At 64.3% G+C, this 56,981-nt stretch carries 49 protein-coding genes and 1 tRNA gene (2 of these 50 only partly in view); 25 read left to right on the top strand and 25 right to left on the bottom strand.

Annotated elements, in window-relative coordinates; genetic code table 11:
- The 4 genes in view from KCX70_RS16235 to KCX70_RS16250 are tightly spaced (each overlapping or abutting the next) and all read right to left on the bottom strand, a layout consistent with a single transcriptional unit that may run on beyond the window.
- Positions 1-1,615 carry the 5' portion of an IucA/IucC family protein gene (locus KCX70_RS16235; protein WP_212618152.1) on the bottom strand. 248 nt of this gene lie to the left of the window's left edge, so 1,615 of the gene's 1,863 nt are visible here — the first part of the coding sequence; the start codon lies at positions 1,613-1,615; its stop codon lies off the left edge, out of view.
- Entirely contained in the window at positions 1,612-2,187 is a 576-nt protein-coding gene (locus KCX70_RS16240; protein ID WP_021207385.1) for a GNAT family N-acetyltransferase, read from the bottom strand. Before KCX70_RS16240 ends, KCX70_RS16235 begins: the two co-directional genes overlap by 4 nt.
- Entirely contained in the window at positions 2,180-3,376 is a 1,197-nt protein-coding gene (locus tag KCX70_RS16245) for an MFS transporter (protein WP_212618153.1), read from the bottom strand. Before KCX70_RS16245 ends, KCX70_RS16240 begins: the two co-directional genes overlap by 8 nt.
- Positions 3,373-4,698 carry a lysine N(6)-hydroxylase/L-ornithine N(5)-oxygenase family protein gene (locus tag KCX70_RS16250; protein WP_249121744.1) on the bottom strand — a complete coding sequence of 442 codons (1,326 nt, stop codon included), beginning with the start codon at positions 4,696-4,698 and terminating at the stop codon, positions 3,373-3,375. Before KCX70_RS16250 ends, KCX70_RS16245 begins: the two co-directional genes overlap by 4 nt.
- Positions 4,699-5,156: 458 nt before the next feature.
- Here KCX70_RS16250 and KCX70_RS16255 point away from each other — a divergent pair, with 458 nt between their 5' ends.
- The 3 genes from KCX70_RS16255 to KCX70_RS16265 are packed head-to-tail and all read left to right on the top strand — an operon-like array spanning position 5,157 to position 9,318.
- Positions 5,157-6,734, top strand: a complete 1,578-nt coding sequence (locus KCX70_RS16255; RefSeq protein WP_021207382.1) for an MFS transporter — start codon at positions 5,157-5,159, stop codon at positions 6,732-6,734.
- A complete protein-coding gene (locus KCX70_RS16260; RefSeq protein ID WP_212618155.1) occupies positions 6,731-7,915 on the top strand; it encodes an HlyD family secretion protein in 1,185 nt (394 codons plus the stop codon). Before KCX70_RS16255 ends, KCX70_RS16260 begins: the two co-directional genes overlap by 4 nt.
- Complete coding sequence (locus KCX70_RS16265) at positions 7,912-9,318, top strand: efflux transporter outer membrane subunit (protein WP_212618156.1); 1,407 nt, start codon at positions 7,912-7,914, stop codon at positions 9,316-9,318. Before KCX70_RS16260 ends, KCX70_RS16265 begins: the two co-directional genes overlap by 4 nt.
- On the opposite strand, the gene KCX70_RS16270 is transcribed toward KCX70_RS16265, so the two are convergent.
- The 5 genes from KCX70_RS16270 to KCX70_RS16290 all read right to left on the bottom strand — a co-directional run bounded on the left by KCX70_RS16270 (position 9,306) and on the right by KCX70_RS16290 (position 15,689).
- The gene (locus KCX70_RS16270) at positions 9,306-10,697 is read right to left on the bottom strand and encodes a PepSY-associated TM helix domain-containing protein (protein WP_212618157.1); all 1,392 of its coding nucleotides are present in this window, start codon (positions 10,695-10,697) and stop codon (positions 9,306-9,308) included. The genes KCX70_RS16265 and KCX70_RS16270 overlap by 13 nt on opposite strands.
- Before the next feature lie 103 nt (positions 10,698-10,800).
- A complete protein-coding gene (locus tag KCX70_RS16275) occupies positions 10,801-11,217 on the bottom strand; it encodes a DUF2946 family protein (protein ID WP_031310867.1) in 417 nt (138 codons plus the stop codon).
- A gap of 193 nt (positions 11,218-11,410) precedes the next feature.
- Positions 11,411-12,652, bottom strand: coding sequence for a sensor domain-containing phosphodiesterase (locus tag KCX70_RS16280; RefSeq protein ID WP_212618158.1), 1,242 nt, complete (start codon positions 12,650-12,652; stop codon positions 11,411-11,413).
- Positions 12,653-12,767: 115 nt separating this feature from the next.
- A complete protein-coding gene (locus tag KCX70_RS16285; RefSeq protein ID WP_212618159.1) occupies positions 12,768-13,607 on the bottom strand; it encodes an exodeoxyribonuclease III in 840 nt (279 codons plus the stop codon).
- Between the two features lie 1,173 nt (positions 13,608-14,780).
- Positions 14,781-15,689: a LysR family transcriptional regulator gene (locus KCX70_RS16290; protein WP_102853492.1), complete on the bottom strand. Its 909-nt coding sequence runs from the start codon at positions 15,687-15,689 to the stop codon at positions 14,781-14,783.
- A gap of 170 nt (positions 15,690-15,859) precedes the next feature.
- On the opposite strand from KCX70_RS16290, the gene gcl reads away from it, so the two are divergent.
- From gcl to KCX70_RS16320, 6 genes are all read left to right on the top strand, one after another.
- Positions 15,860-17,641, top strand: a complete 1,782-nt coding sequence (gene gcl, locus KCX70_RS16295) for a glyoxylate carboligase (RefSeq protein ID WP_102847638.1) — start codon at positions 15,860-15,862, stop codon at positions 17,639-17,641.
- Positions 17,642-17,830: 189 nt separating this feature from the next.
- Positions 17,831-18,613 (top strand): hydroxypyruvate isomerase, encoded by a 783-nt coding sequence (gene hyi, locus KCX70_RS16300; RefSeq protein ID WP_102847637.1) that lies wholly within the window; start codon positions 17,831-17,833, stop codon positions 18,611-18,613.
- A gap of 29 nt (positions 18,614-18,642) precedes the next feature.
- Positions 18,643-19,533 carry a 2-hydroxy-3-oxopropionate reductase gene (locus tag KCX70_RS16305; RefSeq protein ID WP_021207370.1) on the top strand — a complete coding sequence of 297 codons (891 nt, stop codon included), beginning with the start codon at positions 18,643-18,645 and terminating at the stop codon, positions 19,531-19,533.
- Positions 19,534-19,903: 370 nt separating this feature from the next.
- Complete coding sequence (locus tag KCX70_RS16310) at positions 19,904-21,175, top strand: glycerate kinase type-2 family protein (RefSeq protein WP_212618160.1); 1,272 nt, start codon at positions 19,904-19,906, stop codon at positions 21,173-21,175.
- Positions 21,176-21,289: 114 nt separating this feature from the next.
- A complete protein-coding gene (gene pyk, locus KCX70_RS16315) occupies positions 21,290-22,705 on the top strand; it encodes a pyruvate kinase (RefSeq protein WP_212618161.1) in 1,416 nt (471 codons plus the stop codon).
- Between the two features lie 68 nt (positions 22,706-22,773).
- Positions 22,774-23,661, top strand: coding sequence for an urea transporter (locus tag KCX70_RS16320; protein WP_212618162.1), 888 nt, complete (start codon positions 22,774-22,776; stop codon positions 23,659-23,661).
- 1 nt (position 23,662) lies between these two features.
- On the opposite strand, the gene KCX70_RS16325 is transcribed toward KCX70_RS16320, so the two are convergent.
- Positions 23,663-23,887, bottom strand: coding sequence for a DUF2188 domain-containing protein (locus KCX70_RS16325; protein ID WP_021207366.1), 225 nt, complete (start codon positions 23,885-23,887; stop codon positions 23,663-23,665).
- A gap of 283 nt (positions 23,888-24,170) precedes the next feature.
- Between KCX70_RS16325 and hmpA the strand changes: the two genes are divergently transcribed.
- The 5 genes from hmpA (at position 24,171) to pncB (ending at position 27,610) form a co-directional block, all read left to right on the top strand.
- The gene (gene hmpA, locus KCX70_RS16330) at positions 24,171-25,349 is read left to right on the top strand and encodes an NO-inducible flavohemoprotein (protein WP_212618163.1); all 1,179 of its coding nucleotides are present in this window, start codon (positions 24,171-24,173) and stop codon (positions 25,347-25,349) included.
- A 55-nt stretch (positions 25,350-25,404) separates the two neighbouring features.
- On the top strand, positions 25,405-25,638 hold the full coding sequence (locus tag KCX70_RS16335) for a hypothetical protein (RefSeq protein ID WP_021207364.1): 234 nt from the start codon (positions 25,405-25,407) through the stop codon (positions 25,636-25,638).
- Between the two features lie 209 nt (positions 25,639-25,847).
- Positions 25,848-26,024, top strand: coding sequence for a general stress protein (locus tag KCX70_RS16340; RefSeq protein WP_019342274.1), 177 nt, complete (start codon positions 25,848-25,850; stop codon positions 26,022-26,024).
- A 180-nt stretch (positions 26,025-26,204) separates the two neighbouring features.
- Positions 26,205-26,384, top strand: coding sequence for a hypothetical protein (locus KCX70_RS16345; RefSeq protein ID WP_021207363.1), 180 nt, complete (start codon positions 26,205-26,207; stop codon positions 26,382-26,384).
- A gap of 26 nt (positions 26,385-26,410) precedes the next feature.
- Positions 26,411-27,610: a nicotinate phosphoribosyltransferase gene (gene pncB, locus KCX70_RS16350; RefSeq protein ID WP_212618164.1), complete on the top strand. Its 1,200-nt coding sequence runs from the start codon at positions 26,411-26,413 to the stop codon at positions 27,608-27,610.
- Between the two features lie 7 nt (positions 27,611-27,617).
- On the opposite strand, the gene KCX70_RS16355 is transcribed toward pncB, so the two are convergent.
- Entirely contained in the window at positions 27,618-28,811 is a 1,194-nt protein-coding gene (locus KCX70_RS16355) for a GGDEF domain-containing protein (protein WP_212618165.1), read from the bottom strand.
- A gap of 407 nt (positions 28,812-29,218) precedes the next feature.
- On the opposite strand from KCX70_RS16355, the gene KCX70_RS16360 reads away from it, so the two are divergent.
- Positions 29,219-31,183 carry an autotransporter outer membrane beta-barrel domain-containing protein gene (locus KCX70_RS16360; RefSeq protein WP_102853503.1) on the top strand — a complete coding sequence of 655 codons (1,965 nt, stop codon included), beginning with the start codon at positions 29,219-29,221 and terminating at the stop codon, positions 31,181-31,183.
- A gap of 80 nt (positions 31,184-31,263) precedes the next feature.
- Here KCX70_RS16360 and KCX70_RS16365 read toward each other — a convergent pair whose 3' ends face one another.
- The gene (locus KCX70_RS16365; RefSeq protein WP_212618166.1) at positions 31,264-32,175 is read right to left on the bottom strand and encodes an ATPase; all 912 of its coding nucleotides are present in this window, start codon (positions 32,173-32,175) and stop codon (positions 31,264-31,266) included.
- 364 nt (positions 32,176-32,539) lie between these two features.
- Here KCX70_RS16365 and KCX70_RS16370 point away from each other — a divergent pair, with 364 nt between their 5' ends.
- Complete coding sequence (locus KCX70_RS16370; RefSeq protein WP_212618167.1) at positions 32,540-32,821, top strand: hypothetical protein; 282 nt, start codon at positions 32,540-32,542, stop codon at positions 32,819-32,821.
- Here the strand turns inward: KCX70_RS16370 and KCX70_RS16375 are convergent.
- Positions 32,811-33,716, bottom strand: coding sequence for a LysR family transcriptional regulator ArgP (locus tag KCX70_RS16375; protein ID WP_212618168.1), 906 nt, complete (start codon positions 33,714-33,716; stop codon positions 32,811-32,813). The two genes, KCX70_RS16370 and KCX70_RS16375, sit on opposite strands and share 11 nt — an antisense overlap.
- A gap of 96 nt (positions 33,717-33,812) precedes the next feature.
- Between KCX70_RS16375 and KCX70_RS16380 the strand changes: the two genes are divergently transcribed.
- The 3 genes from KCX70_RS16380 to KCX70_RS16390 all read left to right on the top strand — a co-directional run bounded on the left by KCX70_RS16380 (position 33,813) and on the right by KCX70_RS16390 (position 36,215).
- On the top strand, positions 33,813-34,415 hold the full coding sequence (locus KCX70_RS16380; RefSeq protein ID WP_212618169.1) for a LysE/ArgO family amino acid transporter: 603 nt from the start codon (positions 33,813-33,815) through the stop codon (positions 34,413-34,415).
- A gap of 358 nt (positions 34,416-34,773) precedes the next feature.
- The gene (locus tag KCX70_RS16385; protein ID WP_021207355.1) at positions 34,774-35,355 is read left to right on the top strand and encodes a superoxide dismutase; all 582 of its coding nucleotides are present in this window, start codon (positions 34,774-34,776) and stop codon (positions 35,353-35,355) included.
- Between the two features lie 176 nt (positions 35,356-35,531).
- Entirely contained in the window at positions 35,532-36,215 is a 684-nt protein-coding gene (locus KCX70_RS16390; RefSeq protein ID WP_212618170.1) for an SDR family oxidoreductase, read from the top strand.
- Positions 36,216-36,311: 96 nt separating this feature from the next.
- Here KCX70_RS16390 and dcd read toward each other — a convergent pair whose 3' ends face one another.
- Entirely contained in the window at positions 36,312-36,878 is a 567-nt protein-coding gene (gene dcd / locus KCX70_RS16395) for a dCTP deaminase (RefSeq protein ID WP_021207353.1), read from the bottom strand.
- A 317-nt stretch (positions 36,879-37,195) separates the two neighbouring features.
- Here dcd and KCX70_RS16400 point away from each other — a divergent pair, with 317 nt between their 5' ends.
- On the top strand, positions 37,196-37,405 hold the full coding sequence (locus KCX70_RS16400; RefSeq protein WP_003282211.1) for a cold-shock protein: 210 nt from the start codon (positions 37,196-37,198) through the stop codon (positions 37,403-37,405).
- A 318-nt stretch (positions 37,406-37,723) separates the two neighbouring features.
- On the opposite strand, the gene apbC is transcribed toward KCX70_RS16400, so the two are convergent.
- Positions 37,724-38,818 carry an iron-sulfur cluster carrier protein ApbC gene (gene apbC / locus KCX70_RS16405; protein WP_021207352.1) on the bottom strand — a complete coding sequence of 365 codons (1,095 nt, stop codon included), beginning with the start codon at positions 38,816-38,818 and terminating at the stop codon, positions 37,724-37,726.
- A gap of 193 nt (positions 38,819-39,011) precedes the next feature.
- On the opposite strand from apbC, the gene metG reads away from it, so the two are divergent.
- From metG to KCX70_RS16425, 4 genes are all read left to right on the top strand, one after another.
- Entirely contained in the window at positions 39,012-41,054 is a 2,043-nt protein-coding gene (gene metG / locus KCX70_RS16410) for a methionine--tRNA ligase (protein WP_212618171.1), read from the top strand.
- Positions 41,055-41,152: 98 nt separating this feature from the next.
- Positions 41,153-41,362, top strand: a complete 210-nt coding sequence (locus KCX70_RS16415; protein WP_212618172.1) for a cysteine-rich CWC family protein — start codon at positions 41,153-41,155, stop codon at positions 41,360-41,362.
- The gene (locus KCX70_RS16420) at positions 41,362-42,054 is read left to right on the top strand and encodes a pseudouridine synthase (RefSeq protein WP_212618173.1); all 693 of its coding nucleotides are present in this window, start codon (positions 41,362-41,364) and stop codon (positions 42,052-42,054) included. Before KCX70_RS16415 ends, KCX70_RS16420 begins: the two co-directional genes overlap by 1 nt.
- Positions 42,055-42,122: 68 nt before the next feature.
- Positions 42,123-42,196: transfer RNA gene (locus KCX70_RS16425), tRNA-Gly, on the top strand.
- A gap of 98 nt (positions 42,197-42,294) precedes the next feature.
- Here the strand turns inward: KCX70_RS16425 and KCX70_RS16430 are convergent.
- The 8 genes from KCX70_RS16430 to KCX70_RS16465 all read right to left on the bottom strand — a co-directional run bounded on the left by KCX70_RS16430 (position 42,295) and on the right by KCX70_RS16465 (position 51,417).
- Positions 42,295-42,981, bottom strand: coding sequence for a DUF4396 domain-containing protein (locus tag KCX70_RS16430; RefSeq protein WP_212618174.1), 687 nt, complete (start codon positions 42,979-42,981; stop codon positions 42,295-42,297).
- 299 nt (positions 42,982-43,280) lie between these two features.
- Entirely contained in the window at positions 43,281-44,687 is a 1,407-nt protein-coding gene (locus KCX70_RS16435) for a hypothetical protein (RefSeq protein ID WP_021207348.1), read from the bottom strand.
- Positions 44,688-45,161: 474 nt separating this feature from the next.
- Positions 45,162-45,326: a hypothetical protein gene (locus KCX70_RS16440; protein ID WP_180984074.1), complete on the bottom strand. Its 165-nt coding sequence runs from the start codon at positions 45,324-45,326 to the stop codon at positions 45,162-45,164.
- A gap of 124 nt (positions 45,327-45,450) precedes the next feature.
- The gene (gene putP, locus KCX70_RS16445) at positions 45,451-46,935 is read right to left on the bottom strand and encodes a sodium/proline symporter PutP (protein WP_102847497.1); all 1,485 of its coding nucleotides are present in this window, start codon (positions 46,933-46,935) and stop codon (positions 45,451-45,453) included.
- Between the two features lie 196 nt (positions 46,936-47,131).
- Positions 47,132-47,551: a group I truncated hemoglobin gene (locus KCX70_RS16450; protein ID WP_021208823.1), complete on the bottom strand. Its 420-nt coding sequence runs from the start codon at positions 47,549-47,551 to the stop codon at positions 47,132-47,134.
- Entirely contained in the window at positions 47,551-48,408 is an 858-nt protein-coding gene (locus tag KCX70_RS16455) for a DUF3034 family protein (RefSeq protein WP_212618175.1), read from the bottom strand. Before KCX70_RS16455 ends, KCX70_RS16450 begins: the two co-directional genes overlap by 1 nt.
- Entirely contained in the window at positions 48,405-50,762 is a 2,358-nt protein-coding gene (locus tag KCX70_RS16460) for a putative bifunctional diguanylate cyclase/phosphodiesterase (protein ID WP_249121654.1), read from the bottom strand. The genes KCX70_RS16455 and KCX70_RS16460 overlap by 4 nt, the downstream gene beginning before the upstream one ends.
- Positions 50,746-51,417 carry a methylamine utilization protein gene (locus KCX70_RS16465; RefSeq protein ID WP_212618177.1) on the bottom strand — a complete coding sequence of 224 codons (672 nt, stop codon included), beginning with the start codon at positions 51,415-51,417 and terminating at the stop codon, positions 50,746-50,748. The genes KCX70_RS16460 and KCX70_RS16465 overlap by 17 nt, the downstream gene beginning before the upstream one ends.
- A 238-nt stretch (positions 51,418-51,655) precedes the next feature.
- On the opposite strand from KCX70_RS16465, the gene KCX70_RS16470 reads away from it, so the two are divergent.
- Positions 51,656-51,880 (top strand): DUF3203 family protein, encoded by a 225-nt coding sequence (locus KCX70_RS16470; RefSeq protein WP_021208827.1) that lies wholly within the window; start codon positions 51,656-51,658, stop codon positions 51,878-51,880.
- Positions 51,881-51,987: 107 nt separating this feature from the next.
- On the opposite strand, the gene putP (KCX70_RS16475) is transcribed toward KCX70_RS16470, so the two are convergent.
- Positions 51,988-53,472: a sodium/proline symporter PutP gene (gene putP, locus KCX70_RS16475; RefSeq protein ID WP_021208828.1), complete on the bottom strand. Its 1,485-nt coding sequence runs from the start codon at positions 53,470-53,472 to the stop codon at positions 51,988-51,990.
- A 689-nt stretch (positions 53,473-54,161) separates the two neighbouring features.
- Positions 54,162-56,981, bottom strand: the 3' portion of a protein-coding gene (gene putA, locus KCX70_RS16480) for a bifunctional proline dehydrogenase/L-glutamate gamma-semialdehyde dehydrogenase PutA (RefSeq protein ID WP_212618178.1). It continues 342 nt past the right edge of the window; only the last 2,820 of its 3,162 coding nucleotides appear in the window; the start codon falls outside the window, past its right edge; its stop codon occupies positions 54,162-54,164.

Here is a 56,981-nt window from a genome sequence, read left to right on the forward strand (position 1 = left end):
ACTCAGCGACGGTGCGCCAGAATCGCTGCTCTTCCAGGGTTCCGCTGTCGTCGAGCAGCTGGGCCATGTGGCGGAACACACCGTCGAAGATGTCGATGAAGATGCCGAGGATCTTGAAGTCCTCCGGCACGTCGACCGCCAGGCGTTCGAGCCCTTCGGGCATCTGCGCGTCCTTGTCGAGGATGGCCGATTCCTCGGCGATGTCCTTCATGAACACCCGCGTCGGCACGTGGCCTTCGAACACCAGGATGAGGTTCTCGCCGTGCGGCATGAACACCAGATGATGGGCATAGAAGCAGTGCACCACCGGGATCAGGAATGCCTCCAGATAGCGACGCAGCCAGGCCGTGGCGGTGAGCCCCGAGCGGCGGATCAGTTCCGGCAGCAGCGGCGCCCCCTGCGGGTCGATGTGCAGCAGCGCGGCCATGGTCATCAGCCGCTCGCCGGGCTGCAGTCGCGGGATCGGACTCTCGCGCCAGAGCGCCGAAAGCATCTTCTTGTAGGGGCTGTCGGTTTCCAGCGCGGCCTCGTAATAGCGGTTGCGGTAGCCGACCGAGGCGACCTCGCGCAGGATGCCGAAGCCATGGTCGCGCAGCACCGGATCGGCGCTGATTAGTTCGTCGAGGAAGGCGTTGATCGCCGGTGTGCCGGCCATGTAGTACGGCGACAGGCCACGCATGAAGCCCATGTTCAACACCGATAGAGACGTCTTCACGTAGCAGCGCTCGGGCGCGGAGACGTTGAAGTAGGTGCGCACCGACTGCTGCGCGCAGTAACGGTCTTCGCTGAGCCCCAAGGGCACGATGCGGCGCTCGGCCACGTCGGCGGCGAACATAATCGAAAGCTTGTTGAACCACTGCCAGGGATGCGCCGGCATGAACAGGTAGTCGGCCGGATCCAGACCCTCGCCGGCCAGATGCCGACGCAAGGCGATGAGGCGCTCGCTGCCCAGTTCCTGGCGCAGCAGGCTTTCATGATCGAGACCGGGCACGGCGGCAAAGTGCGCGTTGTCGCGGTGCACCGCCAGCCAGACGATGGCGAAACGTCCGCCGGTCTCGGGTGCGTAGCTGTGGTAATCGAGCGCATCGAAACCCAGCCGGCCGTTGTTGGCGACGAACCCGGGGTGGCCTTCGATCATCGCCGCTTCCAGCGTCTGGTAGTCGGCGTCGGCCAGCTCGGCGCTGCTCAGCCCGGGGCGTGAATGTTTGTAGGCGGCGCCAAACAGGGTGCTGCTGATCTCGTCGAGGTACACCGGCAGCTTGTCCGCCGGGATACCGAGCGTGCGCTTGAAATCGATGACGAAGGTCAGCGCATCGAGCGGCTGCGCCTGTCCATCGACGAGCCGCTCTATGCTCGCCGCGTCCACATGCCAGTGCCGCAGCGCCATGCGCCGAGCCCTGAAGGTGTAGCGACAGCCAGAGGTATCGGCGACCAGTTCATAGCGGCCCCAGGCCCCTGGCGCTGCGTTGTCCAGGCGTGACGGGGTGAACACCTGCTCGTGGGCGAACTCGGCGATGGCCTTGCGCACCAGCAGCCGGTTCACCTTGCGCCACACCTCGGGGTGCAGATGGGTAACTGCCGATGCGGGGCTATCGAGACTCGGGGACGTCGTCATGGGGCCTGTTCCTCCAGTGATTGAGCGAAAGCGTGGGCTGTGCAGAACGCCAGCCGGGCCGTCTTGCCGGGCAGCGTCACGGTGCCGGCGTCGACGAAGCCGACCAACCGGTTGAGGCGGTGCACCCGCTCGTTGCGCACGTCCGGCTCGACCACCACCCGTCGCGCGCCGCGCGCATCGAAGAGGAAAGCCATGACGGTGCGCAGCACGTCGCGGGTGTAGTGACGGATCGGCCGCTCGGCCGGGCCGACGAAAAAGTGCATGCCGATGTCGCCGGGCTGCACCGGATAGCAGTCACCGAGCGGGTCACGGCGCGGGTCGTAGCATTCGAGGACGAACGCCGGGCGCTCCTCGTAAAAACCGAGGTAGGCCTGTAAGCCGTGCGTTGCGGCGTCGCGATAGAAATCGGTGGTCGCCTCGACGCTCATGTCCTGCATGTTCCAGAAGTGCGCGTAATCCATCTGGTACCAGGGCTGGATGATCGCGACGTCGTCATCCAGCCGCAGCGGGCGCAGGGTGAAAGCCGGATTCAAGGCGGCGCGGTTATTCGCGGGTTTGATCAGTTCAGGCATGGCAGGCCTCCGCAGGTGCACGGTGACGGCGGTCGACACCGAACCAGCCGCGGTCGATGGCTGCGGTCAGCAACATGCTGGCCGCGGCAATGGCGAAGCTGGTGGGCACGCCGACCCAGTCGACCAGGTAACCGGCGCTGAACGACGAGAGCAGGACGCCGAGGTTCTGGAAGAAATTGGTCACGCCGAAATCGCGCGCATACATCGGTGGCGTGCTGACCTTGAACAGCGTGACCTCGAGCTTGACGATCACCTGGTACAGCGCCCAGCCGTACAGGCAACGGCCAACCACGATCAACCACAGCGATTCGCTCGCCTGCAACGCCAGGCCCACCGCGCCGACGACGAGGTTGAGCAAAGTGTGATCGACCCAGCGCGGCTGGCTCGCCATGCGGTGGCGCAGCGCCAGGGCCAGCAGCGCGACGATGCCGGGAATGGCAAAGACGACGCCGGTCAACAGCGGCTCGACGATGCCGGTGCGCGCCTCCCAGTAGAGGGTGAAGAACGGCCGTACCAGATAGGCGCTGAAATCGAACAGGAACATCAGCAGGCTCAACTTGAGCAACGCCGACAGCGCCTCGGGCGTACGCCGCGGGGCCGGTGCCGCGCGCTCGGCGGCATCCTCGGCGAGCACGCGCACCACCCGTCCGCTGCGGATCAGGTAGGTGCACAGACCGAACTGGGCGAGGTCGCCGGCGGCCATCAGCGCCACGCAGAAGCGCGGGCCGAGCTCCTGCAATGCCAGGCCGCCCACCGCCGCACCGAAGATGGCGCCGATGTGCATCACCACCGACAGCAGCCCGATGGTCACGCTGTGCCGCTCGGCCGGCTCCAGGCGCATCAGGTAAGGGAACATCAGCAGGTAGCTGGCCTTGGTCATGAACATCAGCATGGTCAGCAGCCAGTACGCCTCGACCGTCGGCGCCCAGATCGCCAGCAGGCAGAAGCTGGTGGCGGCCAGCTGGGTCCAGGCCAGCAAATGCATGGTCTCGACGCGCCGCGCCACACGGGCCCAGACCGGCAGCATGCACATAACGGCGATCGAGATCGCGGCGATGTAGGCACCCACGTGCACCGGGCTGGTGAGGCCGTAACGCAGCTCGAAGAACTGCGGATAGAAGGCGATGAGGATCGAGTCGCTGATCACGCCGAAGGCGGACATGATCAGGATGGTGGTACGCAGCGTCACGAGCCGACAGCCTCCCGCTCCAGTGCGACGAAGCCGCTGTCCTCGCCTGGCACGAAATCCTGGAAGGCGGTGCGCGGCTCACTCGGGTAGTGGTCGTGGCCGGTCAGTTCGGCCAGCAACCGGCTGTTGCGGTGGCAGGCCAGGCCGAGATCCGGGTTGGTCAGGCCGTGGCTTTGCAGGCCGACGTTCTGCACGTAGATTTCCCGATTGTGGTGATCCACCGCCCAGCGTTTGGAGGGCACGTACTGGCCCTGATCGTTCCAGCGGATGCGCTCGCGGATGCCCTCGATGAAGGGCGGCACCTGGTAGCGATAGCCGGTGGCGAATACCACGGCATCGGTGCGGTGGCGGTAGCGGCGGCCGAGCTGGGTGTGGCGGAACTCCAGCTCCCAACCGCGGCCGTCTGCGGCACGTCGACAGGCGTCCAGCGCCATGCAGGTCAACAGGCGCGTCGGTGGGGCGTCGCGGTGACTGCGCTCGTCGAGCAAGGCGTAGAGACGCTCGATCAGCGACTGGTTGATGCCGTTGTAGATGCTGCGCTGGTCGTCCAGCACTTCGGCTTTGACGGCCGGGTCGAGGCCGTGGAAGTAGTCGCCGTATTCGGGCGTGATGAGTTCGAGGGTGAGCTTGGCGTTTTCCATCTGAAAGAAGCGCGGCGCGCGGGTCACCCAGTTCAGCGTGTAGCCGTGACGCTCGGAGCTCTGTAGCAGGTCGTGATAGACCTCCGCCCCGCTCTGCCCGCTGCCGATCACCGTGATGCTGCGCCCGGCCTGCAGGCGCGCACGCTCGGCGAGATACCGGCTGCTGTGCACCAGCTGCGTGTGGTCCGCTGTCGCACAGCACTCCGGCAGGCGCGGCACGCCGCCGATGCCGATCACCAGTTTGCGGGCCTGATAGGCGAACGGCGCGCCGTCTGCGGTGCGTCCGCTAAGCTGATACAGACCAGACGCCGCATCGTGACTGATCGCATGCACCTCGTGACCGCAGCGCAGGTTATCCAGCCGCGACGCCGCCCAGCGGCAGTAGCGGTCGAACTCCTGGCGGTCGAGGTACCAGTTCTCGCGGATGTAGTAGGTATACAGCCGGCCCTGCTGCTTGCAGTAGTTGAGGTAGCTGAACGGGCTGGTGGGATCGGCCATCGAGACCAGATCGGCAAGGAAGGGATTTTGCAGCGTCGTACCGTCGAGCAGCATGCCCGGGTGCCAGCTGAATTCGGGCTTGCGCTCGAGGAACAGGCTGCGCACGGCGGGCAGCGGCGCCGTCAGGCAGGCGAGTCCGAGATTGCAGGGACCAACGCCAATGGCGATGAAGTCGTAGGGCATCTGGTGCACGGCTCTTCACTCCGGTCAACGATCTTGATCCGAGAAGCTAGGCTTGATGATAATCAGTGTCAAACACGAATTATTATTATCTTCATCGAGGCGTGCTTCGCTGAGGGTAATCAGCAACCCGCCAGAGCCAGCGCAAGGGCCTGGCGCGGAGGCAGGCAGAGATCGGAAAGACAGAGCGGCTGCTGGCTGGAGACCGGGACAACAAGGGTCGGTTGGCGCCGCGCCACGATCACCGACCGACGCGCGTCAGCCGGCCCGCGGGAACGCAGCGGACCGGTTTTACCGCTTCCGAAACTTGGCGCCAATCATTTCCGCCGGATGATTGTCCGAAGAAGGACGCCGTCCAACCGCGTCAGACGTGCGTGCTGTTTTTTCACCGCATTCGAGCCATACCGATGCCGCAATACCTCGCTCCCGTTCCCCGCTGGGAACCGCATGAACGTCCTTCGATGCCCGGATCCCCGGCGATCCTGCTGCATCCGATGCCGGTGCGCATCGCCTATGCCTGTGTCGCCGTGCTGGTGGGCATCACCGGTGGCCTGGGCAATGCCTTGTTCATCGCCAACCTGCCGAGCATCCAGGGCGACCTCGGCCTGACGCCCTCGCAGGCGGCCTGGCTGCCGGCGGCCTATTTCATGGTCAACGTGTCCGCCAATCTGCTGATGATCAAGTTCCGTCAGCAGTACGGCCTGCGCCGCTTCGCCGAGATCGGTTTGACGCTCTATGCCCTGCTCAGCATCGCCCATGTGTTCGTCGAGGGGCTGGAGATGGCCATCTTCGTGCGTGCGGCCAGCGGCCTGGCGGCGGCCACCACCTCGTCGCTGGGCCTGTTCTACATGCTCCAGGCGTTTCGCAAGTCCGACCTGCCGAAGGCGGTGATTCTCGGTTTCGGCATTTCCCAGCTGGGCACGCCGTTGGCCTGGCTGATGTCGCCGGCATTGCTGGAGATGGGCGAGTGGCATCGCCTATACGTGTTCGAGAGCGGCCTGGCGCTGTGCTCGCTGGCCGCGGTGGTGGTGCTCAAGTTGCCGCTGGGCGAGCGCATCAAGGTCTTCGAGCCGCTGGATTTTCTCACCTTCGCCCTGCTCGCTCCTGCCCTGGCGTTGATCGCTGCGGTGTTCGCGCAGGGCCGAATCCTCTGGTGGACCGAGCAACCGTGGCTCGGTTACGCGCTGATCGCCGCGCTATTGCTCATCTGCGCGGCGTTCATGATCGAGCATCACCGCCGCAACCCTTTGCTGCACACGCGCTGGCTGGGCACCGCCGAGATGCTGCGCTTCACCTTCGGAGCGCTGATGCTGCGCCTGCTGCTGTCCGAACAGACCTACGGCGCGGTCGGCCTGCTGCAAACGCTCGGCATGGGTACCGAACAGCTTCAGCCGCTGTACGCGGTCATTCTCCTGGGGCTGACCATGGGCATCGCCGGCAGCGCGATGACGTTCAGCCCATCGATGGCCTTCCCGCAGATCCTTCTGTCGATCGTGCTCATCGCCATCGCCAGCTTTCTCGACATCGACGCAACCAACCTGACCCGCCCGCACAACATGTTTCTCAGCCAGGGCCTGCTCGCCTTCGCCAGTGGCATGTTCCTCGGGCCGCTGCTGATCACCGGCATCGGGCGGGCGCTGCGCAACGGGCCGAACTATCTGGTGACCTTCATCGTCTTGTTCACTATGACCCAGAGCCTCGGCGGCCTGGCGGCGCCAGCGCTGTTCGGTACCTATCAGGTGATGCGCGAGAAATACCACTCCAGTCACCTGACCGAACAGGTGGTGCCCGGCGACCCCCGCGTCGCCGCGCGCCTGCAAGCCCAGAGCCAGGCGCTGACGCCGCGCCAGACCGACCCGCGCCTGCGCCAGGCACAGAGTGCGGCGCAGTTGAGCCAGGCGGCCACGCGTGAAGCCAACGTGCTGGCCTTCAATGACGTTTTCCGGCTGATCGGCATACTTGCCATCGCGGTATTCGGCTGGACGCTCTATCGCACCCTGCGCATCGCGCAGCAGAACAGGAACGCGGCCTCTCCATGAGTGAACGTACCCAAACCGAGGACCCGGAAAACCTCCAGCCCGCCCAGCCGCCGCAACCGTCGGCGGCCGCGACCGATGCCGGCCCGGCACCTGACGACCCGCCGAAGACCATCAAGCCGAGCCGTCGCTCGGTCATCCTGATGGTGGTGGTCGCACTGGTCGGCGTGCTGGCGATCCTCTATGCCTGGCAGCTGTGGCCGTTCAGCGGCCGCGTGGCGGTCACCGAGAACGCCTACGTGCGCGGGCAGATCACGGTTCTCGCACCGCAGGTCAACGGCTACGTGACCGAAGTCCTGGTGCAGGATTTCGAACGGGTCGCCCAGGGGCAGACACTGGTGCGCATCGACGATCGCCAGTACCGCCAGACCGTCGAGCAGCGCCGTGCCGAACTGGCCGCACGACGCTTCGATCTGGAAAACCTCGAGCAGACCCTGGCCTCGAACGAGGCGACGCTGGCTTCTCGTCGTGCCGAACTGTCCTCCGCCGAGGCCGAGCTGCAACGCGCCCTGGCCGACGAAAAGCGCGTCAACGAGCTGGCCCAGCGCGGTTCGGTCTCGATCCGCGAGCGCGACCAGATCCGCGCCGGTGCCCGGGCCGCAGCGGCCCGGGTGAAGCAGGCGCAGGCGGCGATCGCCATCGCCGAGCAGACGCTCAAGGCCAGCGAAGTCTCCCGCGGCGGCCTGCAGGCGCAGGTCGAAATCGCCGAAGCCGCGCTGCAACGGGCGCGGATCGACCTGGATAACACGGTGATCGAGGCGCCACGCGACGGCCAGGTCAGCGAGGTCACGGTACGCCAGGGCCAGTACGTGACCGCCGGTTCGCAACTGCTCTATCTGGTGCCGGAACAGCTCTGGGTGATCGCCAATTACAAGGAGACCCAGACGTTCGCCATGCGGCCCGGCCAGCCGGTGCAGATCGAGGTCGACGCACTGGACGGCGCGCGCCTGAGCGGACACGTCCAGCGGCTGGCGCCGGCCACCGGTTCGGAATTCAGCGTGTTGCGCCCGGACAACGCCACCGGCAACTTCACCAAGGTGGTCCAGCGCGTCCCGGTGCGTATTTCCATCGATCCGGACCAGCCTTTGGCCCAGCGTTTGCGCCCGGGGCTCTCGGTGGTGACCCACGTCGACACCGGCGCCGCCGTGCCAACCGAGCAACCGGTCGCGGACGACGCGCAATGAGCCGTCGCCCCTGCGCCCTGCCCTGCCTGCTGACAGCGCTGTTGCTGCTGCCGCTGGCCGGCTGCATGCCGCCCCGAAAACCGCTGCCACCCGAGGCCACGTTCGCCCCGCCGGCCGACTGGCGCGAGCCAAGGGCGAAACCGGCGGAGATTTCCGTAACCTGGTGGGAAGCCTTCGCCGACCCGCAGCTGACCGCGCTGGTCGAGGCCGCCCTGGCCAACAACACCGATGTGCTGAGCGCCGCCTCGCGGGTCGAGCAGGCGCGCGAGCAGATCCAGCTGTCGCATGCCGCCCTGCTGCCATCGCTGGACGCCGTGCTGGGTGCACAACGCCAGCGCGAGCTGAGCGTGCTGGGCATCACGCATACCACCGCCGTGCAGCCTTCGCTGCAGGTGTCCTACGAAGTCGATCTTTGGGGACGGCTACGGCGCCTGCGCGACGCGGCCGAACTGCAGTTCCAGGCCAGCGAAGCCGAACGCGACGCGGTGCGTCTGGCGGTGGCCAGCACCACCGCCCGGGCCTACGTCTCGCTGCTGTCGTTGGATCGGCAGCTGTACGTGACCCGAGAGACGGTCAAGTCCCGGCAGGAGGCGCTACGCGTTGCTGAAGACCGCGCCGGCCTCGGCTACACCTCGCAACTGGAGCTGACCCAGGCGCAGTCGGAGTACGAAGCCGCGGCCGAACTGCTGCCGCGCTTGCAGCAGGCGATCCGCGAGCAAGAAAACGCCCTGCGCCTGCTCACTGGGCGCCTGCCTGGCCAGATCGAACGCGGCGCCGGCCTCTTGGCCCTCGAGCCGCCAGCGGTGCCCGGCGTACTGCCGTCCAGCCTGCTGCGCCGCCGCCCGGACATTCAGCAGGCCGAGTTGCTGCTGGCTGCCAGCAGCCTGAACCTGCAAGCCCAACGTGACCGTTTCTTGCCCCAGGTTCAGCTGTCGGCCAGCCTCGGCCAGCTGTTCGTCAACTCGCTGGATTACGACCCGGTGCGGGTCTGGGACCTGGGCGCCAGCGTACTGGCGCCGATCTTCAACGCCGGTCGGCTGGAAGCCGGTGTGAACATTGCCACCGCTCAGCGCGATCAGGCGGCGTTCGCTTACCGCGCCACAGCCCTGCAAGCCTTCAATGAAGTGGAGAACAGCCTGGCCGCGGTCGGCAACCTGCGCCAGCAGCTCGCGCGCGTCTCCGCACGGCGCGCCGTACTGGCGCGCTCACTGACCTACGCCGAAGACCGCTACCGCGCGGGTTATTCGTCCTACCTGGAAACCCTCGATGCCCAGCGCAACCTGTTCAACACCGAGCTGGCCGTCGTGCAATTGCGCGAAAGCCAGCTCAATGCGCTGATCCGCCTGTACCAGGTGCTCGGGGGCGGCTGGCGAGCCAGCCGCGAACCGCCTCAGCCCGGCTGATCGACTCGCAGCCGGCGCGACCGCACCAAGCCGTCGAGCACCACCTCGCCGATCACGAACAGCAGCAAACTGACGCCCAGCACCGGCAGGAAGATGCAGAACAGCACGGTCAAGGCCAGCGTCATCAACCGCGCCGACGGCGACAGCGCCGCCAGCGACTGCACCAGGCCAATGCGCTGCGCCGTAGCGCGCCGCAACCCCATCACATAACCGAAGGCCACCAGCGTCGCCAGTCCCAGCGCCGTGGCTGCCAGCAACAACTGGTTGGCCAGGCCGAACAGCGCGCCCATGTGCGCGTCGATACCCCAGCGCGTGAGCTTGGCGGCCAGCGGGAAGGTGGCGAAGTCGATGCGGTCGGTGATGCGCAAAGTGCGCGGGTCGACCGCCACGGCATCGACCTGGGTCGGCCAACTGCGGTCGATCTCGGTCACCGTCCAGGCACGATCCGGCGCGCTGGCCGGTAGGATTTCCAGCTTGCCGGCGTCGATACCGGCCTTACGCGCGGCGGCGAGCACGGCGTCGAACAGCGTTGAATCCTGTGGTTGCGGCGCCGGCATCGCCATCCCCGCGTGGTGGGCGTGCTCGCCGAGCGGCGCGGCGGTCGCACCATCCAGCGCGGTGGAAACACTCGGCGTCGACATGCCCAGCGCGGCACGGGCGACGCCGATGTTGTCGCCGGCCCAGCGCGACCAGGTCAGCCCCGTGGCAGAAAAGAACAACAGGCCGATCGACAGACACAGCCCCAGGGTCGCATGCCAGTGACGCACCCCCTGCCGGCGTGGCCGCGCCGTACCGCGTGGCCGGCGGCGAATCCACCATAGCGCCAGCCCGCCCAACACGGCGACCCAGAGCCAGGACGCGGCCAGCTCGCTGTACAGCCGGCCGGGCTCGCCCAGCAGCAGGCTGCGGTGAAACTGATCGAGCCAGGTGCGCAGCGGCAGCACGCCGCTGGTGCCGTACACCGGCAGGTCACCGCGGATGTCGGCGGTGACCGGATCGATGAACACGGCGCGGCTTTCCGAATCGCCCAGCGCGGCCGTCCTGAACATCACCCGCGTCGTGCTGCCCGGCTGGGGTGCCGGACGCACCGCCGACAGGGTCGCGGCCTCTCCGACGTAGGCCTGGGCCACCTCGACCTGGCGCGCCAGCGGCAGCGCCGTGCCGGTGCTGTCGGTGTACAGCTGCGCCGCATACAGGCGGTTCTCCAGTTGCGGGGTCAGGGCGTAGACCAAGCCGCTCAAGGCCGCGACGAAGATGAACGGGCCGACCAGCAGCCCGACATACAGATGCAGACGAATCAACAAGCCGAGCAGCGGTTGTTGCGTTCGGGACAACGAAGATGGCGCCTCGGAACGGGCGCCGGAAATTGGTGCAGACATGGGTGTTCGCTCGATCGGGGGCCGCGGCCGAACAAGGCCAGCGGCAGGCAAGCCAGCGACGCGCAACGCGACCGCCGGCCATGGGCAAACCGGGAGTGATCGATCAGACGACTGGGGACGCGCGCGGATTGAGGCTCGGCCAGCAGTACCGCGGCGAAGCGTGCACGGCGTTGGCCAGCGGCAGCAGGCCCAGGGCGGCGCGGCGCAGCAGCGGCAACTGCGGTGTGCTGGGTGTGATCGCCGCCAGCGCCGCGGCGCCTGCGGCACAGCAGCAAGGCATCCCGAGCGCATGGGCAGCGGGTTTCGGCTCGGACTGATCGCTATGCGCGGCGTGCTCCTTCTGCCCCGTCTCGACCTGAGCGGCGAGAGGATGCCCACCGTGCTGGCGAGCCTCGGCCGCTGCGCAGTGTCCCGCCATGCCCATCATCGGCGCAGCGTTGCCCATCAGCGGCATCGCCAACAGATGCAGCAACACCGCGAAGGTGGCCAACCAGACCGGGGCGCGACGGGAGCGGAACATGGTCAATGCGGGGCTCCGATGGACGAGAAGGCGACACGCCAGGACAGGCGCAGCCGGATACCCGATCGGCTCGCGATGCGGCTGTGGCGCGGATTGTAGGTGCGCGCGGCGCCGACTGCCATGGCGCGATTGCTGAGGGTGCTCGACGGCAGGCGTCCGATGTTGCTACAGCCCTGCCCTGCCTCGCGCCTGCTCACCGAGTCGAGGCGGCCAGCGGCTGCGGCATCCCCAGCAGGAAGCCCTGGGCATTGGTCACCTGCAAGCCGCGCAATACCGCCAGTTCGCCATCCGTTTCGACGCCCTCGGCGACCACCTTGCTGCCCGTCTGCTCGGCGAAGCGGATGAGCGCCGCGGCCATGGCGCAGCAGTCGCTGTCGTGGTCGACGTTGTTGATCAGGCTCCGATCGAGCTTGATGACGTCCGGTTTGAGTTTGAGGATGTGCCGGAAGCTGGCATAACCGGCGCCCGCATCGTCGACCGCCAGGCGCAGGCCGGCGCGGCGCAGCGGCTCGAGAATCTCCGCGATCAGGCTGTAGTCGACGATGGAGCGGTGTTCGGTCACCTCGAGCATCAAGCGGTGCAGCGGCTGACTGGCAAGCAGCTCCACCACCGAACCGTCCACCAGGGCATCCGGACAGACGTTCAACGACAGGTAGACGTTATCAGGAATCAGTGGCAGGCCGGTCAGCGCTGCCTCCAGCAACATGCGCTCGAGCTCCGTGCGCAGCCCGACCTCACCGGCCTCGTCGAACCAGCGATCAGGCGACCGGTAGGGCTCCGGACGAAACCGGGCCAGCGCTTCGTAGCCGACGATGGTGTCGTTGGCCAGGTGGAAGATCGGCTGGTAGACACTCCGAAAATCGCGTTTTTTCATCACTGTCCTGATGCGCTCGAGCTTCTCGCCGTGCTGCCGCTGGCTGAGGGCGTGCCGCTCGAGCAAGCCCCCTGCGAAGCGGGCGAACAGGCGCAAGGCGGTCAGATCGCAGCCATCCAGGGTTCTGTCAGGTTGCGTTGCGAAGCAGCAGAAGGTCCCGTACAGCGACCCATCGCTGAAGCGAATCGGCACGCTGGCATGCGCGCCGATCGGCACACTGAGCGTCTGCGGCAGTGTCAGCGCTTCCTGAATCCCTGCCGCATCCTGAATCAGTTCCGGCAGGCGGCCGTCGACGATTCGCTGGCAATAGCTCTCCTCCAGCGGACCACTCTCCCCGACCGCCAGAGCCAGCGGCATGGCGCGTGGGTCCCCCTCGACATGGCGGAATATCCGCCGCCCCTCGCGGAACTCGCCGATGAAGGCGACCTCCATGCGCAGGTGCCGCCGTACCACGCCCAGGGCCTCGACCAACATCTCGTCGATGGACAGATTGATCGACTCCTCGCCGCCGAGTTTCAAGGGCGATAGGCTGCTGTAATCCAGATCGGTATCCCGGCTCATGGTGGGTACTCCGCTCATTCAACCAGCGCACTAGAATCGTAGGCGTCTCAACGTTGGCGGCACTGGCCGGAACGGTTGCAAAGCCTCATGTTTGAGCCTAGCGCCGATTCAGCCGCTACTCGGCGGCGGACGACGGCCGGCGCTTGGTTGGCCTTTTGGGCGCATCGCTGCCGGCGGCTGCCAAGGTGATCCAGGTCGGTGCGTGGTCACTGGCATGGTCCTGATCGCGCACCCAGCGGTCGACGCCCGCATCGAGCAGGCGAGGCGCCACATCGGCACTGAGCAGGAGGTGGTCGATGCGCAGACCGGAGTTCTTTTGCCAATGCTGTCGAAAGTAATCCCAGAAGGTGTAGATGCGCTCGTCGGGATATTTCGCGCGCAGCGCATCGGTCCAGCCCTGCTGCAGAAGGCGCTGGTAACAGGCGCGGCTTTCCGGCTGCAGCAGCGCATCCTTGGTCCAGGAGCGCGGGTTGTAGATGTCCTCGTCGGTGGGCACCACGTTGTAGTCGCCGGCCAGCACCACGGGGTGGCCATTGTCGAACAGCCCCGCCGCATGCTCGATCAGGCGCTCGAACCAGGCCAGCTTGTAGTCGAACTTCGGCCCCGGCTGCGGGTTGCCGTTGGGCAGGTAAAGACAGGCGACGATGATGCCGTGCGCTGCGGCCTCCAGATAACGGCTGTGGCTGTCGTCCGAGTCACCGGGCAGGCCGCGGCGGATCTCCAGCGGATCGTCGCCGCGTGACAGGATCGCCACGCCATTCCAGGACTTCTGCCCGAGCCAGATCGCACCGTAACCGGCCGCACGGATGTCATCGATGGGAAAGTCGGCGTCCTGCGCCTTCAGCTCTTGCAGGCAAACCACGTCGGGCTGCTCTCGCTCCAGCCATTCGAGCAGATTGCTCCGCCGCGCGCGGATACCGTTGATGTTGAAAGTGGCGATTTTCAGGGAGTCCACGGGTAGCCTCGCGCCGATACATGACCCTTGTTGTGACTCGCACCGGGGCGGCGTGGTTCGGCATATGCAAGATCGCGTTCAAGACCGTTCCCACAATAGCCGAGCGGACGCCATACCCCCGTGGGAGCGGTCTCGACCGCGAATGAGGACCAAGTGACCGTCCAGGCTATGTGCTAGCTAGCGATTCCCTGTCGCCATCCGCCCGGGGGCGGCGTGGTTCGACATATTCAAGATCGCGGTCAAGACCGCTCCCACAATAGCCGAGCGGACACCATCCCCCGTGGGAGCGGTCTTGACCGCGAATGAGAGCCAAGTGGACCGTCCAGGCTATGCGCTAGCTAGCGATCCCTTGTCTCCATTCGCCCTGGGTGAAGTAGCTCGGCATATCCAAGATCGCGGTCAAGACCGCTCCCACAATAGCCGAGCGGACACCTCCCCTGTGGGAGCGGTCTTGACCGCGAATGAGAGCCAAGGTGGACCGTCCAGGCTGTGCGCAAGCTAGCGACCCATTGTCTCCATTCGCCCGGGGCGGCGTGGTTCGACATATGCAAGATCGCGGTCAAGACCGCTCCCACAATAGCCGAGCGGACGCCATACCCCCGTGGGAGCGGTCTCGACCGCGAATGGGAGCCAAATGACCGTCCAGGCTATGCGCTAGCTAGCGACCCCTTGTTGCCACCCGCCCCGGGGCAGCGTGGTTCGACATATCCAAGATCGCGGTCAAGACCGCTCCCACAATAGCCGAGCGGACACCTCCCCCGTGGGAGCGGTCTTGACCGCGAATGAGAGCCAAGTGGACCGTCCAGGCTGTGCGCAAGCTAGCGATCCCTTGTCGTCATTCGCCCTGGGCGGTGTGGTTCGGCATATGCAAGATCGCGGTCAAGACCGCTCCCACAATAGCCGAGCGGACACCATCCACCGTGGGAGCGGTCTCGACCGCGAATGGAAGCCAAGTGGACCGGCCAGGCTATGTGCTAGCTAGCGATCCCCTGTCGCCATCCGCCCGGGGGGGGCGTGGTTCGACACATGCAAGATCGCGGTCAAGACCGCTCCCACAATAGCCGAGCGGACACCTCCCCCGTGGGAGCGGTCTTGACCGCGAATGAGAGCCCGATAGCTGCTCAGGCTATATGCAAAAAACCGGGCACCGCATGACCTACAGCCCAGTCCGCCTCAGCGGTTTTCCCAGTAACCCGGCGCGTTGTAGATCGTCTTCAGGTAATCGATGAAGAAGCGCACCTTCGCCGGCAGGTAGCGCTGCTGTGGGTACACCGCCTGGATGTCGTAGGCCGGTAGTGCGTACTCGTCGAGGACCGTCACCAGCTCGCCGCGCTTGAGCTCGGCCTGGATCTCCCAGGTCGAGCGCCAGCCGATCCCCAGCCCCTGCTTGACCCAACCGAACAGCAACTCGCCGTCGTTGCAGTCCAGGTTGCCGGCCACGCGGATCGCCACCTGTTTGCCGTCACGCAGGAAGGTCCAGCCACGCTGCTGCCCGCCTTGCAGGTTGAAGGCCAGGCAATTGTGCCGCGTGAGGTCTTCCAGGGTCCGTGGCACACCCTGGCGCTCGAAATAATCCGGCGAGCCGCAGACCACGCGGCGGTTGGGGAACAGCTTAATGGCGACGTAGTTGGGGTCGGTCACCTCGCCGATGCGGATGCCCATGTCATAGCCGTGGCGCACCAGATCGACCACGCTGTCGGTGAAGTTGAACGACAGCTGCAGGTCCGGATATCGCGCCTGGAACGCCGGGGCATGCGGGCCGATATGCCGGCGACCGAACGCCGCCGGCGCCGAGACCACCAGGTGTCCGCGTACCGAGGTGCGGTCGTGGCTGATGCTCGCATCCGCTTCGTCGAAATCCTTGAGCAGCCCGCGGGCGCGTTCCAGGTACTGCTCGCCCAGATCGGTCAACGCCAGCCCGCGCGTGGAACGGTGCATCAGCTTGACGCCCAGGTGCCGCTCCAGCGCATCGAGCCGGCGCCCCATCACCACCGGCGTCACGCCTTCCTTCAGCGCAGCGGCGGCAAAACTACCGTTCTCGGCCACCAGCACGAAGCTGTGCAAGGTTGTGTAGCGATCCATTCGATACTCCTGATATCGACAGAACTGAAGTTTCGACCAATTCCCTCATTTCTTCCAGGCCTTCATCCTTGGGCCACGTATAAAAACTATCGAACAAGAACCAGACACGCTGTTGCGAGAGAGACACGCAGCAGATCGTGAACAAATCCAAGAGTCAGGAGGAAAGACCCATGGCCCGAATGAGAGCAATCGATGCCGCCGTAGCGGTATTGCGCAAGGAAGGCATCGATACTGCCTTCGGCATTCCCGGTGCGGCGATCAACCCGCTGTATTCCGCCCTGCGCGCCGACGGCAGCATCCGTCACATTCTGGCCCGCCACGTCGAAGGCGCCTCGCATATGGCCGAGGGCTATACCCGCACCAAGGCGGGCAACATCGGCGTGTGCATCGGCACCTCGGGCCCGGCCGGCACCGACATGATCACCGGTCTGTATTCCGCCTGGGCCGACTCCATCCCGATTCTCTGCATCACCGGCCAGGCGCCGCGTGCGCGTCTGTACAAGGAAGACTTCCAGGCCGTGGACATCGAGTCCATCGCCAAGCCGGTGACCAAGTGGGCCGTGACCGTGCGTGAGCCGGCACTGGTGCCGCGCGTGTTCCAGCAGGCCTTCCACGTCATGCGCTCCGGTCGCCCGGGCCCGGTGCTGATCGACCTGCCGTTCGACGTGCAGATGGCCGAGATCGAGTTCGACGTCGATACCTACGAGCCGCTTTCCGTCTACAAGCCTGCGGCGACCCGCAAGCAGGTCGAGAAAGCCATCGACATGCTCTGCGCCGCCGAGCGTCCGTTGATCGTCGCCGGTGGCGGCATCTACAACGCCGGTGCCGAAGCGCTGCTGGTTGAGTTCGCCGAGACCGTTGGCGTGCCGGTGATCCCGACGCTGATGGGCTGGGGCTCGATCCCTGACGACCATCCGCTGATGGCCGGCATGTGCGGTCTGCAGACCAGCCATCGCTACGGCAACGCCAACATGCTGGCCTCGGACTTCGTGCTCGGCATCGGCAACCGCTGGGCCAACCGCCACACCGGTTCGATCGACGTCTACACCAAGGACCGCAAATTCGTCCACGTGGATATCGAGCCGACCCAGATTGGCCGGGTGTTCTCGCCGGACTTCGGCATCACCTCCGATGCCGGTGCCGCGCTGAAGCTGTTCGTCGAAGTCGCCAAGGAACGCAAAGCGGCTGGCAAGCTGCCGGACCGCAGCAGCTGGGCCGCAGACTGCCAGGAGCGCAAGCGCACCCTGCTGCGCAAGACCCACTTCGACTCGGTGCCGATGAAGCCGCAGCGCGTGTACCAGTGCATGAACAACGCGTTCGGCAAGGACGCCTGCTACGTCAGCACCATTGGCCTGTCGCAGATCGCCGCCGCGCAGTTCCTGCACGTCTACAAGCCACGCCATTGGATCAACTGTGGCCAGGCCGGCCCGCTCGGCTGGACCATCCCGGCAGCGCTCGGCGTGGTTGCCGCGGACCCGACACGCAAGGTGGTGGCGCTTTCGGGCGACTACGACTTCCAGTTCATGATCGAGGAGTTGGCCGTGGGTGCGCAGTTTAAGCTGCCCTACATCCACATTCTGGTGAACAACGCCTACCTCGGCCTGATTCGGCAGGCGCAGCGCGGTTTCGAGATGGATTACTGCGTGCAGCTGGGCTTCGAGAACATCAATGCCGACCAGAGCGGCATGGAAGGCTACGGCGTCGACCACGTCGCGGTGGTCGAGGGGCTGGGCTGCAAGGCAATCCGCGTGTTCCGCCAGGAAGACCTGCAACCGGCCATCGAACAGGCCCAGGCGTGGATGGCCGAGCATCAGGTGCCGGTGGTGATCGAGGTAATCCTCGAGCGGGTGACCAACATCGCCATGGGCACCGAGATCGACGCCATCAACGAATTCGAGCCGCTGGCCGAGGTCCGGGAAGACGCACCGACCGCGATCGCGTTGCTGGATTGACCGTTACACCGAGCGCGACCTGCCACCAACGCGTGGAAGAGGCTTCGCCGTCTTCCACCCTACGGCAGGAACCCCTCGGGATCGTAGGGTGGATGTCGCGAAGCACATCCACCGCATGCAGTACCAAGGTGGTTACCGCACCACCGCAAAGCAACACATAAGTGTCCCTACAGACAGAAGGAAATCCATATGCCCCGCTTTGCCGCCAACCTGTCCATGCTGTTCACCGAGATGGACTTTCTCGACCGCTTCGCCGCCGCTGCCGAAGCCGGCTTCAGCGGCGTCGAGTACCTGTTCCCCTACGACTACCCGGCAGAAGAGATCAAGGCGCGTCTGGACGCCAACGGCCTGACCCAGGTGCTGTTCAACCTGCCGGCCGGTGACTGGGCCAACGGCGACCGCGGCGTGGCCTGCGATCCAGCCCGGGTCGAGGAGTTCCGTGCCGGTGTCGACAAGGCGATCGCTTACGCCAAGGTACTGGGCAACACCCAGGTCAACTGCCTGGCCGGTATCGCCCCGAAAGGCGCGGACCTGGACGAACTGGAAAGGACCTTCATCGAGAACCTGCGCTACGCGGCGAAGAAGCTGGAAGCCGAGGGCATCCGCCTGGTCATGGAGATGATCAACACCCGCGATATCCCGCGTTTCTTCCTGAACAACACCTCGCAGGCCATGGAAATCCGCGCCAAGGTCGGCAGCGACAACCTGTTCCTGCAATACGACATCTATCACATGCAGATCATGGAAGGTGACCTGGCGCGGACCATCGAAACCAACCTGGCGGCGATCAACCACGTGCAACTGGCCGACAACCCCGGGCGCAACGAGCCGGGTACCGGTGAGATCAACTACCACTTCCTGTTCGAGCATCTGGACCGCATCGGCTACCAGGGCTGGGTCGGCTGCGAGTACAAGCCGGCCACCACCACCGCAGCCGGCCTTGGCTGGATGAAAGCGCACAACGCTGTCTGACTCGAACTGAATGAAAAAGGAGAACACTCATGGCTAAGATCGGATTTATCGGCACCGGCATCATGGGCCTGCCCATGGCTCAGAACCTCCAGAAAGCGGGCCACAGCCTGTTCTTGTCCGAACACCACGACCCGGCACCCGCCGTGCTGGTCGAAGCGGGCGCGGTCGCCCTTCCCACACCAAAAGACGTGGCTCAGGAAGCCGAGTTCATCATCATCATGGTGCCCGACACGCCCCAGGTCGAAGACGTCCTGTTCCGCGAGAACGGCGTCGCTGAAGGCGTCGGCCAGGGCAAGCTGGTGATCGACATGAGCTCGATCTCCCCCAGCGCCACCAAAGGCTTCGCCGAGAAGATCAACGCCACTGGCGCCCGCTACCTCGACGCGCCGGTGTCCGGCGGTGAAGTCGGTGCCAAGGCCGCGAGCCTGTCGATCATGGTCGGTGGTAGCGAAGAAAGCTTCGCCCGCGCCCTGCCGCTGTTCCAGGTGATGGGCAAGAACATCACCCTGGTCGGTGAAAACGGCGCCGGCCAGACGGCCAAGGTGGCCAACCAGATCATCGTTGCGCTGAATATCCAGGCGGTCGGCGAGGCCTTGCTGTTCGCCGCCAAGAACGGTGCTGATCCGGCGCGTGTTCGTGAAGCCCTGATGGGTGGTTTCGCCAGTTCGAAGATTCTCGAAGTACACGGCGAGCGCATGGTCAAGGGCACCTTCGATCCGGGCTTCCGCATCAGCCTGCACCAGAAGGACCTCAACCTCGCCCTGGCCGGCGCTCGCGAGCTGGGCCTGAACCTGCCCAACACCGCCAATGCCCAGCAGGTCTTCAGCACCTGCGCGGCCATCGGCGGCAGCAACTGGGACCATTCGGCGCTGATCAAGGGTCTGGAACACATGGCCAACTTCTCGATCCGCAAGGACTGAAACAGCTCCGAGCCCGAGGAATCGAGCTAGCGCGCCCACTTTTCGGACAGACAGAATCCAAGTGGTGGGATAGCGCAAGCCCGAGGCCGCGACGCTCCGAGAGTTGGACCACCGGTACACAGGCATCGCGGTATTACGCTTCGGCGAACCCAGGCCGCGAGCAGGATGGAATCGCCACAAGCGCTTCCGTCAGCAGGCTTACGCCAAGCCGGTGTTTCAACTGCTGCCCTCGGGCGGCCCCCCTTTTCGACCTGCCCGGCACGAGGAGTCACGGCCCGACTGCCGGGTGGGTCGATTCCAGACCTTAGCGCTTGCATTGCCGAGCTCTAAGGTCTGGAATCGGCTCCAGACCCATTAGAAGGAGCAGTACATGAGCCTCGACCCGCAAGCCTTTCTACGCGACCTGTTCTGCGCCGCCATCGACGCCGCCCATCCGCGCCAGGTACTGGCCGACCATCTGCCCGCCGACCGTAGCGGCCGCGCCATCGTCATCGGCGCCGGCAAGGCGGCCGCGGCCATGGCCGAAGCCATCGAAGCGGCCTGGGAGGGCGAGCTTTCCGGCCTGGTGGTGACGCGCTACGGTCATGGCGCCGATTGCCGCAAGATCGAGGTGGTCGAAGCCGCGCACCCCGTCCCTGACGACGCAGGCGAGCGAGTTGCCCGCCGAGTGCTGGAGATGGTCAGCAACCTTGAGGAAAGCGACCGGGTGATCTTCCTGCTCTCCGGCGGCGGCTCGTCCTTGCTGGCGCTGCCGGCCGAAGGCATCAGCCTTGCCGACAAACAGGCGATCAACAAGGCGCTGCTGCGCTCCGGTGCCCACATCGGCGAGATGAACTGCGTGCGCAAGCACCTCTCGGCGATCAAGGGCGGTCGCCTGGCCAAGGCCTGCTGGCCGGCCAGCGTCTACACCTACGCGATTTCCGATGTGCCCGGCGATGAAGCCACAGTGATCGCCTCTGGCCCGACCGTGGCCGACCCGACCACCTCGGCCGAGGCGCTGGCGATTCTGGCGCGCTACGACATCGAGATCCCTGAGAACGTCCGCGCCTGGCTGGAAGATCCCCGCTCGGAAACCGTCAAGCCGAACGATCCCTGCCTGTCCCGCAGCCATTTCCAACTGATCGCCAAACCGCAGCAGTCCCTCGATGCCGCAGCCGAGAAAGCGCGAGCCGCCGGCATTACGCCGCTGATTCTCGGTGATCTGGAAGGCGAGTCGCGGGAAGTGGCCAAGGTGCACGGCGGCATCGCACGTCAGGTGGTCCTGCACGGCCAGCCGATCACCCCGCCCTGCGTGATCCTCTCCGGCGGTGAAACCACGGTGACGGTGCGCGGCAACGGCCGTGGCGGCCGCAATGCCGAGTTCCTCCTGAGCCTCACGGAGAACCTGCAAGGCCTGCCCAACGTCTATGCGCTGGCCGGCGACACCGACGGCATCGACGGTTCGGAAGACAATGCCGGCGCCCTGATGACGCCAGACAGTTATGCACGCGCCGAAGCCCTCGGGCTCAGCGCGGCGGACGAGCTGGCCAACAACAATGGCTACGGCTATTTCCAGGCGCTCGACGCCCTGCTGATGACCGGCCCGACGCGCACCAACGTCAACGACTTCCGCGCGATCCTGATTCTGCCGCCGTCCCGCTAGGGGCGGCGCGACGCGCGTCTGCTGCACGCGCCTGTTACACGCGTCTGTTACACGCGTCTGTTACACGCGTCTGCTACGCACGTTTCATAAAAACAACTGCCGATAGAGCCTGCCATGACACCCGACAAGAAGGTCAAGATCCTCGCCACCCTGGGCCCTGCCACCCGCAGCATCGATGATGTACGCGAACTGGTGGAGAACGGCGTCAACCTGTTCCGCCTCAACTTCAGCCATGGCGAGCACGCCGATCATGCCGAGCGCTTTGGCTGGATTCGCGAAGTGGAGCGCCAGCTGAACCAGCCGATCGGCATCCTCATGGATCTGCAAGGGCCGAAGCTGCGTGTCGGTCGCTTTGCCGAAGGCAAGGTGCAGCTGACCCGCGGCCAGACCCTGCGCCTCGACCTCGACCCGACACCAGGCGATGCCACACGGGTCAACCTGCCGCACCCGGAGATCATCGACGCGCTTCAGCCGGGCATGAGCCTGCTGGTGGACGACGGTCGCCTGCGTCTGACGGTGATCGCCAAGCACGCCGACGCCATCGATACGCGGGTGGTGGCCGGTGGCGAGCTGTCCGATCGCAAGGGCGTCAACGTGCCCGAAGCGGTGCTCGAATTGAGCCCCCTGACCGAGAAGGACCGCCGCGACCTGGCCTTCGGGCTGGAGCTGGGTGTCGACTGGGTGGCGCTGTCGTTCGTCCAGCGCCCGCAGGACATTCACGAAGCCCGCGAGCTGATCGGCGGCCGCGCCTTCCTCATGGCCAAGATCGAAAAGCCGTCGGCCGTGCAGCATCTGCGGGAAATCGCTCGTTTGAGCGATGCAATCATGGTGGCGCGCGGAGACCTGGGCGTCGAGGTACCCGCCGAGAACGTTCCGCGCATCCAGAAAAACATCGTTCGCACCTGCCGCCAGCTGGGGCGGCCGGTGGTGGTGGCCACGCAGATGCTCGAGTCGATGCGCTTCTCCCCGGCCCCGACCCGCGCCGAGGTCACAGACGTCGCCAATGCCGTAGCCGAGGGGGCCGATGCGGTGATGCTCTCGGCGGAAACCGCGTCAGGCGACTATCCGCTGGAGGCGGTCAGCATGATGAGCAAGATCATCCGTCAGGTGGAAAGCGGTCCGGAGTTCCAGGCCCAGCTGGACGTTCATCGCCCGAATGCCGAAGCGACACTGCCCGACGCCATCAGCTGCGCCATTCGCCGTATCAGCAGCATCCTTCCGGTCGCGGCGCTGGTGAACTACACCGAATCGGGTCGATCCAGCCTGCGTGCCTCTCGTGAGCGGCCGAGCTCGCCGATTCTCAGCCTGACGCCCAACGTGGCGACGGCGCGCAAGCTGACCGTGGCCTGGGGCGTGTATTCGGTGATCGACGCGCCGATGCACGACATGGAGCAGGTCTGCCTGAACGCGCTCGACCTGGCGCGGGCCCAGGGCATGGCAGGCACCGGGGACACCGTGGTGATCACGGCCGGTGTGCCTCTGGGGCAACCCGGCACGACCAACTCGTTGCGTATCGAGACACTTAACTGACCGTACCCTCGCCTGTATCCATCGATGCAGGCGAGGCCGACTTCCCCCGCCCTCGCCAGACCCAGCCCATGCGACATCCCCACCTGCGGTATTCAGCACAGGCTGCGCTCAACGGAGTCAGCCAGATCTTTCTGCAGGCGAACCCGATCTGCGGGTTGCTGATCGTGGCGACCATCGCCCTGTATGCTCCTGCACTGCTGGTTGGCGCCCTCCTCGGCCTGCTCAGCGGCACCGTCACCGCGTGGCGACTGGGCTATGCGCGCCAGGATATCGAGGCCGGACTTTACGGTTACAACGCAACGCTGCTGGGCTTGCTGATCACGCTCGTGCTGGGCACCGGGGCATCGGCGCTGCTGCTGGTGGTGCTGAGCGGCGCGCTGTCGAGCCTGTTGCAACGACACCTGTTGCGGCTGATGCGTGAGTATGGCGGCCCTGCGGTATTTACCCTGGCCTTCGTACTGCTTGGCTGGCTGGCGCTGGCCCTGGCCGGGGTGCTCGACACGGTTGCGGATGCTCGGCTACCCGACCCGGCGGTAGACGGCTGGGGAGCACTCGGCGCAATGGCCAGCGGCATGGGCCAGGTCATGTTTCTCGGAGCGCCGGAGGCGGGGCTGGGCCTGCTGACGGCGATACTGGTGGCCGACCGACGCGCCGGGTTGTGGGCGCTCTGCGGTTCAGGCGTGGGCGTCTATTGTTCGCTGCTGATGGGGCTCAGCACGCCACAGGCCTTGGCCGGCCTCAATGGTTACAACCCGGCTTTAGCGGCATTGGCGCTGAGCCAGGTACACCGCTCGGCGCTGGCGCCCGCGCTGGGAATCGCACTGGCGATCGCCTGCCGGTTGGCCTTCGATCGGCTGGGTCTTGCACCATTGACCATGCCGTTCATCCTGGCCTGCTGGGCCGTGGCACTGGGCACGCGTCTGGCCCAGTGCCGCTTCGGCGTGCGGCACGCCTGACTCAGCCCTTGGTCGCGCGTGGATCCTGGTCCCGCGGGTAGGTGCGCTCTTCCTCGATCTGGCCATCGAGCGTGTGGATCTTCACCGAGGCGGTGCGCAGCTTCATGTAGTCGCGGGTCTCGTTGATGATGTCCTCTTTGGTAGAAGCTTCGAGCAGTGCCCGCTTGTCTCCTTCCTCGCGCAATACCCAGCGATCGCCGTCGTGGGTGATGTGGTAGTTGTCCATGTAGCCCTCCCTCTGGTCATCGATAGTCAGAGCTATAGAACACGGGCCGGCGCAGCGGTTCGATCGATCGTTCCGGCGGAGCAGCATGGTTCTGCTTACCGCGCAGGGTTCTTTCGACCCTGATCAGCAGGGTCGTCTGCACCCTACCCCGTCCCGACGCCCTTGATTTCGGTCAATTCCAGGCTGGAACGGTTATTGAAAGGCTTCAGGTGACCTGTCCGCGACGCGCGAGCAAACGCGCTGTTCAATAGAGGCAGGCCTCCCAGTCAATTGGAGCCTATCCATGCTTTGTGCCGAACAACGTGCCCTGATCAAAGCCACCGTACCGCTGCTGGAAACCGGTGGTGAAGCCCTCACCCAACACTTCTATCGGTTGATGCTGGCCGAGCATCCCGAGGTACGCCCGCTCTTCAACCAGGCTCACCAGGCCAGCGGCGACCAGCCCCGTGCCCTGGCCAACGGCGTGTTGATGTATGCCAAGCACATCGACCGCCTCGACCAACTGGGCGGGCTGGTCTCCCAGATCGTCAACAAGCATGTGGCACTGCAGGTGTTGCCCGAGCACTACCCCATCGTCGGTGACTGCTTGCTGCGCGCCATCCGCGAGGTGCTCGGTGACGAAATTGCCACCGACGAGGTGATCGCAGCCTGGGCCGCCGCCTATGGCCAGCTCGCCGACATTCTCATCGGCACCGAGGAGCAGCTGTACAGCGCCACGGCAGAAGCGCCGGGCGGCTGGCGCGGCGCACGGCCGTTCCGAATCGCACGCAAGGTCATCGAGAGCGCAGAGATCACCTCGTTCTATCTGGAACCGGAAGACGGCGGTGAGGTGGTCGCGCACAAGCCGGGCCAGTACATCGGCCTGCGCCTGCGCATCGACGGCGAGGAGATTCGCCGCAACTATTCGCTGTCCTCGGCCAGCAACGGTCGTGGCTACCGGATCAGCGTCAAGCGCGAGCCAGGCGGTGTCGCCTCCAGCGCACTGCACCGCATGGACGTGGGCGAGCGCCTCGAACTGTTCGCCCCAGCCGGCGAATTCACGCTGCAACCCGGCGACAAGCCGCTGGTGCTGATCAGCGGCGGCGTCGGCATCACGCCGACGTTGGCGATGCTCGAAGACGCGCTGAAAACCGAGCGGCCGATTCATTTCATCCACTGCGCACGCAACGCCGACGCCCATGCGTTCCGCCAGATGGTCGATACGCTGGCCGAGCGACATGGCCAGCTCAAGCGCTTCTACTGCTATGACGAACACCGCGGGGACGAGCCGCAACCGGACGCCGTCGGCCTGATCACAGAGGAGCGGCTGGATGCATGGCTGCCGGCAGACCGCGACCTGGATGCCTACTTCCTCGGCCCCAAGCCGTTCATGGCGGCGATTCGCCGGCAGTTGCGCGCCCTCGGCGTGCCGGAGCAGCAGGCCCGCTACGAATTCTTCGGCCCGGCTTCGGCGCTGGAGTGAGCCCCGGTGGGCCGGCTCCACGTCGGCCCACCATCCCACCTGATGAGGTGATCCTATGCTTGCACATCCACGTGATCCGCATCGCCTGCTGGCCGTCGCCAGCCTGACCATGGCCCTCGGCATCGTGCTGTTGCTGTTCGGCGTTGCTGGCGCCTATGTCTTCGACCGGCACTTGAGCCTCGGCGCGGTGGTCGCCTGCCACGCACTGGTGATTCTCGGCCCTACGGCACTCAAGATCGGCTACGTGATGCGCCTGCTCGCCCAGCGCCAGCTCACACTGAGCGCCTGAGTTCGCCACTACAACTTCCATAGTTGCGGGCAACTGCCGTTTCGCTGCGCTTTCATAACGCCATTACTTCATTGGGCGACACGAACCATTCGTCTGCCGCTTGTTCGCTTCTGGAAACTCCTGAGACACAACCGAACTCTGAAATCTTGAAGGCTGATGAAGTTGTTTCAGTCCCGCAGAAAGTCTCTATCCATCGAGGAGAAAAAGACATGGCAAACAAGAATCCGGGCAACTTTGCCAACGATCGCGAAAAGGCGTCCGAGGCTGGTAAGAAGGGTGGCCACAACAGCGGCGGCAACTTCGCCAACGACCGCGAGAAGGCTTCCGAAGCTGGCCGCAAAGGCGGACAGAACAGTCACGGCGGTGGACGTAACAGCAACAGCTGATATGTCTCTTATAAAAAAGGCAAAGGTTTAAAAGCCTTTGCCTTTTTTATTGCCGTTTCTTTCTCGGCTAGTTTTCTCGCAACCTCCACCGCGACAATAAGCCGGCGCCGTAAGTGAGGCGATATTTATTATCGAGGCCTATATCCGCACGATGAATAAACTACGAGAAGAGCAACGAGCATGAACGATAGCGATAAGCAGAAAACGCCGATCAATCCCGGCGACGAAGCGGCGCCAGGCACACCCGGCACTGGCGAGAATGTCTGCCCGGTGTGTAACGGTAGCGGGCGCATCGACACAGAGGAATGCCAAAACTGCGGCGGTACCGGTAAGGTGATCGAAGGCATCGGCGGCGCCTGAAGCCGTCATGGAATCGGGAGCACCTCATGGGCGTCAGCGCGTTTACCAACCGGATCATCCAGAGCTTGATGGATACCGACTACTACAAGCTGACGATGATGCAGGCGGTGCTGCATCACTACCCGAACGCGGAGGTCGAATGGGCCTTTCGCAGCCGCTCCGAGGAGGATCTGTCGCCCTACCTCGACGCCATCCGCGAGCAGATGGAGGCGCTGGCAGAGCTCCGGTTCGAGCCGGCGGAACTGGCGTTTCTGGAAAACATCCCCTACATGCAGCCGGACTTCATCCGGTTTCTCGGCCTGTTTCGCTTCGACCCGCGCTATGTGCGCGTGGAGCTCGAGGCCGGGGAACTGGTGGTCTATCTGCGCGGCCCCTGGTTGCATGTGATCCTGTTCGAGGTACCGCTGCTGGCGATCATCAGCGAGGTGCGCAATCGCGTCCGCTATCCTCACGTGACGCTGGAGCAGGCCGAAGCACGTCTTGACGAAAAACTCGAGTGGCTGAGAACCGAGGCCAGCGAACAGGAGCTAGCGGGCTTCAACCTCGCCGACTTCGGGACCCGCAGGCGCTTCTCGTTTGCCGTGCAGGCCCAGGTCGTCGAGCGGCTTAAAACCAGTTTTCCCGGCAACTTCGTCGGCACCAGCAATCTTCATCTGGCGCACAAACTGAAACTCAAGCCCATGGGCACCATGGCGCACGAGTGGATTATGGCTCATCAGCAACTGGGCCCGAGGCTGATCGACAGCCAGAGCGCCGCGCTCGACTGCTGGGCCCGTGAATACCGGGGCGCGCTGGGCATCGCCATCACCGATTGCATCACCATGGACGCCTTCACCGCCGACTTCGATCTGTACCTGGCCAAGTTGTTCGACGGTTTGCGCCACGACTCGGGCGACCCGATCGAATGGGCGGAGAAGGCGATTGTCCATTACCGTCGGCTGGGGATCGATCCGATGACCCGGCAGCTGGTCTTCTCCGATGGCCTGGATTTCCCCAAGGCCCTGGGCATCTATCGGGCGCTGGCCGGGCGCAGCAATACCAGCTACGGCATCGGTACTCAGCTGACTTGCGACATTCCCGGCGTCGAGCCCACCAACATGGTGATCAAGATGACCAGCTGCAACGGCCAGCCGGTGGCCAAGATCTCAGACTCGCCGGGCAAAACCATGTGCCGGGACGAGGCGTTCGTGGCCTATCTCAAGCACGTGTTCTCGGTAACGCACTAGGGCGCACTCAGGCCGATGGAAGGCCGGCGCCGGGCATCTCCATCTCGTCCGACGCGAAGCACAGACGGTTGCGACCGGCGGCCTTGGCCAGATACATCCGCCTGTCGGCGATGTCGAGCAGCTCCTGGGCGCTCTCGGCGAAGTCGACGCAGCGTTCCGCCAGACCAATGCTGGCGGTCAGGCTGCTGCCGTCCGGGCGCAGCCCCAAACCACTGCGCACCATGCGATCCAAGGCCAGGCGCGCCTGCTCCAGGTCCGTATCGGGCATGATCACGACGAACTCCTCGCCGCCCCAGCGCAGCAGCGTGTCGGTGCTGCGCAGGCTGGCGAACATGTTCTGCGTGCATTCGCGCAGGGCCCGGTCGCCGGCGTCGTGGCCGTAGGTATCGTTTATCGCCTTGAAGTGATCCAGGTCGATGAAGGCGACGGCGAGCCCCGTATCGTGTCGACGTGCCGTATCCCACTGCAGCTTGAGAATCTCCTGACCGCTACCCCGGGAAAAAACACCCGTGAGAGGGTCACGGATCGCCTGGCGAACCAGCGCGATCATGAACGCCAACTGGCTGAGGCTTGCCAGCACCGCGACCCCGGCGATCAGCATCAGCAACCAGAAGCCGCCGGCGAACGATGGCCAGTTCAGCGTCGACCAGGAGAGATAGCCCGCCACCACCTGAGCCAACAGCAGGAGGCAGGCCATAACGGTGTTTTCCAGCAGCGTCAGTGGAAATATCGCCAGGCCGGCCATCAGCACGAAGGGCAGGAAGGCGTAGCCGGAAGCCACGGCAGCGGAAAAGGCTGTCAGCTGATAGTTGCCCAGCAGTGTGTGCGAGGCGATGTAGAAGGCTGTCGGGATCGCGAACAGCAGCGCAAGGGCGCGGTACGCATCGAACAGGTTGCCGCTGGGGCGATAGAACAGCAGCAGGCATGCAAAGGCGGCGCAGGCGAGCAGGCGAAACGTTGCCAGCCCGAGCCAGAGCGGATAGCTGAAGGCCATCAGATCGATCACGCCCCATACCGGAGTCAGTATCGCGAACAGGAAGGCGAACAGCCTGACCCGATTGACGATCAAGGTCGCGCGGCGCTGGGTCAGTAGCAGCGGATGCCGATGCGGAGTGGCCAGTTTCACCCACTCTTTGGGCCGCAACTCGCTGGGCAGCAGGATGGCCAGGCGGCTCGACAGCAGGTCGATCAAGGACGGCATTTCTCTATTCACCATGAGCAATGGACGGGCGCGCCACGCCCGGGTGTCAGTCGGCAGCGGATGATATCACCATGACATCAACCCGAAACATTGCGCTCCCCCTCCGGTCGTCGCCATCCGGTGGCGAGCACAGGCCCATCAAGTCGGCGGCTCTCGTGTTGCATCAACGTCACGGCACTCTCCAGCGTTACGGCCGAAACGGCCAAGCCACGAGTCGGCAACCGGGAAAATTTTGTAACAAGACACCAAGTCGCACGGATACGGGCCGTCACTCATCCGTTCGAGCGACAAACCGCCAGGCCGACAAATGGCGCTTAAGAGCGCTTATGCCAGTGCCCCCTGGCAGCTAGCGTAGATGTACCGGAGCCTTGACTCCGGAAGCCAAGAACAACAATAAGGAGAAGCTTGTGCAGAGCGTTCTAAAGCCCCTTGCTCTGGCGGTGCTACTGGCGGCCGTACCGGTTGCGGCAGACGCGGCGACCAGCCCGTACAGTCAGTTCGTGACCTTCGGTGACTCGCTGAGCGACGCCGGAAACTTTCCCGACATGGGCAGTCCGCTGCTTGCCACCGGTAGCCTGCTGGATGGCAATCCCACCGGCGGCCTGCGCTTTACCAACCGCACCGGCCCAAACTACGCCGCTGATAACAGCGAGTACTTCGGCCAGGTTGTTACCCAGATACTCGCCAACCGCCTGGGCTTGCAATCGCTCCCCTCCACACCCTTGCTACCCGGCGCCCTGACCGGGAACCCGGACGGCACCAACTATGCGGTCGGGGGTTACCGTTCGGATCAGATTCTCAAATCGCTGACCGAGACCTCGACCGTCACGGCTCCCGGTGGCGCGACACGCAGCCGTCTGGGCTATCTGGTGGAGAACCCCCAGGTCGACCCGGACGGTTTGTACTACCTCAACGGCGGGGCCAACGACATCTTCCAGCTCGTCAACGGGACTGCTCCCCTACCGATCACCATGGCGCAATCCGCCGCCAACATGGTTGAGGCTGTGGGAGTGCTGCAGGCCGCAGGCGCTCGCTACATCGTGATTTCCGACCTGCCAAATGTCGGCGACACGCCGCTGGGCAACAGCATGCCCGGCTTCGGTGCGTACCTGAACGGTCTGAGCGACTCCTTCAACGCCGAACTTGCCGCGGGCCTTCAGGCGCAGGGCGGCAACTACGTGTTGCTGAACAATCGCCTGCTGCTGTCGGAAGTTCGCGCCGACCTCGCCCGCTTCGGCTTCGACCCGACGATCGACCAGGCGACCGTATGCTTCAGCGGTGACGGCTGCGTGAGCGACCCCACCTACGGTTTGACCAGCCTCGTGGGCAACACCAATACCAACGCCGATCCGAACCGCTTGCTGTTCAACGATGCGGTGCATCCGACCACTGCGGTTCACCAGATCAGCGCCGACTACGTCTACTCGATTCTCGCCGCCCCGGCAGAGATTTCGCGGTTGCCGGAGATGGGCCGCTCGGCTTTGCGCAGCCACCTGCAGATGCTCGACAACGAGCTGGAGGCGCAGCGCGGTCGCTGGCAGCCGGTCGGTCGCTGGCGCACCTTCGTGCAGGGTGGCTACGACCGCCCCGAATACGATGGTTTCGGCGGCGGCGATGGCGACAGCCCAACGCTGGCAATCGGCGCAACCAACAGGGTCAGCGAATCCTGGTTGGCGGGGCTCAGCCTGGGCCTGGCGCAGAACTCCCTGAGCCTGGGCGAAGGCGATTCGGACTACGACATGCGCAGCTATCTGGCCAGCGCGTTCGCCAGCTTCCAGCAGGACCGCCTTTTCGCCGACTTCAGCGTCAGCGCCGGTTACCTCGACTACGACTCGCTGGATCGCACCTTCGCGCTGGGCGTCACGGAGCGCTCGGAGAAAGGCAGCACCGAAGGCACGCTCTGGGGCGTATCGGCCAAGTCCGGCTTCAACCTGATGCAGATCGGCGACCCGTTGCAGTTCGGCCCGTTCATCGGTGCCAGCTACCAGAAGGTCGAGGTGGACGGCTACAGCGAGAAAGGCGCCAGCTCGACGGCGCTGAGTTTCGAGGATCAAGAGCTGGAGTCGCTGCGCCTGTCGGTCGGCGTGTTCGGCAACTATGCGCTGACCGATCGCACTCGCCTGTTTGCCAATGTGGCCCGCGAGGTCGAGCGCAAGGACGATGAACGCGAAGACCTGCGGATGTCACTCAACAGCGTGGCGAACAACACCTTTGCGCTGCCCGGTGCCGCCCCCACTGGCGACCAAACCCGGTTCAGCGTGGGAGTCGCCCATCATTTGACGCCCGGGCTGAGCCTGCGCGCCAACTACAACTACCAGGGCAACGATAACCGCAACCAGGGAGTCGGCGTTTCCCTCGCCCTGGATCTGTAATTCCGACGCTCCTCGTTTGGCTGTTTTGCCAAGCCGCTGCACGCACTGTGCAGCGGCTTTTTTATTTGCCGCGTAACGCGTTAGCGCTGGTCGAGCTGCTGCTGCAGATTGGCGACCTGGCCCTGCAGCGAATTGATGGTGCGCGTCACCTGGGCGCGGAACGAATCGAACTCCGCCGTCTTGACGCCCGGGGCCGCTGCCGGAGCCGATGGCCGGTTGTCCAGCTCGCTACGCAGCACCAGCAGATCCTGTTCGAGTCGGCTGACCGCCTGGCTGGCGTCTCCTCGCTGTTTCAATGCGGCGATATCCTTGCTCAACCCATCGACCCGAGCCGACAGTTTGCTCATTTCGTCCGCGGCCCCTTTCAGGCCGGCCACCGACGACTTGAGCGCTGCCTGCTCATCGTTGAGGTTCTTGACCGTCTCGGCGAGCGTCGCGGTACTGGCCTGATGCTCGCGCAGGTCGGTGGCGACACGCCCGACACGGATGCCCTGTTCATCGAGGCGTTTGTCCTGATTGCCCTGCCTGCCGAGCAGGCTCTGTTGCTCGGTGGCCATCGCGCGCTGCTGCTCGACCAGGTCCAGCGCCTGCTTCTCCAACTGCTTGATGCGCAGCTTCAACGCCTCACCTTCGGTGGTCACGTTGGACTCAGTCGCTACGATCTTGCCGGAGATATCCTGCAGCCGACCGGTGGCGTCCTCGCTGATACGGGCAAAACTTTCCTGGGTCGCGACCAGCTGGGCCTCGAGCCGGGAAACCTGTTGCTGGCTCCACCAGCCCAGCGCACCCAGCGCGCAAAACAGCGCCACAATCATGATCCACAGCGGCGCGGTACCCGCCGCGCGGCGCTTCTGCCGTGAACGAGGGCCATTCGGCTCACGATCCGCAGGCCGCTGGATCGGCTCGAGCTCAGGCGCAGGATAGGGATCGCGGTCACGACCAGCAGTCAGGCTCGGTACGTGGTCCAGTTCGTCGTGGGCATCGTTGCGCATGGGGTACCTTTGGCGGCGCGAGGCGAAAAACAGCGCGCAGTATAACGATTCAGCAGCACCACTTCAGCGGCATCGACCGGCGAGGCTGCACCTCGAACAGGCGTGGAAGCCCTTCAGCGGCTCAAGACCGTGCAAACCCTGAGCGACAAACGGTGCAACCGTGGTTAGGACGTGCCGTTACGGCAGGCCCTTCTCGGGTACGAATGCAGGCAAACCGGCGCTTTAGCGACACCTCGCATGGCCGCGGCGGCGAACCCGAAAGAGTGGTACGGCTATTGCTCTACACAACAGGCCAGCGGACAGCATTTTCCGACAGGGATGTCGGGCCAGGAACGGGAACACGAAGCGATGGGGAGAGCGAATCATGGAGATCAACAAGGCGGTGCTTGATTGCATGCAGCATCTGCGGCGCCGACTGCGCGACGAACAGCAGCTCGACATTCGCTTGAGCCAGCCCGATGCGGTCCAGGCAATGCTGATGGCCTGTCTCCGTTCGAACAATGAAACGACTCGCGACCTCGGCAAGCAGCTGGCCACCTATAGCGACCTACCCACCCCAACCGCGACCAAGCCACCAGCATCCGAACATCACGACAGGCATGTGCCCTCGGTCCGTATCTATCGCGGCCAGCGTGTCATGAGCTAGGGCCCTGCGCGGCGATCAGCCAGCGCCCCACCGATCTTGTCAGTTGGCGAGTGAGTTCGGCGAGTAGCTCGCCACCGTTGCGCCAGTGATGCCAGTACAGCGGCACATCGATCGGCGGGCCTTGAAACACGTTAACCAGCGCCCCGCTGGCCAGCTCGGCCTCCACCTGCAACTCAGGCACCAAGCCCCATCCGAGATCGCTCTGCAGCAAGCGGACGAAGCCCTCCGAGGACGGGCACAGGTGATGGCTGAAGGCACCGTTCAGGCCCAGTGACGCCAGGAAGCGATGCTGCAGTTGGTCGTCCGGACCGAACACGATCGCCGGGGCGCGCAACAGGGCCTGCGCCGACGCTCCTGGCGCAAGATGGCGCGCAACGAACGCCGGGCTGGCCAAGGCGCGATAGCGCATGGCCCCGAGAAACAGACTGCGCGCGCCCGCCAGCGGACGCTCCACGGCACATACGCAGGCGGCCACCTCACCTGCCCGCATGCGCTTGAGGCCCACGTCCTGGTCCTCCACCAGATGATCGAGCACCACGGCATTGGCCGTGCAGAACGGCGCGACCGCCTGCGCCCACCAGGTCGACAGGCTGTCGGCATTCAGGGCGATACGTAAGCGTTCGGGTAACCGCCCCTCGTCCAGCTCCGGCACCTGGCCCTGTAGATCACGCTCCAGCAGGCGCACCTGCTGGACGTGGTTGAGCAGGCGCCGGCCAACCTCGGTCGGCTGCGGCGGAGTGGCACGCAACAGCACTGGTTGCCCGAGCCTCGCCTCGAGCAACTTGATGCGCTGGGATACCGCCGACTGCGACAAGCCCAGCGCCCGCGCGGCCCGATCGAACCCCGCCTGCTCAACCACCGCGGCTAAAGCGTTCAGCAGCTTGTAATCGAACATTAGATTTCCTTATGAGGCATAACGCGAATTCGTTTTTCTTATACGAAACAACCGCCGAGACTGCGAGCATTCATTCAACGGAACAGGCAAACACCGATGTGGCAGAGCTATGTGAACGGGCTGTTGGTCGCCGCGGGGCTGATCATCGCAATCGGCGCGCAGAATGCATTCGTCCTGGCGCAGAGCCTGCGCCGCGAACATCACCTGCCCGTTGCCGCCCTCTGCATTCTGTGCGACGTGGTACTGGTGAGTGCCGGGGTGTTCGGCCTCGCCGCGGTCCTCGCGGCGAACCCTCTGCTGCTGCAGATCACGCGTTGGGGCGGCGTGGCGTTTCTGCTGTTCTACGGTGTCGTCGCACTGCGTCGTGCGGCGCATCCGCAGGCGCTGCAAGAAGAGACACAGCGGGGCCCGCGCTCACTGCAGAGCGTTCTGCTCGCCGCACTGGCGGTGACCTTGCTCAACCCGCACGTCTATCTGGACACGGTTTTGCTGATCGGTTCGCTCGGCGCTCAGCAACCCGAACCCGGCGCCTACACCCTGGGCGCCGCCAGCGCTTCGACGCTCTGGTTCCTGATTCTCGCGCTCGGCGGGGCCTGGCTTGCGCCCTGGCTGGCGCGCCCGCTGACCTGGCGGCTGATCGACCTCGGCGTGGCAGCGATGATGTTCACCGTTGCGGCCCAACTGGTTTTCGTCGCCTGAGGAACGCCGCCGGGGATTCGCGGTCCACGCAAGGGGACTCAGTACCCGAGCCCGCACAAGCCTCGGTTGCCGGGGCCCTGGCCTCGGCTTTTCCCACACAGTTGCCGCGTGGTTTTGCCGTAGGCTGGGTGCTATGATCCTTGGTCCGCGGGCATGGAGTGGAACGCTTCAGCCCGCCACAACGGCCGCCCGTGAACGGCCGAAGAATGCGCATGCATGCAGCGCGAAGGGAAAGACAGGCGTAAACGGATGAGCATCGGTGCAGTAGTTTTCTCCGTTCCGCGAAGCGTTGGCCACCAGCGCAGACTGCCTCCTCCCGAGCCGCATCTATTCTCGACACCTGAGCAGGAGATACACCATGGCTTTCGAATTGCCGCCGCTTCCGTTTGAAAAGAACGCCCTCGAGCCGCACATTTCCGCCGAGACCTTCGAATATCACCATGGCAAGCATCACCAGGCCTACGTGACCAACCTGAACAACCTGATCCCGGGCACCGAGTTCGAAGGCAAGGATCTGGAAACCATCATCAAGACCTCGTCCGGTGGCATCTTCAACAACGCCGCCCAGGTCTGGAACCACACCTTCTTCTGGAACTGCATGGCACCGAATGCCGGCGGCCAACCGACTGGCGCCCTGGCCGATGCCATCAACGCCGCGTTCGGCTCCTTCGACAAGTTCAAGGAAGAATTCACCAAGACCGCCATCGGCACCTTCGGCTCGGGCTGGGCCTGGCTGGTGAAGAAATCCGACGGTAGCGTCGGCCTGGCCAGCACCATCGGTGCAGGCAACCCGATGACCGCTGGCGACAAGCCGCTGCTGACCTGCGATGTCTGGGAACACGCCTACTACATCGATTACCGCAACGCGCGCCCGAAATTCGTCGAAGCGTTCTGGAACATCGTTAACTGGGACTTCGTCGCGAAGAACTTCGCTGGCTGAGTTACAGGCCTGCTCACGGGACGGCTCGCCGGCCCGTAGCAAGCGAATCGAAAAAGCCCGCATCAGACGATGCGGGCTTTTTTTCGTCGGTTCACCCCGCCCGGCCTCGACCGACCGCCCCGTGCCGGTATGGCCGACTATGCTTGCGCAACCATTCCCGTCGGAGGCTTTGCCCCATGTCCAAAACAGTTCTGATCATCGGCGCGTCACGCGGCCTTGGCCTCGGCCTGGCCAAACAGGTTTCCAGTCAGGGATGGCAGGTCATCGCGACAGTGCGTGACCCACAGCGCGCGGATGCCCTGGCGTCCGTCGCCAACATGCGCATCGAGCAGCTCGATATAGACGATGCGGCCAACGTCGACGCCCTCGCCCAACAGCTATCCGGCACGTCGCTCGACGCGCTTTTCATCAATGCAGGCATTTCCGGTTCCCGCACACTCTCGGCCGACACGGCCACGCCCGGTGAGCTCAGCCAACTGTTCATGACCAACGCCGTCGCGCCGGTGCGTTTGGCCAAGCGGATGCTGCCTCTGGTCGATCCGCAGGCCGGCGTCATCACCTTCATGAGTTCGATCATGGGCAGCGTGGAAACCGGACCCGGCATGGGCATGCCGCTTTACGGCGCGAGCAAGGCGGCGCTCAACCACCTGACTCGAACCTTCGTCGCCGAACTCGGGGATGACACCGGGATTACCGTGCTGTCGATGCATCCGGGCTGGGTCAAGACCGACATGGGCGGAGCGGAAGCGCCACTGGATATCGAGACCAGTTGCGCCGGCATGGTCGAACAGGTTCGTCGCGCTGCCGGCCAGGGCGGCCATCGCTTCATCGACTACCAGGGCGAACAGTTGCCCTGGTGATGAGTTGGCCGTGGCAAGCCAGCCCTTGAATGAAAATGCGGGTGGCCGCCTCAGCTACCACCCGCACTCATATGGGCCCGGAGAATCCCGAACGGCTTACGCCTTGGGCAAGGTCACGCCACGCTGCCCCTGGTATTTCCCGCCACGATCACGGTATGAGGTTTCGCACTCTTCATCCGACTCGAGGAACAGCATCTGCGCCACCCCTTCGTTGGCGTAGATCTTCGCCGGCAGCGTAGTCGTGTTGGAGAACTCCAGCGTCACGTGGCCCTCCCACTCGGGCTCGAGCGGCGTCACGTTGACGATGATGCCGCAGCGGGCATAGGTGCTCTTGCCGAGACAGATGGTCAGGACATTGCGCGGAATACGGAAGTATTCGACGGTGCGCGCCAGGGCAAAGGAGTTCGGCGGGATGATGCAGACGTCGCTCTTGATGTCGACGAAGCTCTTCTCGTCGAAGTTCTTCGGATCGACCGTGGCCGAATTGATGTTGGTGAACACCTTGAATTCGTCAGCGCAGCGCACGTCGTAACCATAGCTGGACACGCCGTAAGAAATCAGGCGCTCATTGCCCTCGGTGCGCACCTGGCGCTCGACGTAAGGCTCGATCATGCCGTGCTCCTGGGCCATCCGGCGAATCCACTTGTCCGATTTGATGCTCATGGCGGGCGTCCTGATTTGGCTGGTAGGGTCAAAGAAAGGCATGCATCTTACCGAGCCCAAGGGGTGGGTTCAAAGCCCGCCACCTGGGACCGTGCGCCACGCCCATCGGGCGTTGGGAAGAAACTGAAAATAATGCTCGCATTGCTGCGGAAATGCGGTATCTTTCATTGGCTGCTGCTGCATGTGTCACCGTGAATCGCTACATGTTTAGATTTCGATCCGATCATTGCTACGACTCCTTTAACTCCTTGCACACAGTCACCGTTCGGGGTAGTTGCCCGTTCAATCACATCTACATTGTTCAAGGAGACATTCAAATGTCCAATCGCCAAACCGGTACCGTTAAGTGGTTCAACGATGAAAAAGGCTTCGGCTTCATCACTCCGCAATCCGGTGACGACCTCTTCGTACACTTCCGTGCCATCCAGGGCGACGGTTTCAAGAGCCTGAAAGAAGGCCAGCAAGTTTCCTTCGTCGCTACCCGCGGCCAGAAGGGCATGCAAGCTGAGGAAGTTCAGGTTATCTAACCTGAAGCTTCACTGCTGAAAAAGCCCCGCTTCGGCGGGGCTTTTTTATGCCTGTAGTTTTTGTAAGCACCGCTGGAGCAGACCTGACGCCTCGCAACGCCGCATGGATCGAGCAGGCGAACTCTCGTCGCACAGATTGAGAGCCCGGCCATCCCGGCCATTCCAGGTCGCCACCAGGTTGAAAAGATCCGCCTCTAGGAGCGAGCTTGCCCCGCGAATGCCCTAGCGCTTGCGAGCGGGCTCACTCCTACAGGGTTGCGTGGATGGCGCCGGACAATGCCACCTCGCGGGCTGCATCCAAGCGCCGCCAAGCAGCGATCAGTCGTCGGTCACCATGATGTTCGGCATCGACTGCGCCACGATTTGCCCGCTCTGGGAAATCCGCGCTCCGACGCTGCGCGCCATCTGCTGATAGATCATGGCAATCTGGCTTTCCGGATCGGCAATCGCGGTCGGCTTGCCGGCGTCGGCCTGGGTGCGGATCGCCATCGACAGCGGCAGGGATGCCAACAGCTCGACGTTGTACTGCGCCGCCAGCTTCTCGCCGCCGCCTTCGCCGAACAGGTGCTCGGCATGACCGCAATTCGAGCAGATGTGGATGGCCATGTTCTCCACCACACCCAGCACCGGAATGTTTACCTTGCGGAACATTTCGACGCCCTTCTTCGCGTCCAGCAGCGCCAGGTCCTGCGGCGTGGTGACGATCACGGCACCCACCACCGGCACCTTCTGCGCCAGGGTCAGCTGAATGTCACCGGTGCCCGGCGGCATATCCACGACGAGATAGTCGAGATCGTTCCACGCCGTCTGGGTGATCAGCTGTAACAGCGCGCCGGAAACCATCGGGCCGCGCCAGACCATCGGCGTCTTGTCGTCTGCCAGAAAGGCCATCGACATGATCTGCACGCCATGCGCCTCGAGCGGAATGAACGCCTTGCCGTCACGGATCTGCGGCCGTGTGCCTTCGGGAATGCCGAACATGATGCCCTGGCTCGGCCCGTAGATATCGGCATCCAGCACGCCGACACGCGCCCCTTCCCGCGCCAGCGCCAGCGCCAAGTTGGCCGCGGTGGTGGATTTGCCCACTCCGCCCTTGCCAGACGCGACGGCAATGATGTTCTTCACATTGCCCAGGGCTTCCACTTGGTCCTGCGCCTTGTGCGAGCGAATCACGCAGTCGACCTGCACGTCCGCGCGGGTCACGCCTTCGAGCCCTTCGATGGCCATGGCAAGCATCTGCGCCCAACCACTGCGGAACAGTCCTGCCGCGTAGCCCAGCTCGATCTGGACGCTGACCCGATCGCCCTCGACATCGATCGAACGCACGCAACCGGCACTCACCGGATCCTGGTTCAGGTTAGGGTCGGTGTACTGACGCAGTACGGCTTCGACAGCTTCGCGTGTGACGGTCATGACTACTCCCAAAGAAACCTAGTAAAACAGACGGGCATCTTACCTCGCGACACCGCCTGAGCTCATCAAGCGCGGCAATCAGGCGCGGCGCAGGCCATTCGACCCTCGCCGCCCGCGCCAGTGCGGATGAAAAAAAACCGCCGCACCTTTATAGTGGCCGACTCACTTCGCAACCTCGACTGCAGATTTCCCAATGTCCGAAGCCCGCCAGATCCTCGTTACCAGTGCCCTGCCCTACGCCAACGGTTCGATCCACCTTGGCCACATGCTCGAGTACATCCAGACGGACATGTGGGTGCGGTTCCAGAAGCTGCGCGGCAACCAGTGCATCTATGTCTGTGCGGACGACGCCCATGGCTCGGCCATCATGCTGCGCGCCGAAAAGGAAGGCATCACGCCCGAGCAGCTGATCGCCAACGTGCAAGCCGAACACAGCGCCGACTTCGCCGACTTTCTGGTGGACTTCGACAATTTCTATTCGACCCACTCGGAAGAAAACCGCGAGCTGTCCAGCCTGATCTATACCAAGCTGCGCGATGCCGGCCACATCGCCACTCGCTCGGTGACCCAGTATTTCGACCCCGAAAAAGGCATGTTCCTCGCCGACCGCTTCATCAAGGGCACCTGCCCGAAGTGCGCGGCCGAAGACCAGTACGGCGACAACTGCGAAAAGTGCGGCGCCACCTACGAGCCCACCGAGCTTAAGAACCCGCGCTCGGCCATCTCCGGCGCCACACCGGTGCTGCGCGACTCCAAGCACTTCTTCTTCAAATTGCCCGACTTCGAGGCGATGCTCAAAGAGTGGACCCGCAGCGGCAGCCTGCAGGACTCGGTAGCCAACAAGATCGCCGAGTGGCTCGACGGCGGCCTGCACGAGTGGGACATCTCCCGCGATGCGCCCTACTTCGGCTTCGAGATCCCCGATGAGCCCGGCAAGTACTTCTACGTCTGGCTGGACGCGCCCATCGGCTACATGGCCAGCTTCAAGAACCTTTGCGCCCGCCGCCCGGAACTGGACTTCGACGCTTTCTGGAATAAGGATTCCAGCGCCGAGCTGTATCACTTCATCGGCAAGGACATCATCAACTTCCATACCCTGTTCTGGCCCGCCATGCTCGAAGGCGCCGGCTTCCGCAAGCCCACTGCCGTCGCGGTGCATGGCTACCTGACGGTGAACGGGCAGAAGATGTCCAAGTCGCGCGGCACCTTCATCAAGGCGCGCACCTACCTCGAGCACCTGAACCCGGAATACCTGCGCTACTACTATGCCGCCAAGCTGGGTCGTGGCGTGGATGACCTGGACCTCAACCTCGAAGACTTCGTGCAGAAGGTCAATTCGGACCTGGTGGGCAAGGTCGTCAACATCGCCAGCCGCTGCGCCGGCTTCATCCACAAGGGCAACGGCGGCGTGATGGTCGATCCCAACGCCGCACCGGAACTGACCGACGCCTTCCAGACCGCCGCGCCGTCCATCGCCGAGGCCTACGAGAGCCGCGATTTCGCCCGCGCCATGCGCGAGATCATGGCCCTGGCCGACCGCGCCAATGCCTGGATCGCCGACAAGGCACCCTGGGCGCTCAACAAACAGGAAGGCATGCAGGATGAAGTCCAGGCGATCTGCGCCACCGGCATCAACCTGTTCCGCCAGCTAGTGATCTTCCTCAAGCCGGTGCTGCCCAACCTGGCCGCTGACGCCGAGCGCTTCCTCAATGTCGAGCCGCTGCGCTGGACTGACATAGGGACGCTGCTCACCAACCATCAGCTCAACGCCTTCACCCCGCTACTGACCCGTATCGAGCCTGCGAAAATCGAAGCCATGATCGAATCATCCAAGGAAGACCTCGCCTCCACCGAAACCGCCGCGCCTGCCCAAGGCAACGGCGAGCTGACCAAGGAGCCCATCGCCGCCGAAATCGCCTTCGACGCCTTTGCTGCGGTCGACCTGCGCATCGCGCTGATCGAGAAGTGCGAGTTCGTCGAAGGCGCCGACAAGCTGCTGCGCCTGACGCTGGACATCGGCGACGCCAAGCGCAACGTATTCTCCGGCATCAAGAGCGCCTACCCGGACCCGAGCAAGTTGGAAGGCCGTCTGACTCTCTACGTCGCCAACCTCGCCGCGCGCAAGATGAAGTTCGGCGTCTCCGAAGGCATGGTGCTGGCCGCAGGCCCTGGCGGTGAAGAGATCTACCTGCTCAGCCCGGACAGCGGCGCCAAGCCCGGTCAGCGCGTCAAGTAAGGATGCGACAGCAGGCGTCCAGCGCAATGCCGGGCGCCTGTTTCGAGGCAAAATAACCGCTCCACCGCATCACGCGCTGCCACTGAACCGAGGCGGTTATGACCGATTCACCTGACGCCAGCCGCTGCCCGATTTGCGGCGAACCCAACCAATGCGCTCTCAGCGATCCAGCTACCGCCACACAGCCTTGCTGGTGCTTCACCGCCGAGATCGCACCCGATGCCCGCGAACGGATTCCCGCAGACGCGCTGAATAAAGCCTGCATCTGCCTGCGCTGCGCGTGCGGCGAGTCGCCTGCAAACCCGTAATGCGCCTCGACCGCTTCCTCGCCAACCTGCCCCACTGCGGCCATCGCCAGGCGCGCTTGCTGTTGGCCTCGGGCCGTGCATCGGTAAATGGCGAGACGGTCTGCAACGGCACCCATGACGTTCGCATCTTCGACCGTATCGAGCTGGACGGCGAGTTGCTACAGGCCGGCAAACCGGCGCGTTTCTTTATGCTCAACAAACCCGCCGGCTGTGTCAGCGCCACCGCCGATCCGCAACACCCTACGGTGCTGGATCTGCTGAACGAGCCGGACAAGCAAGAGCTGCATATAGCCGGGCGCCTGGACTTCAACACCACCGGCCTGCTGATCATCACCAACGACGGCCTTTGGTCCCGCCGCCTCACCCAACCGGAAAGCCTGCTGGGCAAAACCTATCTGGTGGAAACCGAAGACCCCATCGACCCCCTCTGCGTCGAGCGCTTTGCCGAAGGGCTGTATTTCCGCTTCGAAAACCTTACCACCCTGCCCGCCGAGCTCGAGCTGCTCGCCCCCCATCAGGCACGCCTGACCCTGCATGAAGGCCGCTATCATCAGGTCAAACGCATGTTCGGCCACTTCAACAACAAGGTCACCGCCCTGCACCGCGATCGCATGGGCCCGCTTACCCTCACCCCCAGCCTCGCACCTGGCGAGTACCGCAGCCTGACCGCCAGCGAAATCGCCCAGATCTAAGCCTTTCGCCGAATAGCCCCCTCGCCCGCTTCAATTCCCCGCTGCCTTCTGGTACAAAGGCAGCCTTCGCGGGCGTCGTATAATGGCATTACCTGAGCTTCCCAAGCTCATGACGAGGGTTCGATTCCCTTCGCCCGCTCCAGATCCCAAAAAGCCCTGCACCTGCAGGGCTTTTTCGTTTGGGGTTCGGCTTGTTGCCGGTGAGATCATCGTCGTGCCTGGAGCACGCTCGCTGGGGTCCTACATCGCCTCTTTGATCCCCTTGCGGATCAGCCACGCGTTGACCGGGTAGGCCACTACCAGCCCGCAGAGCATGGCGATCTGCATCATGAACCAGAACGCTGCGCTGGTTTTCGGCAGGGTTTGTTCGGAGAACCAGACGAACAGGCAGAGCGCCATCCAGCCGTACATGCCGAGCTGCCAGGCGGTCAGCGACAGGGTGTCGGCCTTCAGCGAGGCGACCAGACCCTGGCCAGGGCTGAGGTTGCGCATCGGCTTGATGCTGAAATACTGGAAGGCGACGCCGAACAGGAAGGCCAGGCAGAAATCTAGCGCCCAGGTGCCGAACACATGGTGGCCGAACAGGCTGAGCGGCACCGCCAGCGTGAAGGTTTCAGCAACGATATCGCCCAAGGTGCAGCCGCTGCCACAGTGGGTCGCGCCCTTGAAGGTGCTGTGCCAGGCGGGCATCTGCATGTCGTCCATGAATTTGCCCTGCTGCTTCATGATCGCATGCGGCCGGCCCATGCGCCGATAGGCCCAGATGCCGATCGGACCGGCCCAGAGCATGGTGATGGGCCAGACCAGGTTCATGATCTTCATCGGCTGTGGGTGGCGACGCAGATCGACGATTACCCAGATCGCGCAGACGAGCGCGACTAGTAGCGAGATCCAGGCCAGGACGGTGAGCCAGGCAGGCACGGTCATTCGGCTTTCCTCCTTTCGGACAGTTGTTACAAAAAGCGACCGCTGTCGTCCGGAGGGATTCCTTTTTTTTGTGATAACGCGGGCCCGGGCAAGGCGCTGCTGTAGCTGGGCGAATGCATCTCGACAGGTCAGCGCCGGTCTGGCGAAGGCGACACTGGGGGATCGTCGGTGGGGTATGGGCGTATTACCGGCCGCGCCGTTGGCATACCCGGCTTGGGGCTTACCGGGTACAGGGTACGGACGGCGATAATGCGCGGGCCGTCAGCGCCCCGGGACTACGGGGCGCCAGCAGCACAGCTTCAGCGCTCAGGGCAGGCTGGCAGCGAGGCTCGCGTCGGTACGCCTTCGTTACGCGTGAACCGGCAACCGTAGGCCGGATCGGCCACGACGCGGGGATTCAGCACCTCGTCGCCTGCGGGTTTGATGCCCTTCTGCTCCCAACGCAGCATGTCAGCCATTGCTTCGACCTGTTCCTGGTAGCTGAAATCGCAGTGGCTGGGCGCACGGATGGCGCGTTGTACCAGGAGGTCGCCGTTGCCGTTGGCGATCGCGTTGCGCCGGTAGATCTGCTCGTGCTTGAACGGCACGTAGAGGTCACCCAGCGTGTGGATGCTGACGACGGGAACGTTGAATTGGCCGTTGACCACTGGAATCCAGCGCAGGCCGTCCGGGCGGATGCTGTTGGCCGGCGGATGGCCGATCACGCGGATGATCGAGTCGTTGAATTCGCGTTCCTCGCGGGACATCGCCTTGTTGGTATCGAACTGATAGCGGGTGGTGAGGTTGCCGGAGAGCGAGTCGGCGAGGATGCCGTCCACCGAGCCATCGCGCCCACCGGTGCCAAGCACGACGCTTTGCAGGCTGGTACGGAAGCCTTCGGCGAAGATTGGCCGCTCACCTCCGCTGAGCTCGCGAACGATGCCCTCGAGCTTCTCGCCCTGGGCCGACGGGTCGGTCGGGTAGCTGTCCCACAGCGTGCCGATGATCTGCGGTAGCTTGGCCTGGAAGTCCGTCGCCGGGAAGCTGGTCGGGCCCTGCCCTGCCAAGTGCTGCGCGGCCAGCGTGAAGTTCATCAGGTATTCGAATTCATAGACGTCGCCCGTAACGCCGCACATCGGCACCGAGCCGCTGTAGCGCACCGGATTGTTGGCCGTGGCGTAGGTTTCCGCCTCCACCGCTGCCGCTGCGACATGGCCGCCCATGGAATGGCCGGTAATGTAGGTCTTGGTCGGCTGCGCCTTGCCGGTCAGGCTGCTGAAGGCCAGCGCCAGGGCGTTGGTGTCTTCGATACCGGCGCGCACATCGTAGTAGTTCTTGCTGTAACTGGAGGCGGCCCAGGCGTAGCCCTGCTGCAGCAACCATGGGCGGATCGGTGGCGGCCCGACCGTCAGCTCAGGACCCGTGCCGCGATAGCCGTGGGCGTACATGACCAGCATGCCGTTCCAGTTGGGCGGTACCTCGATCTGATAGGACGAACCTTGGTAGATGCCCGTCCAGCGTTCGCTGGGCAGTCCGGGGAACGGATCCAGCGGCGACACGATCGGTACGAAGATGCGTGCATCCTGAAGGCGAGATTCGCTGCCTGATACCGGTGGTTTGATCGGTTTCGATCGTGCCTGGGCATCGGCTGCCATTGCGATGGTACTTACCAGCATGACGCCGGCGATGGCACGCGTGCATGCTGAAGCCAACTTGCTTGGGAGCATGGGTGGTTCCTCAGTTGTTTTTTGTTTTTGTTCTAGCGATGCGAGCTTTGCCGGATTGGCCGCGCCAAGCACTACGCGCACTGCGACTAACCGTGGCAGAAAGTTAAGACCTGTCAAAAGAGGCGACTGTTCAGGAGACGAGCGGTACCCAGGCTTCGGGAATGTCTCGTCTGTCGTCTGGCTTATGAAGTGAGGCTGAGGGCGAAATGCAGCGGGCGGCCTGGTTAGGCAAGTGTTGACTGCCGACCATTGCGCCAGATTAGCCGGCGTCGAACTGCAATGACGTTCGGCGAGCCTAACCATTCAACGCAGCACCGCTGCAATTTTTTAACGATGCCTTGAGTAATTCTTGAGCCAGCGAGGCTCGCCGGAGAAACGCAGGTGAGGCTGGAGAGCCTGGGACAAGCCCGAACGATCGGCGGGAGCAGCCCGGGTGCGACAGCCGCTCAGCCCGCCGCGTTAGTTAGGCCCGTGTCAGCAATTTCCCTTCTTGGCCTGGCCTGGCGGGCAGTGGTTACCGCCGTGGCCGCCGTCGCCGATATCGATACCAACGCCTGGCAAGCGCAGGCTGCAGCCGGTCGCCAAGAGTGCCGCCAGCACGACGGCCGCGGTGCGAGTCATGATGGATTGCGCTTTCATTGGAATACTCCTGAATTTCCCGATGGACACCACACTGTGCGCCTGAACGCCCATGACCACCGCGCGGCCGGTACAGGTTCCTCAGGGGCATCGCAGGCGGGCGAAGCCCCTGAGGAAGACCGGCTCACCCCGCGTGATATTCCGCGTCAGCCGCTTCGAAGCGCTGCTGAATGGACGCTGCAGGCTCCTTGCTCATGAGGCTGACAACGTAGATGGCAAGGCTGGCGAGGATGAAGCCGGGGATGATTTCGTACAGTCCGAGGCCAATGAATTCCTTCCAGACGACTACGGTAACGGCACCAACCAGCATGCCCGCCAGCGCACCGTTGCGGGTCATGCGCTTCCACACCAGCGAAATCAGCACCACCGGACCGAAGGCAGCGCCAAAGCCCGCCCAGGCGTAGGACACCAGGCCCAGCACCTTGCTGTCCGGATTCGAGGCGATACCGATGGCGATCAGCGCGATCAACAGCACCATGCCGCGGCCAACCCAGACCAGCTCGGTCTGCGATGCGCCCTTGCGCAGGAAGGCCTTGTAGAAGTCCTGTGTCAATGCGCTGGAGCTGACCAGCAGTTGCGCGCTGAGGGTACTCATGACCGCTGCCAGTACGCCGGAGAGGATGATCCCGGCAATCCATGGATTGAACATCAGCTTGACCAGCTCCATGAACACACGCTCACCGTTCTCGGTGACCGCACCGGCCAGGGTCGGGTTGTCAGCGAAGTAGGCGATGCCGAGGAAGCCCACGGTGACGGCACCAGCCAGGGTCAGAATCATCCAGGCCATGCCGATGCGGCGGGCGTTGGGAATGGTCTTCACCGAGTCGGCTGCCATGAAGCGCACCAGGATGTGCGGCTGGCCGAAATAGCCGAGCCCCCAGCCGAGCAGCGAGATGATGGCGATAAAGGACAGTCCCTTGAACATGTCGAAATTGGAGGGATCCTGAGCGGCGATGGTGTCCATCACGGTACCCATGTCACCCAGCGAGAGGATGACGAATATCGGCGTGATCAGCAGCGCGAAGATCATCAGCGTCGCCTGCACGGTATCGGTCCAGCTCACGGCAAGAAAGCCACCGACGAACACGTAGACGATGGTCGCCGCCGCGCCGACCCAAAGCGCCGTGTCGTACGACATACCGAAGGTCGATTCGAACAGGCGTGCTCCCGCGACGATGCCCGAAGCGCAATAGATGGTGAAGAACACCAGAATCACCAGCGCCGAGAAGATCCGCAGCAGGCGGCTGGTGTCCTCGAAACGATGAGAGAAATAGTCCGGCAGGGTCAGCGCGTTGTGGTTGTGCTCGGTGTGTACGCGCAGTCGCCCGGCGACGAAGATCCAGTTGAGCCAGGCACCAGCGATCAGGCCGATGGCGATCCAGCTTTCCGACAGACCGGCGACGAACACCGCCCCGGGCAGGCCCATCAGCAGCCAGCCGCTCATGTCCGACGCGCCGGCGGACAGCGCGGTAACGAAGCTGCCAAGGCTGCGGCCGCCGAGGATGTAGTCGTCGAAGTTCTTGGTAGCTCGGTAGGCGGTGAAACCGATGAGGATCATCGCCGCGATGTAGATCACGAACGTGATCAGGGTTGGGGTAGACACATTCATTGTTGTTTATTCCTTGTGTGCTGCCGATACATGGTCGGCTTAACAGGCAAGGATAGCGGCTAGACGGGCTCTTGGCTCGTGACCGGGCGGTTTTGCCCGAGCAGATGACGACCAGCAACGGGAATCGCGACATCGACATCGTTTCGCTCACCGACGAACTGGCTGGCGCCGGCAGCAGCCCGCTGACGGGACAGGGTTACTGATCGATCACCTGGCTGCGCATGGGTGCCAGGCGCGCCAACAAGCGGTTCTGCGTAGGGATCGGCACGCCCTCGGCGGTCATGGCTGCCTGCAGGTCCTCTACCAGCGCGTTGAAGTCGCTGGGCGTCAGGGCCAGGCCTTTGTGGCTCTCCTGCATGCTGTCGCCGGTGTAGACGCAGGGGCCGCCCGCCTCGACGCAGAACTGCTCGATCAGCTTGTCGCGCAGGCGCTGGATATCGATGTCCTGAAAATGCTCGACGATACGAGGGTCCGCGGCGATGCGCAGCAGCATGCCCTCGACGATCCGGGTGACGCCGGGCTCGCCACCGAGCTGGCGATACAGGCTGTCTTCTTCAGGCACCTGCCCAGCGCAGGCACCGAGCAACAGACAGAACAACAGGGCGAACCGACGCATCAGAAGCTCCCCTGCACGGACAGGTACAGGCCGTCCTGATTGTCCAGCGTGGCGATCTCGCCCAGCCGTGCATACGCCAGGACTACCGCCAGGCGCTTGTTGGGGAAGTAGCCCAGGAATAGATCGGCCCAGTCGCTTTCGCCCGCAAAGGAAAGGTTGTCCGGCTTTTCCCGGTACTCGACACCGAGCGCCCAGTTCGGGTTGAACAGCACGGCAGCCGAGCCTTCCTTGAGCAGGCTGCGGCTGTCGCGACGATCACCGCCGAACCCAAGCAGCCCCAGCTCGTTGGCGCGGCTGTAGCGCACCCCGCCGTTGAGCAGAAGGTTGTAGCCAAAGGCGCCACCGAGAATCAGGCGGCTGGCGGTCAGATAGGCTTCGGTGTCTTCATCGCGCCGCGCGCCGATCAGTGACGGAATCAGAAAGTCCTTCTGACGTTTGTGCTGCACGCCCAGTGCCACCTGCGGCAGACGGTCGTAGACAAGGTCGCCGAACAGTCGCAGTTTGGCGCCAAAGATGTCTTGGCTGAGGCTGTTCTCCGGCAGCGACAGATTCCGCGCCAAGGTGCCGAGATCGAAGCGCTGCCGCGCAAAGGACAACTCCAGGCGGTTATCGAAGGCAAACGCTACACCGGCGACGTCCAGTCGGTAGTCGCCGGTCTCAACGCGAGTGGCGAAGACGTCGCCGCCCCACTCGCCCCGCTCGCCATAACCCGCCAGCACGGCCCAGGGCGTGATACCGCCACCGGCCGCGCCTTCGATGCTGGTAGCGCCGCCGGTGGCCAATAAACGCCCCGCGTCTGCGCTGGCCAACATCGGTGCGCAGCAGGCGGCGAGCAGCAGGGTTCGCAAACGTCTCATGAGCGCTCCTTGAGCGGCCGCGCGGCCAGGTGGGGTTGTTGCCTGAGCCAGGCCTCGAAAGCATCGGCCGGAAGCGGCCGGCTGAAGAAATAACCTTGCAGGGTGTCGCAACCCCAGGTGCGCAGCAGGTCACGCGTTTCGCCATGCTCGACGCCTTCAGCCACGACCTTGAGGCCCAGCGCATGGCTCATGTCGATGGTCGAACGGACGATCACCGCATCGCCACAGGTGTCATCCAGCTCACGGATGAACGACTGGTCGATCTTCAGCTCCTGCACCGGCATGCGACGCAGCTGGGCGAGCGACGAGTAGCCGGTGCCGAAATCATCCACCGATAGCCGAATGCCCAGCGAGCGCAACCGATGCAGCATCGCCAGGGCACGCTCCGGATCGCGCATCATGGCGCTTTCGGTGATTTCGAAGACCAGCTGGTCGCCGGGAATCAGGTAGCGTTGCAGCAGCTCGCCAACCCGCTGCTCCAAGGTCAGGCTGGTCAGGTCTTCGGCGGAAATGTTCAACGACACTTCCACGTACAGTCCACGCCCGTTCCAGACGTGCAGTTGCCGCAGCACCGCCTCGATGACCCAGGCGGTCAGCAGTTGAATGCTGCCCGTGCGCTCGGCCAAGGGTATGAACTCTCCCGGCGATACCATGCCGTAGACCGGGTGATGCCAGCGCAGCAGCGCCTCGGCCTGATAGACACGGCCTTGTTCCAGATCGACCTTCGGCTGGAAATGCAGGTGCAAGCCGCCGACCTGGGCCGCGCGACGCAGGTCCCGGATCAGGGTTATCTGTCGCTGATGGGCGTCGTCCCGGCCGTGCTGGTAAAGCTGCAAGCCGTCCGGCATCTGCGCGGCGTCCTGCATGGCGATCCGGGCACGCCGCAGCAATTCGTCGACGCTGCCGGCATCGTCCGGGTAACCGGCTACCCCAATGTGCGCCTCGATACGCATCTCGAGTTCAGCAACGCGCACCGGCAAGGCCAGCGCCTGCTGCACGGCGACTGCAGCGCTGAAGGCGTTGTCGGCCGAGGTGTCGCTGACGATCAGCAGGAACTCGTCGCTAAGCATCCGCGCCAGGTGGTCACCGGGTTGCAAGCCTGCCTGTAATCGCTGGGTCAGCTCGCGCAGGGCCTGATCGACCCCTTCGGCTCCGCCGCTGTCCTGCACGCCGGCCAGATTGCCGATGCCGATATGCAGCACTGCGGTGGTACGCCCGGCGCCGATGGCATTGGACAGCAGCTCGGCAACCAGCGAACGGTTCGGCAGGCCGGTCACGTCATCGTGGAGCATGTTGTGGGCGATCAGTTGTTCACGCTCGGCGATGCCCCGCTGCATCTGGTTGAGGGCGCTGGCCAGCGCGCCCAGTTCGTCGCCGCGATCCAGCTCGATCGGCGTCTGGTAATCACCGCGCCCGACCCGCTCGGCCGCCTCGGCCAGTGTGTTGACCGGCCCGGACAGGCTGCGCGCAAGGAGCAGCGCCCCGATCAGCGACGCGATCAGGCCGACGAAAGCGATCAGCAGGATTCGGGAATCGAGCTGGTGGAAGCCGGCCAGGGCATCGTCCAGTGAACTGTGAAGCAGCGCGACAACGCTGTAGTCGGCACCTTGCGAGAGCACGATGTCCTCGTTGAGGTAGCGCTCACCGCCAAGCATCAGCTCCTGGATACCCTTGGCATGATCGTGCCGACGCCAACCATCGATCAGCTCCTCGTGCCCCGCGGAGGCCAGCGTGGTGGCCAACCGGCCCCTGCGGTCCGCCTCCCGCGCCAGAAAGGACACCTCCAGGCCGGTCAACTGCTTGAGCTCGCTGGCCAGCGCCTCGTCCATCGCGAAGCCCATTACCACACGAGCGATGGGCAACGGCGCGCGGACCTCGGCCTCGACCATCAGGTGCGCCTGTTGATCCAGCGACACCACCAACATCGCCTGGCCCTGCTGGCGCGCCTCACGCAACTCGTCGGCATAGCGGAAGGTATCGCCCGGCCTTGCGCTGGACAGGCTCGACGCTAATACCTTGCCGTTCAGGTCCAGCAGCATCGCCTCGCTGGCGTTAATGCGCGCCGCCTGGTTTGCCATGGCTGACTGCAGGGTGAGCGTGTCCCCGCTGGAGACGGCATCCTTGAAGCCGAAGTCGGCGGCGAGCACCTGAATCCCATCGCGCAGTTGGCGGCCGCGCATGTCCAGCAATCGCTCGAACACCCGCAGGCCCGATTCCAGCCGCTCGGCAGCCTGGTTGCTTACAGCTGATTCGGTGACCAGGCGCACGGAAAAATACAAGGTGGCGATTACCACCAGCAGAAAGGCGGCGAGGATGCACGACAGGCGCGCGTGGAAGCTAAGGCTGCGCGTCACGGGTGGCTTTCCTGAAAGCATCGGCGAACGGTGTGGCCGTCGGAGGCGAGGGCTGCAGCGCGGCGGTCACCGCAACCGGCAGCTTCAGCTCGACCGGATCTTCACCCAACAACAGCGTGCCCGCATCCATTGGTTGCATATCGACCAGGGCCGGGTGCCAGAGCGTCGCCGGGTACTGTCCGGCTGGGGCATCCAGATTGATGAGACCTTGCGCGTCGCTGACGCCAAACCAGGGATCGTCGGAAACGTAGATATAACCCAGCATCCAGTCATGGATGTTACAGCCCAGCACCACCAGCCCGGGTTGATCGAAGCCTACCGGCGCGCTCGGCGTACCCTCGTAGAGGCGCAGTTCGAAGCGTTTGGCCGGCGAGAATGAATAGACCTGGTGGCGGATATCATCGCTGTTGGGGAAGCTCACCGCCGTGCCAGTCGCCACAGCGAGTACTGCCGGCACGAACTGCTTGTCGAGCTGATCCATGATCGCAACGGGCGCTGGCTTGCGTTGCGCCTGACCCGCCACGCTGAGCACGGCACCGGCAATCGGCCGTCCCTGCGCATCGGTCACTCGCACGCTGACAGGCTCTGCCCGTAATGGCACGACGAGTATGCACAGCAGTAGAAAACAGCTGGACCGCAAGACACCCTTGAACATAACGCTGACTCCGCCATCGTGGCTTACCGTTGGACTACAGCCATTCCCTGGCAACCTCTTGGCCTCGTCAGGCTAGCCCATTGCCATCACCTGATCAGCAAAAATTTCGCTAGCGAGCCGGATTCCGTAGCGGATATCTGGCGTGTCGTCGCCACCGCCAAACAGATCGCCACCTCGACTGTCTCAATCATTACGGCTGCCCCTGTCGGCGGCCCCTCGCAGCCCAAGGAGATCCGCCATGTCAGTCAGCATCGATACCGCTACCGGCACCTGCTCCACCACGCTCGAAGGCACTACGTACCGCAGTGCGATCATGGACGTTCGGGTCAGCACTGATCCGGCGGCCCGCATGTCCATGGCCCACATCGACGGCCATAGCACCCACGTCACCGAGGACATGGCCGAGCACCTCATTGCCGCGGGCGCCAAAGACGACCGCGAGAATCTGGTTGTCGACGATTAACCGCGCGGCATGAGCCGAAGCCGACCGGTGGTCGGCATTCTCACCAAACAAAAAACCCGCTGCCGGAGCACCGGCAGCGGGGTTCATCGTGTTACGGCAGCGGTGAATCAGCGGCCCTGGTACTCGTTCTCAGCGTCTTCGAAGCGCTTGATCATGCTCGGCGAGGCGCCCGCGCCGACCTTGCTGAAGACCACGATGGCGAGGCTGGCGAGGATGAAGCCCGGGATGATTTCGTACAGTCCCAGCCCAATGAACTCCTTCCAGACCACCACGGTGACCGCGCCGACGATCATGCCGGCCAGCGCGCCGTTACGGGTCATGTGCTTCCACAGCAGGGAGATCAGCACTACCGGACCGAAGGCAGCGCCGAAGCCCGCCCAGGCGTAGGACACCAGGCCCAGGACCTTGCTGTCCGGGTTCGAGGCGATACCCAGCGCGATAAAGGCGATCAGCAGCACCATCGCGCGGCCGACCCAGACCAGCTCGGTCTGCGAGGCATTCTTGCGCAGCATGGCCTTGTAGAAGTCCTGCGTCAGGGCGCTGGAGCTGACCAGCAGTTGCGCGCTCAGGGTACTCATGACGGCCGCGAGCACACCGGAGAGGATCACGCCGGCAACCCAGGGGTTGAAGAGGATCTTCACCAGCTCCATGAACACCCGCTCACCGTTGGCCGTGACGGGACCAGCCTGGTCCGGATGCCCGGCAAAGTAGGCGATGCCGAAAAAGCCCACCGCGACGGCGCCGGCCAGGGTCAGGATCATCCACGCCATGCCGATGCGGCGGGCGTTGGGGATGGTCTTCACCGAGTCGGCGGCCATGAAGCGCACCAGGATATGCGGCTGGCCGAAATAGCCGAGACCCCAGGCCAGCAGCGAAATGATCGCGACGAAGGACAGGCCGTTGAACATGTCGAAAGCGGCCGGTTTCAGCGTCTCGATGGTATCCATCGCCGCGCCCATGTCGCCCAGTGCCAGGATCACGAAGACCGGCGTGATCAGCAGCGCGAAGATCATCAGCGTCGCCTGCACGGTGTCGGTCCAGCTGACCGCGAGGAAGCCGCCGATAAATACATAGAGGATGGTCGCTGCCGCACCGATCCACAGCGCGACGTCGTAGGGCACGCCGAAGCTGCTCTCGAACAGGCGCGCGCCGGCCACCACGCCCGAGGCGCAGTAGATGGTGAAGAACACCAGCACCACCAGCGCCGAGAAGATCCGCAGCAGGCGGCTCTCGTCTTCGAAGCGGTGCGAGAAATAGTCAGGCAGCGTGAGCGCGTTCTTGTTGCGCTCGGTGTGCACGCGCAGGCGTCCGGCGACGAACAGCCAGTTCAGCCAGGCGCCGGCGATGAGGCCGATGGCAATCCAGCTTTCCGACAACCCCGCCGCGTAGATGGCGCCCGGCAGGCCCATCAGCAACCAGCCACTCATGTCCGAAGCACCGGCCGACAAGGCCGTGACGAAACTTCCGAGGCTGCGTCCCCCAAGGATGTAGTCGTCGAAGTTCTTGGTGGCACGGTAGGCGATAAAGCCGATCAACAGCATGGCGCCGATGTAGATCACGAAGGTGATCAGGGTGGGTGTACTGATGCTCATTTTGTTCCCTCGTTAGTTGTTGTTGATGGGCGCGAGGGTTATCCCGATCCCACCTGGCAGAGGGCGACGGCGGATCACGCCATCACCGGGACGGGTCCAACTGGACCCATCAGTGGCGGAAGAGCGATCCGCCGACTGTTCTGATTGTTGTTGTCATCCGTTCGCCTGAGCGTTCGGGGTGAAACCATGTACGGCAAATCAAACGCTTCGCCCCGAGGGCGGGCCTCCCACAAATAAAGCAGTGCACACCGCTCCCAATGCGGGAGGCGCGACCCGCGGCGAATGGCGCCATCCCGGTGCCCGGAAAAGCTTCGCCCCGGGTCGGGCTTCCCACAAAAACCGCAGTGCAGGCCGCTCCCAATGTGGGAGCGCCCTTGCGGCGAATGGCGCCGGCCCGGTGCCCGAAAAGCTTCGCCCCGGGTCGGGCCTCCCACAAATACAGCAGTGCACACCGCCCCCAATGTAGGAGGCGCGCCCTCGCGGCGAATGGCGCCGTCCCGGTGCCCGAAAAGCTTCGCCCCGGGTCGGGCCTCCTACAAAAAACAGCAGTGCACGCCGTTCCCAATGTGGGAGGCGCGTCCTCGCGGCGAATGGCGCCATCCCGGTGCCCGGAAAAGCTTCGCCCCGGGTCGGGCCTCCCACAAAGAACAGCAGTGCGTGCCGTCAGGCCTGCCAGAGCCCCATCCCTGTCAGTCGTCGACCAGCGACAGCAAGGACGCGTTACCACCAACCGCCGTGGTGTTGGTCGAGGTGGTGCGTTCGTTGACGAAGCGCAGCAGATAGCTCGGGCCGCCCGCCTTCGGGCCGGTGCCGGACAGGCCGCAACCGCCGAACGGCTGCACGCCCACCACCGCGCCAACCTGGTTGCGGTTGACATAGAGGTTGCCGACCCGCGCCAGCGCTTCGATGCGCTCGGCGGTTTCCTCGTTGCGGCTGTGCACGCCGAGCGTCAGGCCGTAGCCGGTGGCATTGATGTCGGCAACGACCTTCTCAAGGTCGGCCGCGTCGAAACGCACCACATGCAGGACCGGACCGAACTGCTCCTTCTTCAGCTCAAGGATGCTGCCGATCTCGAACGCCACTGGCGCAACGAAATGCCCGTTCAGGCTGCCCGGCAGCTTGGCTTCGGCGATCAGCTTGCCTTCTGCCTTGAGCTGCTGAATGTGCGCCAGCAGGCCTTCGCGCGCTTCGGCATCGATCACCGGGCCCAGGTCGTTTTCGCGCAAGTGGGTCGGGCCGACCTTCAGCTCGGCCATCGCGCCCTTGAGCAACTCGATGACGCGGTCGGCGATGTCGCGCTGCACATAGAGCACGCGCAGGGCCGAGCAACGCTGGCCGGCGCTGGTGAAGGCCGAACCGACGGCATCCTTGACCACCTGCTCAGGCAGTGCGGTGGAATCGACGATCATGGCGTTCTGGCCACCGGTCTCGGCGATCAGGGCGGCGATTGCGCCCTCCTTCTCGGCCAGCTGGCGGTTGATGATGCGCGCGGTGTCGGTGGAACCGGTAAAGCACACGCCGACCACGCGCGGGTCGCGGCAGAACACGCCGCCGAGGGTGGCGCCGTCGCCTGGCAGGAAGGCAATCGCCTCTTTTGGCAGGCCGGCTTCGAACATCAGCTCCAGCGCGCGCGCGGCGATCAGGCTGGTCTGCTCGGCGGGCTTGGCCAGCACGGTGTTGCCGGCGACCAGCGCCGCGGTGATCTGCCCGAGATAGATCGCTAGCGGGAAGTTCCAGGGGCTGATGCAGACGAACACGCCGCGGCCTTCATGGAACAGCTCGTTGCGCTCGCCGGTCGGCCCCTTGAGTTCTTCACGGCCGAGCTTCAGGCGCGCCTGCAGCGCGTAGTAACGGCAGAAGTCCACGGCTTCACGGACTTCGTCGATGCCGTCCTGCAGGGTCTTGCCGGCTTCCAGGGTGCACATCGCCATCAGCTCGGCGCGGTTGGCTTCCAGCAAGTCACCGAGGCGCTCGAGGATCTGTGCACGCTGCTCGATGGGCGTCGCGTTCCAGCGCGGCCAGAAGGCGGACAGGCCGTCGATGGCCTGCCTGGCCTGCTCGGCGGTGGCGAACTGGGCGGTGCCCACTTCCTGGCTGAGCTGATACGGGCAATGCACCTTGTGCGGCGCGCCGGTGAGCTTCTGCCCGCCGATCACCGGGGCAGCCTGCCACTGGCGGTCGAGGAAAGTCTGGTAGGCGCTGGACAGTTCGTTCCACTGAGTCTGGATGTTCATGTTGATGCCTTGCGAGTTGGTCCGGTTGCCGTACAGCGCCGGCGGTAGCGGGATGCGATGGTTGCCGAGGGTTTTGAACTGGCGCAGCTGGGTAACCGGGTGATCGATCAGGGTCTCGACCGGCACGCGCGGGTCGACCAGCTGGTGGACGAACGAGGAGTTCGCACCGTTTTCCAGAAGGCGGCGCACCAGGTACGGCAGCAGGTCCTTGTGAGCGCCGACCGGTGCATAGATGCGCACGTTCTTGCGGTACTTCTCGATCACCGTGTCGTACAGCGCATCGCCCATGCCATGCAGGCGCTGGAACTCGAACTCGCGCGGCGTCTTCAGCTCGCCGACCATCGACAGGATGCAGCTGACGGTGTGCGCGTTGTGACTGGCGAACTGCGGGTAGATCACGCCACGGGTCTGCTCCGACAGCAGGTAGCGCGCGCAGGCAAGATACGAGGTGTCGGTGCCTTCCTTGCGGGTGTAGACCGGGTAGCCGTCGAGGCCCTGGACCTGGCACTGCTTGATCTCGCTGTCCCAGTAAGCGCCCTTGACCAGCCGCAGCGGAATCCGCGCGCCGAGTTCCTTGCCCAGCAGGGTCAGCCACACCAGCACCGGCAGGCAGCGCTTGGAGTAGGCCTGAATGACCAGGCCGAACTCGCCCCAGCCGGCGATGGCCGGGTCGCGCATCAGCTTTTCATAGAGTTCTAGCGACAGCTCGAGACGGTCGGCTTCCTCGGCGTCGATGGTGATGCCGACATCCAGGCGGCGGGCCAGGATCGCCAGCTCGCGGACGCTGGCGAACAGCTCGGTGAGCACGCGCTCACGCTGGGCCACTTCATACCGCGGATGCAGTGCGGAAAGCTTGATCGACACCGACGGGCGCGGGCCGGGACCGACCTGCGGCTCGGCACCGACGATTTCCACGGCCTGACGGTAGTCGGCCATGTACTTGCGCGCGTCTTCGGCGGTCAAGGCCGCTTCGCCGAGCATGTCGAAGGAATAGGTGTAGCCCTTCTCGCGCTCGGGACGGCCGTTCTTCAGCGCCTCGGAAATGGTCCGACCCAGCACGAATTGCTTGCCCATCAGCTTCATGGCTTGATTCATCGCGGCGCGGATGACCGGCTCGCCCGAGCGCTTGATCAATCGGCCGATGACATTCTTCGGGCGGCCGTCAGCGTTTTCCGGATCGACCACCTTGCCGGTCATCACCAGACCCCAGGCGGCGAAATTGACCAGCACGTTGTCGCTCTGACCCAGGTGGCGTTCCCACTCGGCGGCGTTGAG

This window comes from Stutzerimonas stutzeri (assembly GCF_018138085.1).
Lineage (GTDB): Bacteria > Pseudomonadota > Gammaproteobacteria > Pseudomonadales > Pseudomonadaceae > Stutzerimonas > Stutzerimonas stutzeri_AI.

What these genes read in the sequence shown, in the direction of transcription:
- KCX70_RS16240 (WP_021207385.1), bottom strand. Translation starts at nt 2,187, where the DNA reads ATGCCTGAACTGATCAAACCCGCGAATAACCGCGCCGCCTTGAATCCG.
- KCX70_RS16250 (WP_249121744.1), bottom strand. Translation starts at nt 4,698, where the DNA reads ATGCCCTACGACTTCATCGCCATTGGCGTTGGTCCCTGCAATCTCGGA.
- KCX70_RS16255 (WP_021207382.1), top strand. Translation starts at nt 5,157, where the DNA reads ATGCCCGGATCCCCGGCGATCCTGCTGCATCCGATGCCGGTGCGCATC.
- KCX70_RS16260 (WP_212618155.1), top strand. Translation starts at nt 6,731, where the DNA reads ATGAGTGAACGTACCCAAACCGAGGACCCGGAAAACCTCCAGCCCGCC.
- KCX70_RS16265 (WP_212618156.1), top strand. Translation starts at nt 7,912, where the DNA reads ATGAGCCGTCGCCCCTGCGCCCTGCCCTGCCTGCTGACAGCGCTGTTG.
- KCX70_RS16270 (WP_212618157.1), bottom strand. Translation starts at nt 10,697, where the DNA reads ATGTCTGCACCAATTTCCGGCGCCCGTTCCGAGGCGCCATCTTCGTTG.
- KCX70_RS16275 (WP_031310867.1), bottom strand. Translation starts at nt 11,217, where the DNA reads ATGTTCCGCTCCCGTCGCGCCCCGGTCTGGTTGGCCACCTTCGCGGTG.
- KCX70_RS16280 (WP_212618158.1), bottom strand. Translation starts at nt 12,652, where the DNA reads ATGAGCCGGGATACCGATCTGGATTACAGCAGCCTATCGCCCTTGAAA.
- KCX70_RS16290 (WP_102853492.1), bottom strand. Translation starts at nt 15,689, where the DNA reads ATGGATCGCTACACAACCTTGCACAGCTTCGTGCTGGTGGCCGAGAAC.
- gcl (WP_102847638.1), top strand. Translation starts at nt 15,860, where the DNA reads ATGGCCCGAATGAGAGCAATCGATGCCGCCGTAGCGGTATTGCGCAAG.
- hyi (WP_102847637.1), top strand. Translation starts at nt 17,831, where the DNA reads ATGCCCCGCTTTGCCGCCAACCTGTCCATGCTGTTCACCGAGATGGAC.
- KCX70_RS16305 (WP_021207370.1), top strand. Translation starts at nt 18,643, where the DNA reads ATGGCTAAGATCGGATTTATCGGCACCGGCATCATGGGCCTGCCCATG.
- KCX70_RS16310 (WP_212618160.1), top strand. Translation starts at nt 19,904, where the DNA reads ATGAGCCTCGACCCGCAAGCCTTTCTACGCGACCTGTTCTGCGCCGCC.
- pyk (WP_212618161.1), top strand. Translation starts at nt 21,290, where the DNA reads ATGACACCCGACAAGAAGGTCAAGATCCTCGCCACCCTGGGCCCTGCC.
- KCX70_RS16320 (WP_212618162.1), top strand. Translation starts at nt 22,774, where the DNA reads ATGCGACATCCCCACCTGCGGTATTCAGCACAGGCTGCGCTCAACGGA.
- KCX70_RS16325 (WP_021207366.1), bottom strand. Translation starts at nt 23,887, where the DNA reads ATGGACAACTACCACATCACCCACGACGGCGATCGCTGGGTATTGCGC.
- hmpA (WP_212618163.1), top strand. Translation starts at nt 24,171, where the DNA reads ATGCTTTGTGCCGAACAACGTGCCCTGATCAAAGCCACCGTACCGCTG.
- KCX70_RS16335 (WP_021207364.1), top strand. Translation starts at nt 25,405, where the DNA reads ATGCTTGCACATCCACGTGATCCGCATCGCCTGCTGGCCGTCGCCAGC.
- KCX70_RS16340 (WP_019342274.1), top strand. Translation starts at nt 25,848, where the DNA reads ATGGCAAACAAGAATCCGGGCAACTTTGCCAACGATCGCGAAAAGGCG.
- KCX70_RS16345 (WP_021207363.1), top strand. Translation starts at nt 26,205, where the DNA reads ATGAACGATAGCGATAAGCAGAAAACGCCGATCAATCCCGGCGACGAA.
- pncB (WP_212618164.1), top strand. Translation starts at nt 26,411, where the DNA reads ATGGGCGTCAGCGCGTTTACCAACCGGATCATCCAGAGCTTGATGGAT.
- KCX70_RS16355 (WP_212618165.1), bottom strand. Translation starts at nt 28,811, where the DNA reads ATGCCGTCCTTGATCGACCTGCTGTCGAGCCGCCTGGCCATCCTGCTG.
- KCX70_RS16365 (WP_212618166.1), bottom strand. Translation starts at nt 32,175, where the DNA reads ATGCGCAACGATGCCCACGACGAACTGGACCACGTACCGAGCCTGACT.
- KCX70_RS16370 (WP_212618167.1), top strand. Translation starts at nt 32,540, where the DNA reads ATGGAGATCAACAAGGCGGTGCTTGATTGCATGCAGCATCTGCGGCGC.
- KCX70_RS16375 (WP_212618168.1), bottom strand. Translation starts at nt 33,716, where the DNA reads ATGTTCGATTACAAGCTGCTGAACGCTTTAGCCGCGGTGGTTGAGCAG.
- KCX70_RS16380 (WP_212618169.1), top strand. Translation starts at nt 33,813, where the DNA reads ATGTGGCAGAGCTATGTGAACGGGCTGTTGGTCGCCGCGGGGCTGATC.
- KCX70_RS16385 (WP_021207355.1), top strand. Translation starts at nt 34,774, where the DNA reads ATGGCTTTCGAATTGCCGCCGCTTCCGTTTGAAAAGAACGCCCTCGAG.
- KCX70_RS16390 (WP_212618170.1), top strand. Translation starts at nt 35,532, where the DNA reads ATGTCCAAAACAGTTCTGATCATCGGCGCGTCACGCGGCCTTGGCCTC.
- dcd (WP_021207353.1), bottom strand. Translation starts at nt 36,878, where the DNA reads ATGAGCATCAAATCGGACAAGTGGATTCGCCGGATGGCCCAGGAGCAC.
- KCX70_RS16400 (WP_003282211.1), top strand. Translation starts at nt 37,196, where the DNA reads ATGTCCAATCGCCAAACCGGTACCGTTAAGTGGTTCAACGATGAAAAA.
- apbC (WP_021207352.1), bottom strand. Translation starts at nt 38,818, where the DNA reads ATGACCGTCACACGCGAAGCTGTCGAAGCCGTACTGCGTCAGTACACC.
- metG (WP_212618171.1), top strand. Translation starts at nt 39,012, where the DNA reads ATGTCCGAAGCCCGCCAGATCCTCGTTACCAGTGCCCTGCCCTACGCC.
- KCX70_RS16415 (WP_212618172.1), top strand. Translation starts at nt 41,153, where the DNA reads ATGACCGATTCACCTGACGCCAGCCGCTGCCCGATTTGCGGCGAACCC.
- KCX70_RS16420 (WP_212618173.1), top strand. Translation starts at nt 41,362, where the DNA reads ATGCGCCTCGACCGCTTCCTCGCCAACCTGCCCCACTGCGGCCATCGC.
- KCX70_RS16430 (WP_212618174.1), bottom strand. Translation starts at nt 42,981, where the DNA reads ATGACCGTGCCTGCCTGGCTCACCGTCCTGGCCTGGATCTCGCTACTA.
- KCX70_RS16435 (WP_021207348.1), bottom strand. Translation starts at nt 44,687, where the DNA reads ATGCTCCCAAGCAAGTTGGCTTCAGCATGCACGCGTGCCATCGCCGGC.
- KCX70_RS16440 (WP_180984074.1), bottom strand. Translation starts at nt 45,326, where the DNA reads ATGAAAGCGCAATCCATCATGACTCGCACCGCGGCCGTCGTGCTGGCG.
- putP (WP_102847497.1), bottom strand. Translation starts at nt 46,935, where the DNA reads ATGAATGTGTCTACCCCAACCCTGATCACGTTCGTGATCTACATCGCG.
- KCX70_RS16450 (WP_021208823.1), bottom strand. Translation starts at nt 47,551, where the DNA reads ATGCGTCGGTTCGCCCTGTTGTTCTGTCTGTTGCTCGGTGCCTGCGCT.
- KCX70_RS16455 (WP_212618175.1), bottom strand. Translation starts at nt 48,408, where the DNA reads ATGAGACGTTTGCGAACCCTGCTGCTCGCCGCCTGCTGCGCACCGATG.
- KCX70_RS16465 (WP_212618177.1), bottom strand. Translation starts at nt 51,417, where the DNA reads ATGTTCAAGGGTGTCTTGCGGTCCAGCTGTTTTCTACTGCTGTGCATA.
- KCX70_RS16470 (WP_021208827.1), top strand. Translation starts at nt 51,656, where the DNA reads ATGTCAGTCAGCATCGATACCGCTACCGGCACCTGCTCCACCACGCTC.
- putP (WP_021208828.1), bottom strand. Translation starts at nt 53,472, where the DNA reads ATGAGCATCAGTACACCCACCCTGATCACCTTCGTGATCTACATCGGC.